Origin of the sequence: Brevibacillus sp. FSL K6-2834 (assembly GCF_038592925.1) — a bacterium.
Taxonomy (GTDB): Bacteria; Bacillota; Bacilli; order Brevibacillales; family Brevibacillaceae; genus Brevibacillus; species Brevibacillus borstelensis.
In genome coordinates, this window is the sequence record NZ_CP151945.1 from 1795954 (window position 1) to 1853624 (window position 57671).

General features: G+C 52.1%; 53 protein-coding genes, 1 pseudogene and 1 riboswitch (2 of these 55 only partly in view). Of the genes and pseudogenes, 39 read left to right on the top strand and 15 right to left on the bottom strand.

Annotated features, from left to right (window positions below; translation table 11 throughout):
• The 4 genes from NST96_RS08865 to NST96_RS08880 all read left to right on the top strand — a co-directional run.
• Nucleotides 1–91, top strand: the end of a protein-coding gene (locus NST96_RS08865) for a succinate dehydrogenase cytochrome b558 subunit (protein ID WP_003387747.1). The gene continues 521 nt to the left of window position 1, outside the view; the window shows 91 of its 612 coding nt (coding positions 522–612); its start codon lies off the left edge, out of view; the stop codon is at nt 89–91.
• Nucleotides 92–109: 18 nt separating this feature from the next.
• Entirely contained in the window at nt 110–1870 is a 1761-nt protein-coding gene (gene sdhA / locus NST96_RS08870; RefSeq protein WP_003387746.1) for a succinate dehydrogenase flavoprotein subunit, read from the top strand.
• 18 nt (nt 1871–1888) lie between these two features.
• Entirely contained in the window at nt 1889–2638 is a 750-nt protein-coding gene (sdhB, locus tag NST96_RS08875; protein ID WP_003387745.1) for a succinate dehydrogenase iron-sulfur subunit, read from the top strand.
• Nucleotides 2639–2766: 128 nt separating this feature from the next.
• Nucleotides 2767–4158 carry a hypothetical protein gene (locus NST96_RS08880; protein ID WP_339167634.1) on the top strand — a complete coding sequence of 464 codons (1392 nt, stop codon included), beginning with the start codon at nt 2767–2769 and terminating at the stop codon, nt 4156–4158.
• A 114-nt stretch (nt 4159–4272) separates the two neighbouring features.
• Here NST96_RS08880 and NST96_RS08885 read toward each other — a convergent pair.
• Nucleotides 4273–5876 (bottom strand): annotated as a pseudogene (locus tag NST96_RS08885) (MDR family MFS transporter).
• Nucleotides 5877–6050: 174 nt separating this feature from the next.
• On the opposite strand from NST96_RS08885, the gene NST96_RS08890 reads away from it, so the two are divergent.
• The 6 genes from NST96_RS08890 to NST96_RS08915 all read left to right on the top strand — a co-directional run bounded on the left by NST96_RS08890 (nt 6051) and on the right by NST96_RS08915 (nt 13198).
• Entirely contained in the window at nt 6051–9815 is a 3765-nt protein-coding gene (locus NST96_RS08890) for a S8 family serine peptidase (RefSeq protein WP_340701219.1), read from the top strand.
• Nucleotides 9816–9881: 66 nt separating this feature from the next.
• Nucleotides 9882–10265 carry a hypothetical protein gene (locus tag NST96_RS08895; protein WP_024984219.1) on the top strand — a complete coding sequence of 128 codons (384 nt, stop codon included), beginning with the start codon at nt 9882–9884 and terminating at the stop codon, nt 10263–10265.
• 90 nt (nt 10266–10355) lie between these two features.
• On the top strand, nt 10356–10814 hold the full coding sequence (locus NST96_RS08900; protein ID WP_003387739.1) for a chemotaxis protein CheX: 459 nt from the start codon (nt 10356–10358) through the stop codon (nt 10812–10814).
• Nucleotides 10815–10979: 165 nt separating this feature from the next.
• Complete coding sequence (locus tag NST96_RS08905) at nt 10980–11843, top strand: ABC transporter permease subunit (protein WP_039069949.1); 864 nt, start codon at nt 10980–10982, stop codon at nt 11841–11843.
• A 30-nt stretch (nt 11844–11873) separates the two neighbouring features.
• Nucleotides 11874–12800, top strand: a complete 927-nt coding sequence (locus NST96_RS08910; RefSeq protein ID WP_003387737.1) for an ABC transporter permease subunit — start codon at nt 11874–11876, stop codon at nt 12798–12800.
• Nucleotides 12801–12976: 176 nt separating this feature from the next.
• A complete protein-coding gene (locus NST96_RS08915; protein WP_003387736.1) occupies nt 12977–13198 on the top strand; it encodes a response regulator transcription factor in 222 nt (73 codons plus the stop codon).
• Nucleotides 13199–14097: 899 nt separating this feature from the next.
• On the opposite strand, the gene NST96_RS08920 is transcribed toward NST96_RS08915, so the two are convergent.
• The 4 genes from NST96_RS08920 to NST96_RS08935 all read right to left on the bottom strand — a co-directional run bounded on the left by NST96_RS08920 (nt 14098) and on the right by NST96_RS08935 (nt 16115).
• Nucleotides 14098–14382, bottom strand: coding sequence for a DUF4183 domain-containing protein (locus NST96_RS08920; RefSeq protein WP_003387735.1), 285 nt, complete (start codon nt 14380–14382; stop codon nt 14098–14100).
• A gap of 55 nt (nt 14383–14437) precedes the next feature.
• Nucleotides 14438–15049 (bottom strand): DUF4183 domain-containing protein, encoded by a 612-nt coding sequence (locus tag NST96_RS08925; protein ID WP_342406087.1) that lies wholly within the window; start codon nt 15047–15049, stop codon nt 14438–14440.
• A 252-nt stretch (nt 15050–15301) separates the two neighbouring features.
• Complete coding sequence (locus NST96_RS08930) at nt 15302–15661, bottom strand: hypothetical protein (RefSeq protein WP_342406089.1); 360 nt, start codon at nt 15659–15661, stop codon at nt 15302–15304.
• 175 nt (nt 15662–15836) lie between these two features.
• Nucleotides 15837–16115, bottom strand: coding sequence for a hypothetical protein (locus tag NST96_RS08935; protein ID WP_003387731.1), 279 nt, complete (start codon nt 16113–16115; stop codon nt 15837–15839).
• 705 nt (nt 16116–16820) lie between these two features.
• Here NST96_RS08935 and NST96_RS08940 point away from each other — a divergent pair.
• The gene (locus tag NST96_RS08940; protein ID WP_342406092.1) at nt 16821–17441 is read left to right on the top strand and encodes a PadR family transcriptional regulator; all 621 of its coding nucleotides are present in this window, start codon (nt 16821–16823) and stop codon (nt 17439–17441) included.
• 104 nt (nt 17442–17545) lie between these two features.
• A complete protein-coding gene (locus NST96_RS08945; RefSeq protein ID WP_003387729.1) occupies nt 17546–18208 on the top strand; it encodes an O-methyltransferase in 663 nt (220 codons plus the stop codon).
• Between the two features lie 657 nt (nt 18209–18865).
• Here NST96_RS08945 and NST96_RS08950 read toward each other — a convergent pair.
• Both NST96_RS08950 and NST96_RS08955 read right to left on the bottom strand, forming a co-directional pair.
• Complete coding sequence (locus tag NST96_RS08950; RefSeq protein WP_031932330.1) at nt 18866–19282, bottom strand: DUF2243 domain-containing protein; 417 nt, start codon at nt 19280–19282, stop codon at nt 18866–18868.
• Nucleotides 19283–19373: 91 nt separating this feature from the next.
• Nucleotides 19374–19892 carry a DUF3231 family protein gene (locus tag NST96_RS08955; RefSeq protein WP_003387727.1) on the bottom strand — a complete coding sequence of 173 codons (519 nt, stop codon included), beginning with the start codon at nt 19890–19892 and terminating at the stop codon, nt 19374–19376.
• Nucleotides 19893–20206: 314 nt separating this feature from the next.
• Here NST96_RS08955 and NST96_RS08960 point away from each other — a divergent pair, with 314 nt between their 5' ends.
• On the top strand, nt 20207–20554 hold the full coding sequence (locus NST96_RS08960; RefSeq protein WP_031932331.1) for a YkgJ family cysteine cluster protein: 348 nt from the start codon (nt 20207–20209) through the stop codon (nt 20552–20554).
• An 84-nt stretch (nt 20555–20638) separates the two neighbouring features.
• On the opposite strand, the gene NST96_RS08965 is transcribed toward NST96_RS08960, so the two are convergent.
• Nucleotides 20639–20974 (bottom strand): hypothetical protein, encoded by a 336-nt coding sequence (locus NST96_RS08965; protein ID WP_003387725.1) that lies wholly within the window; start codon nt 20972–20974, stop codon nt 20639–20641.
• A 138-nt stretch (nt 20975–21112) separates the two neighbouring features.
• On the opposite strand from NST96_RS08965, the gene NST96_RS08970 reads away from it, so the two are divergent.
• The gene (locus NST96_RS08970) at nt 21113–22081 is read left to right on the top strand and encodes a hypothetical protein (RefSeq protein ID WP_327969938.1); all 969 of its coding nucleotides are present in this window, start codon (nt 21113–21115) and stop codon (nt 22079–22081) included.
• A gap of 77 nt (nt 22082–22158) precedes the next feature.
• Here NST96_RS08970 and NST96_RS08975 read toward each other — a convergent pair whose 3' ends face one another.
• The gene (locus NST96_RS08975; protein WP_039069897.1) at nt 22159–23271 is read right to left on the bottom strand and encodes a beta-eliminating lyase-related protein; all 1113 of its coding nucleotides are present in this window, start codon (nt 23269–23271) and stop codon (nt 22159–22161) included.
• A 282-nt stretch (nt 23272–23553) separates the two neighbouring features.
• On the opposite strand from NST96_RS08975, the gene cysK reads away from it, so the two are divergent.
• The 13 genes from cysK to NST96_RS09040 all read left to right on the top strand — a co-directional run bounded on the left by cysK (nt 23554) and on the right by NST96_RS09040 (nt 35708).
• Entirely contained in the window at nt 23554–24468 is a 915-nt protein-coding gene (gene cysK, locus NST96_RS08980) for a cysteine synthase A (RefSeq protein WP_003387721.1), read from the top strand.
• A 239-nt stretch (nt 24469–24707) separates the two neighbouring features.
• Complete coding sequence (locus tag NST96_RS08985; RefSeq protein WP_342406097.1) at nt 24708–26594, top strand: transcription antiterminator; 1887 nt, start codon at nt 24708–24710, stop codon at nt 26592–26594.
• Nucleotides 26595–26636: 42 nt separating this feature from the next.
• Complete coding sequence (locus tag NST96_RS08990) at nt 26637–27776, top strand: amidohydrolase/deacetylase family metallohydrolase (protein ID WP_024983886.1); 1140 nt, start codon at nt 26637–26639, stop codon at nt 27774–27776.
• Nucleotides 27767–28132, top strand: coding sequence for a hypothetical protein (locus tag NST96_RS08995; RefSeq protein WP_342406098.1), 366 nt, complete (start codon nt 27767–27769; stop codon nt 28130–28132). Before NST96_RS08990 ends, NST96_RS08995 begins: the two co-directional genes overlap by 10 nt.
• A 41-nt stretch (nt 28133–28173) precedes the next feature.
• Nucleotides 28174–28536, top strand: a complete 363-nt coding sequence (locus NST96_RS09000) for an SFCGS family glycine-rich protein (RefSeq protein ID WP_172920947.1) — start codon at nt 28174–28176, stop codon at nt 28534–28536.
• 3 nt (nt 28537–28539) lie between these two features.
• The gene (locus NST96_RS09005; RefSeq protein ID WP_003387716.1) at nt 28540–28878 is read left to right on the top strand and encodes a DUF4312 family protein; all 339 of its coding nucleotides are present in this window, start codon (nt 28540–28542) and stop codon (nt 28876–28878) included.
• 21 nt (nt 28879–28899) lie between these two features.
• The gene (locus NST96_RS09010) at nt 28900–29688 is read left to right on the top strand and encodes a DUF4311 domain-containing protein (protein ID WP_003387715.1); all 789 of its coding nucleotides are present in this window, start codon (nt 28900–28902) and stop codon (nt 29686–29688) included.
• On the top strand, nt 29688–30338 hold the full coding sequence (locus tag NST96_RS09015) for a DUF4310 family protein (protein WP_003387714.1): 651 nt from the start codon (nt 29688–29690) through the stop codon (nt 30336–30338). Before NST96_RS09010 ends, NST96_RS09015 begins: the two co-directional genes overlap by 1 nt.
• Nucleotides 30339–30381: 43 nt before the next feature.
• Nucleotides 30382–31488 carry a DgaE family pyridoxal phosphate-dependent ammonia lyase gene (locus NST96_RS09020; protein ID WP_172920948.1) on the top strand — a complete coding sequence of 369 codons (1107 nt, stop codon included), beginning with the start codon at nt 30382–30384 and terminating at the stop codon, nt 31486–31488.
• 10 nt (nt 31489–31498) lie between these two features.
• The gene (locus NST96_RS09025; protein WP_172920949.1) at nt 31499–32224 is read left to right on the top strand and encodes a KDGP aldolase; all 726 of its coding nucleotides are present in this window, start codon (nt 31499–31501) and stop codon (nt 32222–32224) included.
• Nucleotides 32225–32257: 33 nt separating this feature from the next.
• Entirely contained in the window at nt 32258–32518 is a 261-nt protein-coding gene (locus NST96_RS09030) for an HPr family phosphocarrier protein (RefSeq protein ID WP_031932336.1), read from the top strand.
• A gap of 2 nt (nt 32519–32520) precedes the next feature.
• Complete coding sequence (gene ptsP / locus NST96_RS09035; protein ID WP_172920950.1) at nt 32521–34275, top strand: phosphoenolpyruvate--protein phosphotransferase; 1755 nt, start codon at nt 32521–32523, stop codon at nt 34273–34275.
• 212 nt (nt 34276–34487) lie between these two features.
• On the top strand, nt 34488–35708 hold the full coding sequence (locus tag NST96_RS09040; RefSeq protein WP_003387708.1) for an FAD-dependent monooxygenase: 1221 nt from the start codon (nt 34488–34490) through the stop codon (nt 35706–35708).
• 83 nt (nt 35709–35791) lie between these two features.
• On the opposite strand, the gene NST96_RS09045 is transcribed toward NST96_RS09040, so the two are convergent.
• Entirely contained in the window at nt 35792–36973 is a 1182-nt protein-coding gene (locus NST96_RS09045; RefSeq protein WP_039069890.1) for a M20 family metallopeptidase, read from the bottom strand.
• Nucleotides 36974–37240: 267 nt separating this feature from the next.
• Here NST96_RS09045 and NST96_RS09050 point away from each other — a divergent pair, with 267 nt between their 5' ends.
• Both NST96_RS09050 and NST96_RS09055 read left to right on the top strand, forming a co-directional pair.
• The gene (locus tag NST96_RS09050; protein WP_024983878.1) at nt 37241–38926 is read left to right on the top strand and encodes a M20/M25/M40 family metallo-hydrolase; all 1686 of its coding nucleotides are present in this window, start codon (nt 37241–37243) and stop codon (nt 38924–38926) included.
• A gap of 77 nt (nt 38927–39003) precedes the next feature.
• Nucleotides 39004–40335, top strand: a complete 1332-nt coding sequence (locus NST96_RS09055; RefSeq protein ID WP_003387705.1) for an ATP-binding protein — start codon at nt 39004–39006, stop codon at nt 40333–40335.
• A 49-nt stretch (nt 40336–40384) separates the two neighbouring features.
• Here the strand turns inward: NST96_RS09055 and NST96_RS09060 are convergent, their stop codons facing one another.
• The 4 genes from NST96_RS09060 to NST96_RS09075 form a co-directional block, all read right to left on the bottom strand.
• Entirely contained in the window at nt 40385–40840 is a 456-nt protein-coding gene (locus NST96_RS09060) for an N-acetyltransferase (protein WP_003387704.1), read from the bottom strand.
• Between the two features lie 31 nt (nt 40841–40871).
• Nucleotides 40872–41231 (bottom strand): hypothetical protein, encoded by a 360-nt coding sequence (locus tag NST96_RS09065; RefSeq protein ID WP_327926498.1) that lies wholly within the window; start codon nt 41229–41231, stop codon nt 40872–40874.
• A gap of 689 nt (nt 41232–41920) precedes the next feature.
• The gene (locus tag NST96_RS09070; protein WP_024983876.1) at nt 41921–43102 is read right to left on the bottom strand and encodes an MFS transporter; all 1182 of its coding nucleotides are present in this window, start codon (nt 43100–43102) and stop codon (nt 41921–41923) included.
• A gap of 92 nt (nt 43103–43194) precedes the next feature.
• A complete protein-coding gene (locus tag NST96_RS09075) occupies nt 43195–43953 on the bottom strand; it encodes a TrmB family transcriptional regulator (RefSeq protein ID WP_243014936.1) in 759 nt (252 codons plus the stop codon).
• Nucleotides 43954–44230: 277 nt separating this feature from the next.
• Here NST96_RS09075 and NST96_RS09080 point away from each other — a divergent pair, with 277 nt between their 5' ends.
• Nucleotides 44231–45676, top strand: a complete 1446-nt coding sequence (locus NST96_RS09080) for an IS1182 family transposase (RefSeq protein WP_024985259.1) — start codon at nt 44231–44233, stop codon at nt 45674–45676.
• 42 nt (nt 45677–45718) lie between these two features.
• Here the strand turns inward: NST96_RS09080 and NST96_RS09085 are convergent, their stop codons facing one another.
• Entirely contained in the window at nt 45719–47074 is a 1356-nt protein-coding gene (locus NST96_RS09085) for a sodium:alanine symporter family protein (protein WP_024984461.1), read from the bottom strand.
• Nucleotides 47075–47364: 290 nt separating this feature from the next.
• Nucleotides 47365–47474: riboswitch (glycine riboswitch) on the bottom strand.
• Between the two features lie 328 nt (nt 47475–47802).
• On the opposite strand from NST96_RS09085, the gene NST96_RS09090 reads away from it, so the two are divergent.
• The 9 genes from NST96_RS09090 to pepV all read left to right on the top strand — a co-directional run.
• Complete coding sequence (locus NST96_RS09090) at nt 47803–48633, top strand: electron transfer flavoprotein subunit beta/FixA family protein (protein WP_003387698.1); 831 nt, start codon at nt 47803–47805, stop codon at nt 48631–48633.
• Complete coding sequence (locus NST96_RS09095) at nt 48630–49661, top strand: electron transfer flavoprotein subunit alpha/FixB family protein (protein ID WP_342406107.1); 1032 nt, start codon at nt 48630–48632, stop codon at nt 49659–49661. Before NST96_RS09090 ends, NST96_RS09095 begins: the two co-directional genes overlap by 4 nt.
• Nucleotides 49645–50940, top strand: coding sequence for an FAD-dependent oxidoreductase (locus NST96_RS09100; RefSeq protein ID WP_171506964.1), 1296 nt, complete (start codon nt 49645–49647; stop codon nt 50938–50940). Before NST96_RS09095 ends, NST96_RS09100 begins: the two co-directional genes overlap by 17 nt.
• Complete coding sequence (locus NST96_RS09105) at nt 50940–51236, top strand: 4Fe-4S dicluster domain-containing protein (protein ID WP_003387692.1); 297 nt, start codon at nt 50940–50942, stop codon at nt 51234–51236. Before NST96_RS09100 ends, NST96_RS09105 begins: the two co-directional genes overlap by 1 nt.
• Before the next feature lie 10 nt (nt 51237–51246).
• On the top strand, nt 51247–51405 hold the full coding sequence (locus tag NST96_RS09110) for a hypothetical protein (RefSeq protein ID WP_155807993.1): 159 nt from the start codon (nt 51247–51249) through the stop codon (nt 51403–51405).
• A gap of 276 nt (nt 51406–51681) precedes the next feature.
• Nucleotides 51682–52707, top strand: a complete 1026-nt coding sequence (locus NST96_RS09115) for an asparaginase (RefSeq protein WP_039069887.1) — start codon at nt 51682–51684, stop codon at nt 52705–52707.
• A 69-nt stretch (nt 52708–52776) separates the two neighbouring features.
• Entirely contained in the window at nt 52777–54432 is a 1656-nt protein-coding gene (locus NST96_RS09120) for a peptide ABC transporter substrate-binding protein (RefSeq protein WP_003387689.1), read from the top strand.
• A 68-nt stretch (nt 54433–54500) separates the two neighbouring features.
• Nucleotides 54501–56552, top strand: coding sequence for a sigma 54-interacting transcriptional regulator (locus NST96_RS09125; protein ID WP_031932342.1), 2052 nt, complete (start codon nt 54501–54503; stop codon nt 56550–56552).
• Between the two features lie 25 nt (nt 56553–56577).
• Nucleotides 56578–57671, top strand: the 5' portion of a protein-coding gene (pepV, locus tag NST96_RS09130) for a dipeptidase PepV (protein WP_024984464.1). It continues 340 nt past the right edge of the window; only the first 1094 of its 1434 coding nucleotides appear in the window; it begins with the start codon at nt 56578–56580; its stop codon lies beyond the right edge, outside the window.

The following is a 57671-nucleotide window of genomic DNA, read 5'->3' on the forward strand; positions in this document are numbered from 1 at the left end:
TTCCCAACGCATTGCCACTTACGTAACCATGGGTATTTTCGTTATCGTTTCGTTCATCGGCTTAAGCGCGATGGCAGCGTTCATTCAATAGGGATAGGGGGACTCATACATGGCAAAAGGTAAACTGATCATTGTCGGTGGTGGCTTGGCCGGCTTGATGGCTACCATTAAAGCAGCAGAAAAAGGCGTTCCCGTCGAGTTGTTCTCCCTGGTTCCGGTAAAGCGATCCCACTCCGTATGTGCGCAGGGCGGTATCAACGGTGCCGTTAATACAAAAGGGGAAGGCGACTCCACCTGGGAACACTTTGACGACACCGTATACGGGGGAGACTTCCTGGCCAACCAGCCGCCTGTAAAAGCAATGTGTGACGCCGCTCCCGGCATCATCTACATGCTGGACCGGATGGGCGTCATGTTCAACCGTACACCAGAAGGACTTCTGGACTTCCGCCGTTTCGGGGGAACCAAGCATCACCGTACCGCTTTTGCTGGTGCGACTACCGGTCAGCAGCTCCTGTACGCTCTGGACGAGCAAGTTCGCCGTTTTGAAGCGGAAGGTCTTGTGACCAAGTACGAATATTGGGATTTCCTCGGTGTCGTGTTGGACGAGAAAGGCACCTGTAAGGGGATTACGGCACAAAACCTGCGCTCTGCAGAAATTCGCTCTTTCCGCGCAGATGCCGTCATTATGGCTACCGGTGGACCTGGTATCATCTTCGGTAAATCCACCAACTCCATCATCAATACGGGTACAGCAGCGTCTGCGGCTTATCAGCAGGGCGTCATTTACGCGAACGGCGAAATGATCCAAATTCACCCGACTGCGATTCCTGGCGACGACAAGCTGCGCCTGATGTCTGAATCCGCTCGTGGTGAGGGTGGCCGCGTCTGGACATACAAAGACGGAAAACCGTGGTACTTCCTTGAGGAAAAATACCCGGCGTACGGAAACCTCGTTCCGCGCGACATTGCGACCCGCGAAATCTTCCACGTCTGTGTAGACATGAAGCTGGGTATCAATGGCGAGAACATGGTATATCTGGACCTGTCTCACAAAGACCCGAAAGAGCTCGACGTAAAACTGGGCGGAATCATTGAGATCTACGAGAAGTTTGTTGGGGATGACCCGCGCAAAGTTCCGATGAAAATCTTCCCGGCTGTTCACTACTCGATGGGCGGCATGTGGGTAGACTACAACCAAATGACCAATATTCCTGGTCTGTTTGCTGCAGGTGAGTGCGATTACTCCCAGCACGGTGCAAACCGTTTGGGTGCGAACTCGCTTCTGTCCGCGATCTTTGGCGGAATGGTGGCTGGTCCGAAAGCGATCGAGTACATCAACGGTCTGGATGAGTCTGCCGACGATCTGTCTTCTGCGATCTTCGACAGCTATACCAAGCAAAACCAAGAGAAGTACGACAACATCCTCAAGATGGACGGCACTGAAAACGCATACCTCCTCCACAAGGAACTGGGTGAGTGGATGACCGATAACGTAACGGTAGTGCGCTACAATGACCGTCTGCAAAAAACGGATGAAAAAATTCAGGAACTGATGGAGCGCTACAAGAAGATCAACATCAACGATACGAGCAAATGGAGCAACTCCGGCGCATCCTTCACTCGTCACCTGTGGAACATGCTTGTGCTCGCCCGCGTGATCACGCTCGGCGCATTGAACCGCAACGAGAGCCGCGGCGCTCACTACAAGCCTGAATTCCCAGAGCGCGACGACGAGAACTTCATGAAAACAACGATGGCCAAGTACAATCCGGAGACGACTGCACCGGAAATTTACTACGAAGACGTGGATGTTTCCCTGATTCCGCCGCGTAAACGTGACTATACGTCTGACAAGAAGAAGAAGTAAGAGGGGAGGGAACTGATCATGGCAGAAAAGCTTATTCATCTGAAAATCACTCGTCAAGACAGCCCTAACAGCGCTCCGTATGTGGAAGAATTTAAAATCCCGTACCGTCCGAACATGAACGTGATCGGTGCGTTGATGGAGATTCAGCGCAACCCTGTAAACGCACAAGGACAAAAGACTTCCCCGGTCAACTGGGAGTCCAACTGTCTGGAGGAAGTGTGCGGCGCTTGTTCGATGGTGATTAACGGCAAGCCGCGTCAGGCATGTTCCGCTCTGATCGACAAGCTGGAGCAGCCAATCCGTCTTGAGCCGATGAGCACCTTCCCGGTTCAGCGCGACCTCTCTATCGACCGAAGCCGCATGTTTGACGCCCTGAAACGCGTCAAAGCATGGATTCCGATCGATGGTACCCACGATCTGGGACCAGGTCCGCGCATGCCTGAGGTAGAGCGCCAATGGGCTTATGAGCTGTCCAAGTGCATGACGTGCGGGGTTTGTCTGGAAGCATGCCCGAACGTCAACCAAAAATCCGACTTCATCGGTCCTTTCGCTATCTCGCAAGTGCGCTTGTTCAACCAGCATCCGACTGGTGCAATGAACAAGCATGAGCGTCTGGAAGCATTGATGGAGGACGGCGGTATCGGTGACTGCGGAAACTCGCAAAACTGCGTGCAGGCTTGCCCGAAAGGTATTCCGCTCACCACTTCGATCGCTCACATGAACAAAGAAACAACCAAATACGCTGTGAAACGCTTCTTCTTCTCGTAAGAAGAAACACAGCTTTCAAAAAGCGTGCATCCGCTCTGGGATGTACGCTTTTTTTTTCAGGAAACCACCAGGGCTCTTCACACGTACTGAAAGAGAGGTGTATTTTTTGTACTTTGGAGGAATGGCCCTTGAAGCTGATAACCGTTGAAGAAGCGATCAAGAGAATAGAGCAGTGGACAGACATACCGTGTACGCATGAAGTCATAACGAGCGGCATCTATCGAAATAGCGAACAGAACCAGACGCCCTTCTATACAATGGAAGTGATGTGGAACAAAAGAGGAGAGCCGGAGCTGGATGAGGAAGGCCTGGTAAACAAAAATACGATACTCGCCGTGCTGGATGCGTGCACGGGAAAGCTGACTGCCTTCTATCGGTATGGCAGTGACCAGACGGCTGAGAATCTTGATGTAGAGGACATGGACGATGAGATGTACAGGAAGGTCTCGGGGCACATCATCCAATGGATAGAAAAGCTCGGATTGCCGATTGATCTGGGCGAGCTTGTAGTCCGGAAAAAGCGGTTATGCGGAGACAAATGGTACGAGCTCAGCTTTTCCCGGGCCCGCGCCGGCATTCCATTCCGAAGCTACCAGCAATTTGACATAAGGCTGGACGCAGATGATAATCAGCTTCTTCACCTGTATTGCAGATGGGATGACTGCGAGTTTGAAGAGGGCGAAGAACGGATATCGGACGGCAATCTTTTGGCAAAGCTCACGGAAGAACAATTGTCCCTGGGCTATCTTCCGGTCCTTTCGCTGGAAAAACCGTTCTATGTCTGCCATGAGCATGTCATTCACGCCAAAACGGGGGAACTTCTGTTTTCGGATGAAATCGTGGTGCTGGAGCGAATTGCATTGTATCAGAACGAAGCGGACGCAAAGCCAGTGAAATGGAACGAACAGCCGATTTGGACCAAGGACTACCGTGAGCAGCTGCGTCTTTCCGACCACGTGACAGAAGCAGCGATCGACGCGCCCCATCCGCTTTTCCCTGATCTTGCGATGGAGGAAAAAGAGCTTGCCAAGGAACTTGTCCGATCGTACTTATCCACCGCCTATGCTGACGATCCATTTGAGTACGTCTACACCCGCAAACCGGATCAGGAAGCTGTCGAGAGCTTCCCCCAAAATCGGGTAGTCGTCCACGTACATCGTATGATTCACGGCATACCGCTCTTGATGGGGGGAGGCATCCGTTTCTTTTTTGACCGAGATACATGGGAACTCGTTCAGATTATAGACGCTTTGGATTTCTGGCGGAGTGTCAAAGCGGGAGAAGGCGATCATGCCGAAGAGAAAGGAATCGCAGGAAACGACCATTTCCGGAAAGCTCTGCGAACCAGAGCGGAAGCCTGGGATGCGCTGAAGGGCAGAGTAACTGTCAAACTGAGATACATGTTTGATCCCCACTACCCGGACCCTAGCGGACGCGGCAGAAAGAAAGCGATTCCTGTCTACGTCATTGACTGTGACTGCATGTACGATGGTGAGTCCGGCGAGCTTGTCGAGCTGTAAAGAGGTATTGCTGAAACCCGGTGTACATACGATGGGAATTGATAAACGGCCCTTGCCGCGAGTTGGATGCTACCGGCTCTGCGACAGGGGCCTTGTTGTTGTAAATCGTCCCTATCACTGTTGTGTCTCCGGCTCCGGACGTCTGTTTGGCTTTTTTTCCTCACTCTTCTGTGTGGTGGACAGTTTGATGTTGCCGAGGAAAAGCGTGCAAATCGCTCCCAGCAGGACGAAGAGCAGCCCGTATCGGTACACATGGTGCAGGGATTCGACCATCGAGACTTTCAAGATGGGCAGCAGCGTTTGCTGGATGGCCGCAGGGATTTGGGACAGGGCCTCTGGACTAAGAAGCATCGAATACATCCCCTGTGGATTCGTCCTGATCATCGATTCAAAATGGACGACCATATCGTGGGCCTGAGGCGGCAGCTGCTCCAGATACGGTACCAAGCTTGCTGTAAGCAAATTGGTCGAATGATAGTTCATTACAGCACCGAGGATCGTCATCCCGAACGTCCCGCCAATTTGCCGGAAAAACTGACTGGAGGAAGTCACTACGCCAAGCTGAGATTTGGGAAAGGACTCCTGCAAGGCAATGGTAATCATCGGCATGACCAGCCCGATTCCCAATCCGAGCACGACCATATGCACCATCGTCGTATATTTTGTTGTCTCCATGCCCATCGTCGACAAAAGCCAAAAGCCGGCGCCCATCGCGACCATGCCAAGAATCATCTGGAGCCGCACTCCCAAAAACTTGACGATTCTCCCGCCAAGCATGCTGGCAGCCATCATCGAGAGCATCATCGGCACCATGACGGTTCCGGATTCCGAGGGACTGATGCCTACGACACCTTGCATAAACAGCGGGACGAACATAATCGCGCCAAACATCCCGACCGACATCAGAAAGCCAATTCCGCTCAAAAGCGAAAAGGTTCTGTTTTGAAACAGGCGCAGCGGCAGGATTGGCTCTTTTGTTCGGCCTTCGATCCATATGAATCCGGTAATGAAGGCGGCGGACAAGGCGAATAGAGAAAGAATCTGCCAAGAGAGCCAGGGGTAATTTTTGCCCCCGAAGGTAAGCGCCAGAAGGAGGCTGACGACTCCTCCGACCATCGTAAACATTCCCCAGATATCAAAGGTGACCGGACCTGTTTGCTGGCGGTTTTTAAGCGCAATGGCGATCAGGATGGTAGCCAGTACTCCGACCGGCATGTTGATGTAAAAAACCCAGCGCCAGTTGGATGCGTCTACAATCCAACCGCCCACTGCGGACCGATGATCGAAGACAGACCGAATACAGCTCCAAACACCCCTTGCCATTTGGCCCGTTGTTCCCCTGTAAAAATGTCCCCGATAATAATCATCGCCATCGGCATCATAACGCCGCCGCCAATTCCCTGCACAGCGCGAAAAAAGATGAGCTGGGTCATGGACTGAGCCATACCGCAAAGCGCAGAGCCGAGCATGAAAATGATCAGGCCCGTTACATAAACCGTTTTCCGACCGATCAGATCGGCCATTTTGCCGGCGATAGGGACAACCGTAGTGGAACTGAGCATGTAGGCGGTGGTCAGCCAGGTCATAATCCCCAGTCCCCCCAGCTCACCGACAATCCGCGGCATTGCTGTTCCCACAATCGTATTGTCAAGAGAGGCGAACAACATCGCGACGAGCAGGCCAGTAATCAACAATCCTCTATTTTTTTGCGTTTCCATCGTGTATCTCTCCTGTCCATAGGCGTACTGCGGATGCCACGGTCTTTTTCTTCCCAGTAGTATGCCCGCAGATCCCGCATTCTCGAGACAGGTGAAATCTCCCTTTTGAGAATAGGTGTCTGCTTTCCATGGAAGACTTATGGTATTCGGTGTTTTTTAGGAAGGGGGCAAACGATGAAGAAACAGGTCTTTTACATCGGGTTATCGTTGGTTTTGCTTCCGTCAACGACGGCGGGCACCTGGAGCGCAAAGGGCGACTTTCCTGAAGCCGTAGCCGCCATTACCAAGCAGCAGGTCTGGTCCGATTTGCGTCCTGACGACGGACAGACAAGTCCAGCTATGCAAAGCGCTATTCATGCTGGTACAGTCCAGTCTGCATCTGCAGATGAATGGACGCGTGCCGAACATGTGCTGATGGGGGAGCAGGTAGCGGATCCCCCCACTTCCAACCTGGATATGATCGAAGCGAAGAAGGCTTGGGAGGAGATCGGGGTCAAGGGAGAAGGCATGCTCATCTCTGTGATCGATACAGGAATTAACGGAAAGCATCCCGATTTGCCTGCCCCGCGGGACAAGCGTTCCGCACAGCAAAAATCAGGAGTAGCGAAAAAAGTAATACCCGGGTACAACTGGGCAGACCGCAATCAAATTACAGAGGATGTAGGCGAGTCCCAACACGGCATTCATGTGGCTGGCATTGTGGCTGCCAACGGAAAAATAAAAGGCGTTGCTCCTGAAGCACAGCTTTTGAGCCAAAAGGTTTTCAGCAATTACCAGGGGGAGGTCCCCGGGCTGAGCGAGTCTATTTTGTTTGCGATCAATGATTCCATCGCCAAAAAAGCGGATGTGATCAATCTCAGTCTGGGCTCGTCAGCAGGATATGTAGATGAAACCAATACCGAGCAGTATGCTGTCAAACGGGCTGTCGACAACGGAGTCATCGTCGTCGCCGCGGCAGGAAATGACGCCTACTTTGGCAGTGACAAGGTAAAGGCGCAGAATCCGGATGTCTCGATGATCGGCTCTCCGGGTCTCGCTCCTGACGCCTTCTCTGTTGCGTCTGTAAATGCGACCACGCTTGCCGGTCTCAGCTTCGCCGTCGAGGGAGTGCCGGGCCTCGAAAGGGTCGTGTATCTCCATGGGCACGCAGCCAGCGGACAAGCGTTGAATCCCGTGCAAGCCCTGATGAAGCAGTACGAACTGATGTACATGGGCAAAGGGAAAAAAGAGGATTACAACGTCTCGGTAAAAGGGAAAGTGGTCCTTCTGGAGAGAGGCGACATTTCCTTTGACGAGAAGCTGCGTTTGGCCAAGGAGAAAGGAGCGGCAGGGGCTGTGATCTACAACAATCAGCCGGGGCCGCTCATCATTTCCGCCGAGACCACCACTGCCTTGCCGGCTGTCTCGATTTTGAAGCAAACGGGGGAAATGCTGACGCAGGCGTTGAAAAAGGGAAAAAAAGTAAAAATCAACTTTGACGGTCAGTTCGCGCAAAATCCGATGCCGTATCCGGATGGGGGAACGGTTTCCGCCTTCACCTCCTGGGGACCGACGCCGGATTTGCAATTCAAGCCGGAGATTGCCGCCCCAGGCGGAGGCATTTTGTCGCTCGTCCGCGAAACCGATTATGCCGTCAAGAGCGGAACCTCCATGGCTACCCCTCATGTGGCAGGCGGGATGGCTCTTCTGAAGCAGGCCTACCAAAAACAGGGCTACCAGTTGTCCGGACGACAACTGGTTGAAACGATGAAGGCCGCGGCAATGAATACGGCGCAGCCGGTACTCGACCCGCGCAGTGCTGCAAGCACGGCAAGCGGCAGGACGACGGGTAAAGTGCCGTACAGTCCGCGCGTGCAAGGTGCGGGCGTGATGCAGATCGCCAAAGCGATTAAAACCCCGAGCATTATCACTGATGCCAAGGGGAAAGCTGGCGTATCGCTGGGCGAGGTTGGAGAAACGACGACGTTTTCCCTGTTTGTCGAGAACAAGTTCGGAAAAAAGCCGGTCACGTATCAGGTCAAGGATGAGTTCGGGGTCTTGACGGACAAGCGGCAGGACGGGATTAACATGCTTACCGATACAGCACTGCAGGGGGCCGCATTGCGATTTTCCGCTCAGCAGGTCACCGTTCAGCCCGGACAGCGGGCAGAAGTAAAGGTAACGCTTCACATTCCGAAAAACGCTCCCCGCAATATTTTTGCCGAGGGATATGTTGTTTTTCAGCCGACCGACTCCGAAATTCCTGTGCTGCGGGTGCCTTATTACGGGTTTTACGGAAAATGGGATGAACCGCGCGTAATGGATCAGCCGATGTGGGACCCGGGGAGCCAGGAGCACCGTACAGGCGTCAAGACGACCTGGTATCACGACAAGGAAAATGACAAGTGGAAATACCGCGATTACCTTGGTGTCACTGGCGTGAGCGAGGACGGACATGTACAGGTCGATCCGGCCAAGATTGCATTTTCGCCAAATGGAGACGGACACTATGATGTTGCAGCTCCTTCGATTACATTTTTGCGCAATGCCCGCCAAGTGACGGTGGATGTGGTGGACAGCGGAGGAACAATCATCCGGTCGCTGTCACGCGATGAGAAAATCAGCAAATTTGATCAATCAAAGCTGGGGACCCCTTATTACTATACGGAGCGGGAAGAATGGAGCTGGGACGGGAAAAAGTACAATCCCGAGAAGGGCGTTTATGAAACCGTCCCGGATGGAGCCTACCGATTCGTCGTCCGGGCCCGCATCGACAGCCGTCATGCCAATTGGCACACGCTGACTCTTCCGATTAAAGTAGACACAAAAGCCCCGGTCGTCACTGCTTCCCTGTCCGGGAACAAAGTACATTGGAGCTCCCGCGACAAGGACATTCAAGGCTACCTGTTGTATGTAGGCGGGAAAAAAGTGGGCGGACCCTATTCTGCGAGCATAACCAGCACCATTGTCAGTCAGCCGGACAAACGGATTTCCCTGGTGGCGTATGACTATGCGGGAAATATGAGTGTTGTCAACATCAATGGAAAGAGCGATGTCACCCCTCCGTTTGTCCAGTTTCCCAATGACCTGTACACCTCGGTGCTGGTCACCCGTCAGCCTGAGGTAGCGGTCAACGGCAGGATTGCGGGTGAAGACATGCTGGACAGAGTGCGTCTGCAAATCAATAAAAATCCGGTCCAGGTCGAGACGGACGGTTCATTTAAAACCATCCTGAAGCTGCCGGAAGGGCTCAATTACGTTCCCTATCATGCCCAGGACATGCATGGGAACAGCAGACATTTTACGCAGCGGATCATCGTAGACACGACACCTCCGCAGCTTCAGCTAACCAACGACGGCAGCGAGACAATCTTGTTTGATGCAGGGACCAAACGAATGCTGGTACCCGTAAAGTTTGCGTATCGCGATCAGACATACAAAGGCCAGGTAAGCATCAACGGACAGATCGTCTCCAGTTGGGAGGAAGATCACCTGGAGAAAGCCGTGCAGAAAAACTTCACCCAGACGCTCCCCCTTCAGCACGGCGAAAACCGTATTTTGCTTGAGGGGAAAGACGCCGCGGGCAATGAGTCCTCTATGACGGTATACGCTTATGTGGATGCCCAGGCCGGTTCGCTCGTGATGCATCACGCCGAGCAGCGCTACACGTATCAGGCGAAGCCTTTGCCGGCGCCGGCACTGCATATAGAAGAGAAGAACAAAGAGGTATATGCGGGAGAAAGCATGCAGATTTCCGGGAGAGTGAATGCTCCGGGGACCGTACGGATGCATCTGGATTATGCAGACCAGCATGTGTTCGTCGATGTGAATGACAGAGGAGAATTCCGTGCGCTTGTAAACAGCGTCAAGGAAGGCAAGCAGAAGCTGTCCGTAGTGGCAGTCGATGCCCTCGGGCGCGAAACAAAAGCAGAGATGGTCATCGTAGGGAAAAAGAGATAAGGGTGCCAGCCGGCATCCTTTTCTCTGTTTCGGGGTCTGAAATGTTTTGTGCAGGGAGGAGTGAACGTGTTTTATCATGGAATTGATTGGGTATATGTAAAAAAGGAATATCCGCTGCTTTCACCGCGAAGAAACGTGTCGCGAAAGCGCCCTGAGCAGCTCGCTGACAGGGTTCATCTGTTGCAGCAGTTTGGCGTGGAGCCCGTTCATTTGCTGGAGGAGGGGCCGGATTTTCCGGCAGAGCGCTGCATTAGAGAATGTCTGGCTTTTGGAGATACGGTCTTTGCTTTTAAGGAAGTAAGCAGCCCTTTGTGGCAGTTGAGCTGTCATGAAGTGGGAGTCGAGGTGCTTGACTTGCGCAAATGCAGTCTCATTTTCACAAGAGAAACTAGTGCTAATGTACAGGTTCTCTTTCCGGATGTACCTGTTTTATACACCGAAAGTCCTTAAATATTTTGGATAACGACTTGTCTCTGCCATTTTTCGACATTATAATGGGCCTCATGAGGAGAAATTCGTACGGGAAGGAAGGAAATGAAGATGAACGTCCAGTACCTCAATCCGTTTCTGGATTCGGCTTCCTTTGTGATTGAACAGCTTTGCAACGTGACGATCAAACGGGGAGAATTGGAGATGACAGAGTGGTACTATCGGGACGATCATACCTGGATCCGCATTGGAATGACCGGTCAATTGGAAGGCGACGTGTTTTTCGGCTTGCAAAACGACCTCGCCTTGCGTCTTGTATCAGCGATGATGGGGGGCTTCCCCGTTAATGAACTTGATGAAATCGGGAAAAGCGCTATATCGGAACTCGGGAATATGATCTCCGGCAACGCCAGCACAATGCTTTACAATCAAGGCGTAGTGATTGATATTACTCCGCCGCAGTTTATTCAGGCACAGGAGAATAGATGGGGTTCTCGGACCGCATATACAGTCCCGCTTGACTTAAGCGACATGGGCCGTATGGAAATCCAAGTCCTGGTAGGAAAGTAGGAAGGTGGGCGCTCTGCATTGGCAGAACGCCTTTTTTTCGGTTCGCGAAGGGTTGACGAATCTGTGCAAGAGTTGGAATAATAAAAAAAGATAAAATATTTTTGATTGTCTGGCCGTTTTTTTCCAGATCGTGTATTGTTTGAGATAGTAAGGGGGAATGAATGTTTGTCATATATTAGGCAGCTAATCGGGATGTTTTTCCTCGTTGTGATTGTCTGCGGCGGCCCGTACATGCTTTATGTTGAGAAAGAGGAAGTGCATTTTGCGCCGGAAAGAGTCGTCACATACACCGTCTATTTGCTTCAGCAGATAGGGGAAGGATCACTGGGTACTTATTACTCGGGAAATGATGAACGGAGCATTGCGGAGGATATCGTTCCTTTTGCGATCAACTCCTTTGAACTGATGTTTTACAGTGTATTGATCGCTGTTTTGGCAAGTTTGTTATTCGGGCTGTTCCTGCAGCGGTTTGCATTTGTTCGCTACTTTCAAAAACTATTGAATCTGCTCTCCACGATTCCTGACTTTGTACTGATATTTTTATCCATTTTGGCGGCGATTCAGTTTTACAAGTGGACGAATATTCGGATTATTACACTTTCCCCGACAAGTGACTCCAGCAACATGTGGTTCCCACTCACGATGCTGGCGATCGGTCCGACCATTTTCCTGATGAAGGTAATCAGTCTCAAATACGGGCAAATCGGCGGTGAGGACTACATCAAGACCGCTTTGGCAAAGGGGATGGGCATTTGGCATATTCTCGTTCACCATGTGTATAAAAATGTGAAGCCGTTTCTGCTGGCGGATCTGAAGAAGACCATCGCGATTACGGTGGCCAACTTGTTCATCGTGGAATATCTTCTAAATGTAGTGGGCTTGACCCGGTTCATTTTTTCCAAAAATGGCATTTATCAGTTTAACACGGCCGTAATGGGTCTGATGGGCATTATATTGCTTTCCATATTGGTGTACCTGTTGATTCGGGCTATTTTGTATCTGTTTGAACGGATTGCTGTCTACAAATAAGCAGAGTGTAAAAAAGAGTGAGGTTTTGCCATGCAGAAGCGTCGAGTGAATGTATCCCTGTGGGTCGGAGCGGTGCTTGTGATGCTCCTGATCGTTCTCGGGATCATTGGCCCCTATATCGCTCCCTACGATCTGGAACATCAAGAAAAAGTGAGAAATGTCGAAGTGAATGGAAAGACCGTCATCATCTCCCCGCCGCTCTCCCCCTCAAGCGAGCACTGGCTTGGCACCGACAAATGGGGCTATGATCTGTTGACAAAGCTGCTTCACGGAGCGCCGTACACCGTGTTCGTCACGATGCTCGCCGCTGTCGCACGCCTCTTGATCGGTACGATCATCGGCCTTTATATCGGCATTCAGGACAAGCCGCAAAAGTGGTGGCTCTCGATCGAAAACGCCTGGGGATACATGCCTCTCTTTTTGCCGGTGTACTTTTTACTCGTTGGGCTGAATCGGAACTCGGAGCTGGCCATCGGCACCCTGGTGCTGTTGTTTATCGGCCTCGTCGCACTGCTTGGCGCCCCCAGCGTCGCGTCTTCGATCCGGCAAAAGACCGAACAGATCAAGGAAACGCAGTATGTGCTGGCTGCCGTCTCTCTCGGGGCCGGACGCGAGCAGATCATTTTTCGTCATGTCCTCCCGCAGCTAAAAGAACAGCTTGTCCTGATCGCCGTCACCGAGATGATTTCCATCATGGCCTTGATGGGGCTGCTCGGTATGTTTGATCTGTTTGTGGGCGGCACCTATGTCACCTACGATCCGGTCATTTATCACTCCGTTACGAACGAGTGGGCTGGTCTGCTCGGCTCGTACAGAGGGTTTGTCTACGGGAACAACGCCTGGATTTTTATGATCCCGCTGGCTGCTTTTATCATTGCCATCGGTTCCTTTTCGCTCCTGGCAAAGGGGCTTCGCGACCGGTTTCAGGAAACGTATCAACGGACACCGTTTATTTAGTTGGGAAAGGGGGCTTTCCCGGCGGAACCCATCGCCCATTTTTTGAATAGGATGTAAGGCAAAAGCCTAAAATCCCCGTAATTCCGGCACCACCACCCACCCCCCTACATAGGATAAGGTGACTCTGTAATCCCTCAACCTTGTTCCTGTAGAGCCCACAAGGAGGGGTGGCACGATTGAAGGGGAGCGACCAAACCAAGCCGTTGTTGACAAATCGAGAAAGAGAAGTATTTGAACTCTTGGTCCAGGATAAGACAACAAAAGAGATTGCCGGACAACTCTTCATCAGTGAAAAAACCGTACGCAATCACATCAGCAATGTCATGCAAAAATTAGGTGTCAAAGGTCGATCTCAAGCAGTAGTCGAACTCGTTCGACTTGGTGAGTTAGAGATTTGAACCCAGCCCACCCAGCCTCCCTTTTCTTCCCTTGCGATGGAAGGGAGGATTTTTTTTTGCCCAAATTCAGGAGAACAGGCTTTGCATCGTCCGAGTTTAGCCACTCTACGACCGGTGAATCAATTTTGGGTAGAGAAGTTACGGGGGGTGCCAAAATTCATTCAAACATCAAGGTCTTTTTTGGAAAATCCGGCCCCAACTTTACCGTCTCTGGTACGATTGCGCTTGTTCTAATGAGTTCTTCCTTCTCGGCGCTGCGATGCGAGGCATGAGTAAGGCTGAAGCATATCTGGTTACGCTCGCCACCCGTACACCAAAAATTTTAAAACAAATGGCAAGTATGTAAACTTGTTTATCATAATCTACTATTAAGGAGGTGATACCTATGAAATAATGATTGGCTATTTCTTTTGCAATCATGATGGTTATGTCTGTCTCAGGTGCTGCCTTTGCGGCTGAACCACAAGGTTGTTATGCCCAACGTGTTTGCCAAGAAATTTATTATTTCTAAGCTGTATAGATGCTCCGTAAAGGAGTTTAAGGGTACTTTATGAACCTTTTTCTTTTTATTTATGCTGATCGGTTTCCGTCTCAAGAAATGGGAAGCAAGGTATTACCGTACAATTTTGCATTCATGGGCTGAAGTCAATGGAGCTCTCGGCAACTAGTTCTGCAGTTACCTGACTGATGGAGCTCACGGTTGAACAATCGATCAACCACCCTTAGGTAAGCTTTAGGGGTCATTTTTTACGTCTGATTTCAAATGAATGTGGTTATGGTTGCAAACTATGGGGAGGAATAAGGAGCGTTAACAATACATTTCGGCTCTTTGAGGATAAAAAAACAACAATGCCGACATTCATGAAAAAAATGGAATGTCGACGTTGTTGGCAAAAGGCTTACGTAACGACAAACTCAATAATAATCGGTGTTGCGGGATCCAATACGTCTCCGCCGGGGATCGTTATCGCTGTGGTAGTAGCAGTGGAAGTATCAGCAGTTTGAATCACGGCATTAATGTACAGATTGTAGTAGGAATAAGAAGCTGGGAATGCTGTGGCCGCCGCACCTGTATCATCTGTGAAAGTGGTTGCTGCAATGGAAAACGTAGCCCCCGTTCCTGTACCCGCACCTGCTGTGCCTGAGAACCTTCTGCCTGCAATAAAGGGTTTTACGATTGGCATCTGGTATCACCTCCTTCGCTTTTAGCAAATGCAAGATTTTGGAAGTTTGTAAGTGCTAATCGACTCCGTTGAATTCCTCATTTTCAGGGGTGATTATAGCAGAGAATTTAACGATCTCAAGAATAATAGGAGTTCCTGAATAAATAGTGTCTCCTGTTCCAAGGAGTGTCAGTTCATTTTCACTGATCTCACTCAAACTGGACTCTTGCAAAATCCCGTTTACGAAGAGGCTGATGTAGCTGCTGGGACTTAGTCCTCTAAAACTTGTTGCCAAATTTCTCTGATTGTCCGTGAAATGGGTTGCGGCAATTGTAACTGTGCGGGTCAATTGAATATCTTCGGGTGCAATATAAAAATATCGGTATACTTCTGGAAGGATTGTTATGGTGCCTTCATATCCACCAGGTCCTTGAGGTCCTGGAAGTCCCTGAAGTCCCTGAGGTCCTTGAGGTCCCTGAGGTCCTGGAAGTCCACGGAATCCCTGGGGTCCTTGTGTTTCTTGGGGCCCAGGAGGCCCAGCAGGAGCGCGTACAATAATTTTTGGACGCGGACATTTAACCCAAACAATTTTTTGTTTTTTCTTCGGACACTTCTTCTTGCGAGGACGTAAGCACTTTATTTTTTTCCTGTTTCTTTTTTCAGCCCCTTTTGATCGTCGGCATAGCATGCAGACACCTCCACATCATGGCTTAACTTATGCTACGTTAATTTGCAACGTAAGTAGTTAGACTTATAGCCAAAGAGAACCAACTTAACCAAAAATAGGCAATAGAAAAGTCTGCTTCATCAGCAGACTGGACTGCGCCCCTCTTGATGGAAACTTTAAAAAAAGTGACCATCTTATAGGTCACTTCACTCATAACAGAGTGGTATTAATAGATCGCCTTATGCTAAATAGACCGTTTTACATGATCCACTATTAAAAAATTCCACTCGGGAGTTTTCCGGTTCTCCGAATATTTAATACTTGTTGCAGTGTCAATCGTCTGCTTGTCATGATAATGGAGTTGGCTTCGAAATCGAATCCGATGATTCTTTCGACATCAGCTATACTTCTGCTGACGCGAATGATTCGAAAAGCACCTTTAAAATTATTTCTTGAGAATAAAACTAAAGTTGCACCTCTGCCATTTGAACGAAATCGTAAACTTTCCGGTTCATCAAAGATTCTTTCCACATTGCGGATTGCTACGTTGCCGCGGAAAACTCTGCTCCTTCCACGAAAGTTTTCATCATCAAAAAGTGTTAGTCTCGGCAGACGAAGTTGGGTCTGAGGCATTGTTCCATTCCTCCCTAATTTTGAACTTCTGTAAACTATGCTCGGATGCAAGCAGGGGGGTGGACTGTTCTCACGCACGTCTTATAATTGGCTCTTGACCGACGGGCGAAAAACGACTCATGACAAGAGGCAAAAAGAAAAATCTGCTTATTCAGCAGATCCTGCATTCGCTTCGTTATTTTTGTTGGTTTTGTTGATAGATAAATGATCCTCTGGCTGCTCCGCGAGTTTGTATGGAAATTCTTGTCGGGAACCCTGGGGATGCAATACCAATTCTGGCTATGCTATATGGCTTTACGGAAAACTCTTTGATGCCATCCAAAATGAGAACAAAAGATCTCCGGCTGTTGTTGGAGATTGCGAATGTTCCGCCTACCCCTTTTGGAACAAAAAGTAAAAACTTTTTACCAGCACTCCGATAGCTAAACGACCCGGTAAAAGAAAATTTACTCATTTGACCCCACCACTCCTTCTGTTTTGTACAGATTATTCCGAGGAGCAGTTGATGCTTGGGGAGAAGTTGAGTGGAATTACCTATTTTTCTAGTAATGGGTATGACAAATAGGGGATTGTCTCACTCATTTGTGAATGAGCAGCGGATCGACACAACGTATTTTTTTTGCAGCGAAGCACGTTTCTTTGAAACCAAAGATAGTAAATAGCTCATAAAACAGGCACTCCCGAATGAATAGGGAGTGCCTGTTGGCAATCAAATGTTATTTCCTGATGCGGTCACATAATTTGCTCTGGGCAGCACCAACCGCACCAACCGCGCCCGCAACACCGAAAACAACCGGTTATTTGAGTGGGATAATGCACCAAGCGAACATTTGCTTTCTTGATTGCCTTGCTTTTCGACTTTTTCTTTTTCAAGTGAACTTCCCTCCTTATAACGATCTAAAGTAGTGTACTACCAAAATCCCCCTTTTGATTGGACGAGAGTTTTCATGAATCGAAAATAGACGGAGGGATAAAGGCAGCGGGAATAAAAGGTTCATCTAGCGAATTTCTCGTTGACACAATACGATATATCGTATTAAACTCGACTTGTCACGATATATCGTATTGAAACAAATAAGGAGTGCCGATGTTGAAATTTTGTAATCAACGAAATCGATGGGGACATAATCATGAATGGAAAGGATTTGGAGGTTCACACATGGAAGGGGGGCGGTCGGAACCATACCTGAGACATCGTCATGGTGGATCCGGAGGTGGTTTTGGGGGGCGCGGTGAAGGTAAGCGGCGTTTTTTTGAACGAGGTGAGTTCAAATTCGCTTTACTCGAACTTCTATCAGAAGCTCCCATGCACGGATATCAGCTGATTAAGGCGATGGAAGAGAAAACCGGTGGTTTATACTCCCCGAGTCCGGGTTCCATTTACCCTAATTTGCAGCTGCTTGAAGAAATGGAGCTTGTCGTATCGAGCGAGGAAGATGGCAAAAAGCTGTATCATATTACGGATAAGGGCGGCGAGTATCTTCAGGAGAGAAGAACCCGGGCGGTACAGGAAAAGGATCGTTGGAATTGGCAAGGCAGCCACCGGGCAATTGAGAAGCGCGATGTAAAGAAGCTCATCGAAGATTGGCCAGATGTATTTACCCTGATGGTCAAAGCAGCCAGGATGGCACGGGAAACCCCTGACTCGAAACAGGCATCCCAGTTTAAGGAAATCATGTTCAATCTTCACCATAGCCTACATGAGCTCGCGGCTTCGGATGAGGAGCCCAATAAAGTATCGGATGCTCCGCCTGATGACGATACCAAGGACAAAGGCTGACAGGGAGCTATCGGATGTCCTCGTCCTCCCTACATACCCATATTTTTCCAAAAAAGACTTGAGAAAACAAGAAGCTTGCCGAAACATATCCAAGGAGGAAAAAGATGAGTACACCTGAACAATGGAATGACATTGATCTTTATTTTAAAACGAAACTTCACACGTCCGATCCCGTACTGGATTCCATCCTAAAAGCAAATACGGAAGCGGGTCTGCCTGCTATAGATGTTGCTCCCAATCAAGGCAAATTGCTTTATTTGCTCGCAAAGCTCGCAGGGGCAAACAATATATTAGAACTGGGCACACTCGGAGGATACAGCAGTATATGGCTTGGACGTGCATTGCCGGAGGGAGGGCGTCTGGTCACACTTGAGCTTGATGAGCATCATGCCAAGGTTGCCGAAGAAAATATAAGAAAAGCAGGGTTGGAAAACAAAGTGGAAGTCATTGTCGGCCCAGCCCTTGATACCCTGCCAACTCTAAAAGAAAAAGGGTTCACCGCTTTCGATTTTATTTTTATCGACGCTGATAAACCAAACTACCCCCATTATTTGAAATGGGCGTTGAATTATTCAAGATCAGGAACCGTTATTATTGCAGACAACGTCGTTCGCAAGGGGCGTGTCATCGATCCCGAAGACGCAAGCGTCCAAGGTATCCGTCAATTCGTCGATTTGCTGTCCGAAGATACCCGAATAGATTCGACGGCAGTGCAAACAGTCGGCAGTAAAGGCTATGATGGCTTCATTCTTGGAATTGTGAAGTAAATGAAAGACGCAGCAATTTGGGGAAGACTGCTTGCTGTCACGGACACTGCCGAACGATATGAAAACGAAGTTCAGATTATTGCCGGTCGCCCCTTTGCAGAAATAAACGCAACTTTTTTTATGAATGACAACAGATGCTAACTATTTTAATGCTAAAAGAATGAAGGAAATCAAAAGCGCCCCCAGAATGGCTGTAATGATAGCTGGGGGTATATATTTTTTGGGTTTATGAACAATGTATGCAATTGTATTGAGAAACATCAAGATGAAGATCGCCCCGATGAAAGCGATAAAGATTAACATAGAACCATCCTTTCGTAAGCCGATAATTCAAAAAAGTATTAAAGCTGGATCATCAACGCAGTCTTGCTTCCCAAGCCGATGATTCAAAAGGTTTAAAAAGGTGAATCATGAAATCAGTCCTGCTTCCGGAAAGAGAAGCAAGAGAAAAAGGTGAAAACGGGTAAATCACCCCAGCCCTTCGCAAGACCAGGCACGGGCCAATGACAAAAGCCAAAAGCCACAAAGGCCGCATGAAACGAAAACAAGATGGGCCCTCCTTGAATGGGGATGATCCTAAAATATATGACGAGCATTCGGGAAGGTTGTTGCGGGTGTGCAGACAATTAGTACGACTTGAATACAGCAACGAAAAAATTACGCTGCGCTTTTCCGGCGCAGCAATATCCAGCCTATAACCACTAGCAGCAAGGCGAACAGATCGTATGAAATGTCGTAAAGAGGCTGGCTGGGTCCCGGTTTGACATGGTGGACCTGCAAGATGTGGTGGTTGGTGATTCCTTCGATGAGATTAAATACGCCAGCCCCTACTAAGAAACAGCCCCAAAATTTGCTTGCCCCGACCTTGGGGTCTCCTTTCCACAGCAAAACACCGGAAATGAATATAAATAGCGTTACGATTAAATGAAAAAGGCCGTCGCTCATGATCTGGTGAAATCGATCCGTATGCATGTTCACACTATGCCACTGCAGTATTTGGTGAAAAACAATCCCATCGAGCATGCCGATCATGCCGACCCCAAACAAAAAGGCTCCTATACATGTTGTTTTCAAAAAACGGGCCTCCTCCCTCAATCGTCAATAACCATCTCACGTAGATAAAAGCTGATAAGCACTGCCCTTGCGGCAGCGCTTATCGACAAAACTAAGCATGTACGAGCTCGGGTGTCTGCAGATGAAGAGGCGGCGGCACTAACCAGCCTTTCTCTTTGCTGATCCGCAACAACCGTTGACCGAATTGAACCTTTGCCGAATGGAATTGCGAATACATCATGGCAATGTCTTCCCGAATGCATTGCCCGATGATCTGGCTGCACGCAACCAGTCCAGCGGCAAGATCATGTCCGACACCTGCAGCAATTTCAGGATCGTTAAAACGTGCACCCGCCGGAATACTTTCCAGTGATGCGACTGGACGCTCGGCTGGGGTAGGCGGAGGTGCAACTCCATTTGCTTTCAGCAGGTTTTCGACCTGCTGGATTTCTTGCTGCATCGCCCGTGTGAGATCTTCAAGAAAACCTTTTAGATCTTTGTCACCGGTGTGATTGATAAACGTTTGATACGTCACCAATAGGCCTTTTGAAGCCGAAAGATAACTCCATACTCCAAACACTTCACCATAGTGCATCGGTTCATCTTGTGGATTGCCACTCAGGATTCCCATTAATGCCCTCCCGGAATTCAAGTCTCCTTGCTGGTTCTTTTAACCCGATGTTAGGGTGTGCCTAGGGACGAAGAGTTATGAAGGTAATTTTACACAATAGACCAGATGGCATAACAGGTTCGTTGTATATTTTGAGGGGACACAGTTCCGCCTATCGGGAGATTGTAAAAACCATTGACCTTCGGATTGTTCTTGACAAAAAATATTTTTTATGTTATTGTAAAATATTTGACTTGTTTACAAAAAGATTAAAACCTTACATAATGTTCTTGGAGAAACATCTATCAAGAATATTTAGAAAGGTTGTACATTAGATGGATACTTTGCCTTGTCAAGGTTGCAAAGGTTTATGCTGCGGCCCTGTTCCCGTAACGGAGAGAGAATTGAAAAAAATTCAGAAGAAGGTTGCATCCATGCCGCGCAAGATCCGCGAAGAGCTAGAAAATCAGCCGAGATTTTTCGGAACGTGCATTTTCTACGACCTGGATAAAGACCAATGTGGAATTCATGCTGTTCGGCCTGAAATTTGCCGTATGTTTGGCTTTCACAAAGACCTGGTCTGTTTCCGCAAGCCGGAGCTGGCTACAAAAGAAAAGGCAACGCTGAAGGAAGCTCCTGTAGGGTACCTGAGTATTGATATTACCTGGAAGAGCTTCCAATAAAACGCCAAAGAAAAGGGCATGCCCTCCGCATAAAATATCCGATTTACGACCAATACCTGTCTCCGAAAATCCGAGTACGCCCCTTTATTCAGGGGAATAGCTCTCGGAGGTGCCCAATAGCCCTTCGAGCTGGTCAACTGCCGATTTTAAATCAGGCCTTGACGCTCTGTTCGTCTCCGCCAATGTCTTAAGCTCACGATATCCTTCCGACAATCGAAAGAGGGGCTCGTTCGGGTTGTAGGTCCGTTGCGAAGCAGGTTCAGTCACGACGTGATTTGTCTGCATAAAAAACGATTGCGAGGAGACCGTCTCTACATTCCTGCTCACTTCCTGCAACAGCTCCTGCAGATGGGAAGGGATAATGTCGTTGTGCTTTTGAATATTTTTGATAATACTTGCTACATAATCTTTCTTTGTCATGGATCGGCAGCTCCCTTTCTCTTCGACTTTGCATTCATGCTTAATTTGTCCGGACGGCTTGCATTACATTCCTTTCGTTCGGAGCCAAACAGGAAGAGTATCGGGAGGAACAGCCAGCCCCGAAAAGGAGAACAGTACGTGAAAGAATCAGATTTATACGATCCAATCAAGCAATGGATGGAAGAGCGGGGATTTACGGTTTTTCCGGAGGTGGAATGCCGCCGGGCCGGTGGACGAGCCGATATCGTCGTGACCAGCGGCCCGCTCATCGGCGTTGTGGAAATGAAGCAATCCCTTTCGCTGGATTTACTTGATCAGGCACTTCGCTGGCGCGGGTTTGCCAACTACATTTGGATCGCCATTCCATACCGGAAAAATGGCTACAGGCAGTTTGTAAACATGGTGCTGCGGGATTACGGGATCGGGGTCCTCTTTGTCAGCAAGCATGGAACTGTATGGACGGAGGGGAAGGCTCGGTTCATGCGTCGGACGGTCCCTCATTTGCAACAGTCCCTGACCGAACATCACCAGACTTCCGGGATAAAAGGCGGCCACAGCGGAGGCGGATACATCACTCCGTACCGGATCACCATCAACAAGGTCAAACACTTCTTGAAAAGGGCAGGAGACTGGTGCAGCATCAAGGAAATCCTGGACCATTGCGAAACGCATTATGCCAGTCCGCGTGCATCACTGGCGAAAGCGCTTCTGGAATATGAAGCGGGGTGGTGCGAGAGAAAGAAGGAGGCTGGAAAGCTGTATTTCCGTTTCCGGGACGTGGAGACAGCCCTTCCGGGAGGGACAAATCAAAAAGCAAACGGAGCTGTACCAAAAAAACATGCCGCAAAACATGCCGTAACGCTCTCTGAAAAGCAACTCAGCGTTTTGTTTGTTTTGACCAAAGATTGGCAGACCCCGACCAGGATTGCTAGGAAACTGCCGGGACTGCATCCCCATATCGTCGAAACGAAAGGCTCCCTTTACGTCAACCAACCGCTCAAGGCCTTGATTGCAAAAGGCTTGGCCGAGAAGCATCCGGAGCGCAAAGGACAGTATCGGCTAACCCCGACGGGTGAAGAGGCACGAGAGGATTTTGAGATGGAATAAGGAATACAATGTAAACAACTGCCCCCTCCAAAAAACACTGGATGGTTCAGAAGGGGGCAGCCCATCTATCACCGCGATCAATCTTTTCCTTCCCGAAAAACGATTTCTCTTATTTTCTCATCCAGCATGTGAAATGCTTTACGAAGCGCTGTTTTCGGGACTTGCGCGTACTGATCGCCGATTGACACTTCAAAAGAGCACAATCTCTCGTCGACTTTCTTTAGATGTGTAGTGAGCCCAACCCCTGTTTCCTCATAAATGGAAAGCAATACGGCCTCAAGCTGCTCTTTTGGCAAACGAACATGAACATGAAACATATTCGATACGGGAACGAGCGGCCTTGTTTCGACGGCGTGGCACTGATTGTAGAGCGAAGCGAGCTCTTTCGCTTCCTCGAAATACTGCTGGAAGCTATGCAATCGTTGATCGAAATAATAATCGGCACTGACGATATAAGGGTAAAGGCTGATTAAATCGCCGCCGTGGCGTCTCTTCCACACCTTTGCTTCCTTTGTAAAATCCTCTTCGCCTGCAAGAATGGCTCCTGCAATTCCCCCAATTCCTTTGTAAAAAGAAACATACACACTGTCAAAAAGCCGGCAAAGGTCAGCGGCCGATTTTTGGTAATAAGGCAGTATTTCAAAAAGGCGAGCGCCATCCAGATGCAGCTTGATTCCATTTGCGCGGCAATAGGCGGAAATGGCTTCAAGCTCTGTATATTCAGGCAATTCCCCGCCAATTTCACGCTGAGGCAGCTCAAGCAGCAAGCACGCGATATTCTCCTGCATCGTTAGAACATCTTCCAATCGAATCAATCTGTTCTCATCCGCAAGCAGGACTGGTTCGATCTGGTGCAACTTTTTCAACCCGTCTTCTTCATGAATTTCCAGATGGCATAAGGGATGATAGGCCACCTTATTCAGCCCTTTTTGCTCACACCAGATTCGCATGGCAATTTGCTGGGCCATGGTACCGCTCGGAAAAAATACGGCGGATTCTTTGCCTAAGTAGTCTGCCAGTTTCTTTTGAAAGTTTTCGATCACCGCGCCTGTACCATACGCATCGCTTTCTATATCCCCGTCCATTTCATTCAAGACAGTTTTCAGCACATGAAGATTTCTTTTTCCATGCCCAACCAGTGGATAAGCGGTCTGTTTATAGGCCGTCAGCAATTGGTTGTGCGGGTTCATATTTGCACCACTCCTTTTTACGGGAATCGCTTTATGGAAAAAATTATACATGAGGGATATCCAAAGGAATAACTTTTTGTCTGCTTGTTGCCAGATAGGGTTTCATTCCAGACGAGGAAAACGGGCTTTAACTCGAATGAAAGTGTGGGGCTGTCGTTCCCGCATCGACGATCATGCTGGGAACAGCGGAGAGGGTGAAAAGAATCTCGTGCAAATCGTTAAAGTGTAGTATTCTTAGTGTAATACTAAACATTAAAATCCGCTCCCACACAGGAGGTCTTCATGAACGTTTACCAACACATAACAGACTGTATCGGCAATACTCCAATGGTTCGCCTTAACCGGATCGTGCCCGGGGGTGCGGCAGATGTTTTTGTCAAATTGGAAATGTACAACCCTTCCCGCAGTGTGAAGGACCGGGCAGCCTACAACATGATCGCCACCGCCGAGGCAGAGGGGCTGATCAAGCCGGGAGACACGATCATTGAGCCGACGAGCGGCAACACGGGCATCGGACTGGCCATGAACGCGGCAGCGAAAGGGTACAAAGCGATCCTCGTGATGCCCGACAATATGTCCAAAGAGCGGATCAATCTGCTCAAGGCATACGGAGCAGAAGTCGTGCTCACGCCGAGCGAGCAGCGGATGCCGGGGGCGATCGCCAAAGCGTTGGAGCTGCAAAAAGAGATTCCCGGAAGCTTCATTCCCCATCAATTTGAAAACAAAGCGAACCCCGATATCCATCGTGTGACCACAGCCCGCGAGATTTACGAGCAGATGGAAGGACGGCTGGATGCCTTCATCGCCACAGCGGGAACAGGGGGCACGATCACGGGTACCGGGGAAGCGCTCAGAGAAAAGCTGCCACAGCTGTATATCGGGGTTGTGGAACCAAAAGGCTCGCCTGTCCTGTCCGGTGGAAAGCCGGGACCGCACAAGCTGGTGGGCACAAGCCCGGGCTTTGTGCCAAAAATCCTGAATACCGCGATCTACGACGAGATCATGCAGATCGCCGATGAAGACGCGCTGGAGAGCATGCGGGCGCTCGCCTCCAAAGAAGGCATCCTCGTGGGACCGTCTGCCGGAGCTGCCGTTTTTGCGGCGATCCGGGTGGCTGCTTGGCTCGGGGAGGGCAAACGTGTGGTTTGCATCGCACCGGATACGGGGGAACGCTATTTGAGCATGAATTTTTTCTAAAACGGAATCATCGCCGCTGGATGCTGTGTCGTTCAGCGGCTTTTCTGTGCTCACGGAGTTCGTTCGAGAAATCACTAGTCCAAGAGGAAAAGAGCCATTAGTCCAACATTTAGCTGACTATTGCAAAAATTGCACCAATCAATGGGGAAAGGAATCGTTCTTTACCGCAAGAAAACGGTTTCATATAATGAACTCGGGTTAGATCAATGTCGATCACAACGGGGGTGAAGAGAAAAAGAATGCTGCTGACATCGCGTTCCCAAGCACTTTTGAAGGTGATCCTGGACAGTTCCAACCCGCTGAAAATCCGCGAGGTTGCAAACGATTTTCAAGTGAGCGAGCGGACGATCAAATACGATCTGGAGAACATCAGGCAATGGCTGAAAGACCGCAACATTATTCTTCATTCCCAACCGAATAAAGGAATCTGGATCAGCGAAGCCGAGGAGGTCCTGCAAAAGCTGCGGCACAAGCTCAATGAGCACGGCAGCAAGGACGTCATCCTTCACCAAAAAGAGCGGGCCAAACATCTGGCGTTTATCCTGCTCCTGTCCGACGGCTACCAGCGTCTGAACGATTTGGCCGATCATGTGGGGGTGAGCCGCAATACCGTTATCGCCGATGTAAAAGAGACGGAGAAACTGCTCGACGGATTGCACCTGGAGCTGGTCTCCAAGCAGAGATACGGTATCCGGGTGGAAGGCAGCGAACGCCAGAAGCGCTATGCCCTCGAGTGTTTGACACATGATTTGCTGGATGGCAGCGTCATGTATCGTTTGGTCCAGGGGGTCCTGCCGGAGCATGGTCCCGGCACCGGAGCAGGGCCGCTTTTGGAAAGGTGGCTCATCAGTCCGCCGGAGCTGGATGAAATCATCAGGTTAACCAAGGGATTCGTGGCGAAGCTGGACAAAAGCCTGCCGGATCGGACGCTGATCAGTATCATGATCCGATTGTGTATGGTCGTCAACCGCGTCAAGAGAGGGCAAATCGTCTCGATGGACGAGGCAGATATGGCGGAAGCGGCTGGGTGGGGCAGTTATTCTCTGTACGCGCGGGCAGTGCGGGAGATGTGCGCGCGTTTGGGTATGGAAATGCCCGAGCATGAAATTGCCTATTCCTCTCTGCCGCTGCTCGAAGCGGAACAGGTGCACCTGAAGCGACGGACCAGCAGGCAGCCGTTGGACGTTTATGTGGCGACCCGGGAGCTGATCAAAAAGGTAGGGGAGATGGTACGAACGCCGCTGTGGGATGATCCGGAGCTCAGTGAACACCTTTTCGCCCATGTAAATGACCGCATGACCCGGTATATGCAAGGCGTCCTCTATCCCAATCCGTTGACCGAGGAGATTCGCCGTTCCTACGCGCGCATGTTTGATGCGGTAAAACGATCGTGTGAAGAAGTATTCTGGCCCTACGGGATTTATTTGATGGATGCGGACATCGCCTACCTCGTTCTGCATTTCCAGGCCGGCTACGACCGCTGGCAAGACAAGAAAAAAGCATGTGCGCTTGTCGTCTGCGGTACGGGGCGAGGGACGTCCCGGTTCCTGAAGACCCATCTGGAGAGCGAAGTGCGTTCCCTGAGGGTCGTCGGCCTTTGTTCCACCATGGAGGTAGAAAAGTATTTGGCTACTCGCAAAGTAGACGTGATCATCAGTGTGCTGCCAGTGAAAACGGAGGTGCCTGTGGTCATCGTGAATCCGCTGCCGACCCGTCAGGACATCAGCCGCATCCATGCCTGTCTGGAAGCGCTCGAGCTGGAGCCGGAAACAGACGGAGTGAGGAAAAGCTCAGCGAAGTCGCCACATACCTGGATGCCGATAGAGACAACGGAGATAAGTCCGCGGGATTTGCCATTGGTGGAGAGGCTTTCCCAGGATGTGATTGTAAAAGGATACGAGATCAGCTGCAAGCTGACGGAAGCCTTCCGCAGCCAACTGACGGAGCAGACGGCAAGCGGGCTTGTGCTCCATGTGCTGCTGATGGTAAACCGGCTGGCATTCGGTTCCTCCTATGACGAATGGGACGTACATGGCGGGGAAGAGAGCGCAGCGCATTCCGCTTGGCGCAGTCGCATCAACCAAATTATGCAGGAAGGGGAATCATTGTTCCGCAAAGTGAAGTAACGGCCATCCTGCGTTATCTTGCGAAAAAGGAGGGGGGAGACGATGAGTGCTGATTTGCTGATTCGGAACGGGTGGGTGATCGATCCTTCCCAGAAGCTGAATGGATTATATGATATCGTCATTTCAGATGGACGCATCCTCGACGTCGAGAGGGCCGATGAGGGGCAGGCAAAAGAGCCTATTGGGGCGCGGGAAACGATAGATGCCGCCGGATGTTTTGTTACGCCGGGGCTGATCGACTTGCATGCTCATGTCATGCCTGAGAGCACGCAGCTGGGGGTTAGGGCTGATTCCGTTGGCATTGAGCAGGGAGTGACCACACTGGTCGACGCGGGCAGCGCCGGGGCATGGACATTCGACGCTTTCCTGAAGGAGGCGGTGGAGCCATCTGTCACACGTGTTTTGGCGTTTCTCAATATTTCAGGCGACGGCTTGTGCAAAGGCGGAGCCGAACTGTCCGACATGTCCAGACTGGCAGTGAAGGACGCGGTAACGCTCATTTCCGAGCAGCCGTCAATCCGCGGGATCAAGGCGAGGATGAGCGCGTCTGTGGTCAAAGCGAACGGCCTCGCTCCCTTGGTGGTGGCAAAGCAGGCTGCCCGAGAGGCCGGGGTGCCGCTGATGGTCCACATCGGCAATGCTCCGCCAGCCCTTTCCGATGTGCTCGGCCTGCTCGACAAGGGGGACGTGGTAACGCACGCGTTCCATGGAAAAAAAGGAGGCATCCTGGATGAACAGGGACAGCTTATCCCGGAAGCAGAGTCCGCTCTCGCCAGAGGAGTGCTGTTTGATGTCGGGCACGGCGAAGCCAGCTTCAGCTTTCGCACCATGCAGCAGGCAAAAGCGCTGGGAATCGCCCCTTACTCCATCAGCACGGACGTCCATGTGCGCAATCTGAACGGTCCTGTCCACAGCCTGACGCATACGATGAGCAAATTTCTCGCCCTGGGCTACACCTTGTATGACATAGTAGCGGCTTGCACTGCCGCCCCGGCCAAGGTTCTGGGGCTTGAGCGGGAGATCGGGACGCTAGCGCCTGGAGCCCATGCGGATGTCACAATCTTGAAAAAGGAACAGGTGCCCGCCGCTTTGACCGATTCGGAACAGGAAACGATTTTTGCCAAAGAAACCGTGTTTGCCCAACAGGTCATTTCATCAGGAAAGGTTTTGACATGCACATGATTGAGGAGATTGTGAGAGAAGTAGCAGGACCAGCAGATGAAAATATGTCGGAATATTCAGAATTCAAACGACTCATGCGAATGATTGAGTCGGAAATGCGGGAGAAAAAAATCGATATACCGCGTGATCGATGGCTGGCCATTTGCGCCCATCTGCTCGCTTTCGTCCGCCGGATGGCAAGCGGTGAAAAGCTGCCGCAGGTCGAAGCGGAATTGTTCGAGGAGATTCACCCAGAAATGTTGTCGCTGTCTAGCCGCGTCCTGTTTGGCGAGGAAACGTGCTCGCAGGAAGACGGAACGGAAGTGTTTCTGCTCGCTGTCCATTTTGAGGCGATACGAGCAAACCAGGGGAAATGAACACAAACCTGCAAACCATTGCACAAAGGGAGGCTGAAAGGATGACAAAAGTAAAGATCGTCATCGGAGATCGTTTGGGAAAGGGACAGAACATCGCCAAAGGTGTGGAGGCTGCCGGAGGGATCCCGATTGTTATTTCTGGGGTAGGGGCTGACATGAAAGTAGGAGATGTCATGAAGCAGGAAGAGGCCGATCTCGGCTTGTCGTTTTGCGGCAGCGGAGGAGCAGGCGCTTTGACGGCCAAGACAAAGTACGGCTATCCCGTCGAATATGGCCTGCGCTCTGTGGACGCGGGAATTACAGCCCTGCGCAGCGGCAAGAAAGTAATCGGTTTTGGCTTTATGGATACAGAGGAACTCGGCAGAAGAATGACCGAAGAATGCATAAAGCTGAGGGGGAAGTAAGCCATGTACAGAGAGAGGATCGAGAGCTTGCGGCTGACGGGCAGCGGGGATACGAAGGAAGGAGCATTTAACAAGATATTCGGACAGATCAAGCACGTCGTGGCCAGACAGACAAGTGATCTCGTCGTTCGTATCGAGCCGGTCCGCATCGAGGTCGTATCAGCAACAGAGAGCATGTACAAAGAGCGTCTGTTCGGCCTGTTTTTCCCGCGCACGCGAACGAGGTACGACATCACCGTAGATATCCAGGTGCGGCTGGGTGTGGTGGACGTGGCAAGCATTCCGTTTCAAACGCAGACAGAACAGACAGCAAGGCTGGGACAGGTGGCAAGTCAGCGATAGATAGTAAAGGGGGGAAGGTTCATGGTAACGATCATCATCGTTTTGAAGTCGATTGTCATTGGCGCATTGGTCGGCTTCGGCGTGGGGGCGGGTGCCGCTCGCATGTTTCACGCGCCGAACGTCCAGGGGATGGGGGCATTTCGCACGTTCGGAGAACTGAATGCTTGCGCCGGAGATCCGATTTCCCATTTTTCGTTCGGACTTGGCTTCTTGTTCAACTCATGGGCTTCCGTGGTCGGGGCGGGAGCTCTGACGCAGGACGTCGATCACCGGGTCATCCCGAACTGGGCGGCTGCGATCCTTCTTTGGAAAAACAAAAACGTCGAGGAAACGCTGCACAATCCGAAGCGGATGGCGTTCGCCGGAGCACTCGTCGGTGTCGTCGTTGTGACGCTGCTCAACTCGACGGCAACCGCCATTCCCCAATCGATGCAGCTGGTGGCGACAAAAGTGCTGGTCCCTGCCGCCAACTGGCTGATCAACCCGATCATGCCGATTGTTTTCTGGATGGCGGCCTTGGATGCGGGGAAGCGCACAGGAATCTGGGGCACCGTATTGGGCGGGATGTCCCACCTGGTCATGGGCAACGCCGTGCCTGGCATCGTGCTCGGTATCCTGATCGGAAAAGGGCTGGACGACAGCGGCTGGAACCGAATTACAAAAACGATGGTCGTGGCTGTCGCACTCTTGTTTGTTCTGAGCGGCTTCTTCCGTGCCTTTGATGTCGCTTTGTTGAAGAGTCTGCAAGTAGAAATTCCGCAATGGCTGGTTGAGCTTCACGAAACATTTGGATCGGCGGTGAAGAAATAATGAATGAGCTGCAAGCAAAAGGATTTTGGTATTCGGAATGGGCGTTTGCCCTCTTTGTCGCGTGCCTCTCGTCGGGAATCTTTGCCGGTACTCATCTGTATTACGTCTATCACGTAGGTGCTTTTAACGACATCGCGATTGTCGCCATGCTCGAGGCGGGTATCAAGGGAGGCGGATACGGAGCTGCGGCCGCGTTTGGCGCAAGCTTTCTGTTTGCCCGGATTTTGGAGGGGCCGCTGGTCGGCATCCTCGACATCGGCGGTTCTCTGCAAACAGGTATCGGAATCGGCGTTCCGGCGCTGATGCTGGGTGCCGGGTTTACTGCGCCACTGATTTCCTTTCCCTTGGCTTTGACGACGGGGGCGGTATTGGGGCTGGCGATTGGAACGGTAATTATTTTGATTCGCAAATTTACGATCAATTCGGTCAACTCTACCTTTGGAGCCGATGTCATGATGGGTGCAGGGAATGCCGCAGGACGCTATCTCGGTCCGCTCATCGTCATTTCCGCCATCATGGCCTCCATTCCGGTTGGAATCGGTGCAACGGCAGGAGCGGCCATCTTTTACTACTTCAATAAGCCGATCGCCGGAGGAGCGATCATCGGAGCCATGGTTCTCGGCGCGATTTTCCCCATTCCTACCCAGTAAACAGGGGGTCGGAAACAGAATCAGGAAGGACGGGATATGAGATATGGGCATCTATCAGCAGCTAGGGCTGAAGCAAGTCATCAATGCAAGCGGAAAAATGACGGCGCTAGGCGGAAGCGCCGTCCATCCGGAGGTAGCCCGGGCCATGGGTGAGGCGGCGATGGATTACGTAGAGATCAGCGAACTGATCGAAAAAGCGGGAAAGCTGATCGCGGAGGCTACCGGCGGCGAGGACGGCTGTCCGACGGCGGGAGCGGGAGCGGGGATCGCGATCAGCGTGGCGGCTGTCATCGCCGGTACCGATCTGCGTCTGATCGAACGTTTGCCAGACTCGGCAGGACTGAAAAACAAAATCATTTTGCAAAAAGGACACGCGGTGCATTTTGGAGCGTCGCTGCGGCAGATGGTTGCCCTCGGAGGGGGGCAGGCCATCGAAGCGGGTCATGCGAATCACGTGGAGGAAGCGCATTTGCGTGCGGAGATAGACGAGCAGACAGCGGCGCTTTTGTTCGTGCAATCCCATCATGCGGTGCAAAAAGGCATGCAGTCGCTTGAGACGATGATACAGCTCGGACGCGATCACAAGGTCCCGGTGATTGTCGATGCCGCTGCGGAAGAGGAATTGCGCCGCTATGTGGCGATGGGGGCCGATCTGGTCATATACAGCGGGGGGAAAGCAATTGGCGGACCGACATCGGGCTTTATCACCGGCCGCAAAGACCTGATCGAAGCGTGCCGGGCCCAGTATAAAGGCGTGGGGCGCGCCATGAAAACGGGCAAGGAGGCGATCGTCGGACTGCTCTCCGCGCTTGCCAGGTACAGTCAGGCAGCAGGCCATGGCGGAGAATGGCGTGATCGGGCGGAACGGCTCGCCCAGGAATTGAACCAGTTGTCCGGACTTTCAGCCAGTGTGGTCAAGGACGAAGCTGGCCGGGACATCTACAGGACACAAGTACGGATTGATGAACGCGAGTCGGGATTTTCGGCAAAGGAAGTGATCCGGCTCCTCGAAAAGGGCGATCCCGCCGTTTTCACGCGAAACCATTACGCCAATACGGGAGTGATTTTCATCGATCCCCGCCCGCTCCATGAGGGACAGGAAAAGGTCATTGCCGCACGCTTCAAAGAGATATGGGACAACAGAAAGTGAGTGATAAGTCGTGACGATACATCCAGTCATCCGTTTAAACGTACTGGCCAGAGATGTGGACAATGCCAGACAGATCGTAGATGCAGCAGAGGGTCGCGTTTTGATCGGCATTATGGTCAAGGGTTACCCCTCCGTGGAGGCAGCTGCGGAAACGATCAGAGCATACCAGCAGGCAAGCATTCCCGTGTCTGTAGGACTTGGTGCAGGCGATCCAAGCCAGTGGAAAAAGGTCGCCGAGACCGCTGTGCTCACGAAGCCCGATCACGTCAATCAGGTTTTTCCTGCCGCCGGCTATACGTTGGGTGCCTTGCAGGCGGTTGACAGCCGGCACACGCTGGTCAATGCCCTGATAGCGCCGAGCGGCACGCCGGGAAAGGTCATTGTCGCAACTGGTCCGCTCAGCGGGCAGGCTCAAGACTTGGTATCCTGCGATGCCGCTGCCGCCATGCTTGCCGAGATCGGCGTTCATTCCGTCAAATTTTATCCGGTCGGCGGAACCGAAAAGCTGGACGAAGTCAAAATGATGGCAAAAGCAGCCGTCCGCTACGGCATCCCCGTATTCGAGCCGACGGGCGGGATTGATGAAAAATCGATCCGCCCCATCGTGGAAACCTGCCTGGAGCAAGGGGTAAAAGAGGTCATCCCGCACGTCTATACATCCATTGTGGATAAGGAGACGGGGCTGACGCGGCTCGATCAGGTGGAGGATTTGCTTGCCGCCTTGCCTGCCGTATAGCTTTTCAACGAATCGAGATAGGAGTGAAGCGAGATGAGAGAGAAGCAAGTCGTTGTTCAACTGCCCCAGGGCCTGCATGCCCGGCCGGCTACGCTGTTTGTAAAAACGGCCACTTCCTTTTCCAGTGAGATTGGTTTGATCAAGGGGGGCAAAAGCGCAAACGCCAAAAGCATCATCGGCGTGATGTCGCTTGCCGTGGCAAACGGGGAAACCGTGAAGCTGACCGCCGACGGTTCCGATGAGGAAGAAGCGTTGGATAAGCTGGCCGCCTTTCTGGAACAAGGAGCCGAGTAGTCATGGGAACCGTACGCGTACATGGGATAGGCGCATCCGCCGGAATCGCGATCGCCAGGGCACAGGTGTGGAAAAAGCAGGACCAAAAAATCAGTCAGGAAGTAAGATCGCCTGAAGAGGAGCTGGCTCGTTTCAAAACAGCAAGCGAGCTGGCATTGAGCGGACTGGCGACATTATATGAAGAGACCAGGTTGCGTTTGGGACAGAAGGAAGCCGATATTTTTCAGGCCCATATGATGCTGCTGCAAGACCCGGAGCTGATCGGTCAAATCGAGGTGCTGCTGGCAGCAGGAAACATAAACGCGGAAGCGGCTGTACAGCAAGCGACCGGCGAGCTGGCGACTTTATTTTCATCGCTGGAAGACGAGTACATGCGGGAGCGCGCGGCAGATATTCGGGATGTGGGCCAGCGTCTTCTGTCCTGTCTGCAAGAAGCTGTATGGGGAAATCTGCAAGGAACTGCACGGGAAGAGAAAGGAACTTCGCTTGATGCGGTCATCGTTGTCGCACATGACTTGTCTCCATCCGATACGGCCCAGCTTGATACCGGCCTGATCAAGGGTTTTGCCACACAAATCGGAGGCGGCACCTCGCATTCCGCGGTTATGGCCCGTGCTCTTGGGATTCCGGCAGTCGTCGGCCTCGGACAGGCTTTGGAGCAGGTGGAGGATGGGGACCTGATCGTGCTGGATGGGACAGCAGGACTGCTCTGTCTGCGACCGGGCGAGGAGGAGCTTGCGTTCTACGAACAAAAGCGCGCCGACTGGTTGCGGGAAAAAAACAGGCAGGCACGCTGGGCAGCGCTGCCCACGGTGACCAAGGATGGGCATCGTGTCGAAGTGGGAGCAAACATCGGCCATCCGGATGAATGTCGGGCTGTGCAGCAGGTTGGCGGAGAGGGTATCGGACTGTTTCGCTCCGAGTTTTTGTTCATGAACAGGGCAAGTATGCCGGATGAAGAAGAGCAGTTCCAGGCGTATCGGCAGGTCGCGCAAGACATGAATGGAAAGCCGGTCGTCATCCGGACGCTGGATATCGGCGGCGACAAAGAGCTGCCGTATTTGAACCTGCAAAGCGAGCTGAACCCGTTTCTCGGCTATCGCGCGATCCGGTTGTGTCTCGATCGGGAGGAATTGTTTCTTACCCAGCTGCGGGCGATTCTCCGCGCTTCGCACTACGGCTCCGTCAAGCTGATGTACCCGATGATCGCTACGCTGGAAGAATGGCGGGCGGCGAACCGGTTGCTGGCGGAGGCAAAAGAAACGCTTGCCCGAGCGGGGATTCCGTTTGACCCTGCCATTGAGGTAGGCTTGATGATCGAAGTGCCGGCAGCGGCCCTGGCCAGCGAGCTGTTTGCCCGGGACGCCGACTTTTTGTCGATCGGGACCAACGATCTGATCCAGTATACCCTCGCCTGCGACCGGATGAACGAACAAGTATCCGGCTTGTATCAGCCGTTTCATCCAGCCATTCTGCGTCTGATCCGGCAGGTGATCGATGCCGCTCACCGATACGGCCGCCGTGTAAGCATGTGCGGTGAGATGGCCTCCGATCCCCTGGCTATCCCGCTGCTTCTGGGCATGGGTCTTGACGGGTTCAGCATGAGCGCATCGTCTGTGCTGGCTGCCCGTGAGCTGATCAATCATCTGTCCTTCGAAGAGATGAAGGAGCTCGCGGAAGCCGCCCTGAAGCTGGAGGGTCAGGAGCAAGTCAAGGCGCTGCTCCTGGAAAGAACGCGGGTGCAGATAAACGCTTGACTTCATTCCGTACAAATCCAGGCCTCCTTTATGCCCCATGGGCAAAAGGAGGTTTTCTGTGTTCCTAAGTAGAAGGGCGAAGGGGAGAGATGCTAATGAGCTGTAAGACTTGCAAAGAGTTGCCCACAAGGGAAAAAGCTGGACGCCGATGCCGAAAGCCCGTAGACTAAGGGCAAGAAAGCACAGACGAAGCGGAAAGTGGAGGAGCCGGGATGCAGAATCGTTTTGGCAAACAAGGAAAAGCGATCGTCATCGGTGCAGGGATCGGCGGCCTGTGTACAGCGATTGCCCTGGAGCAGATCGGCTGGGAGGCAGTCATCTATGAGCGTGCACGCGAATTGAAAGGGATCGGGGCCGGTATTGTTTTGGCCGCGAATGCGATGAAGGCGCTCGATAGGCTGGGAGCCGGAGAACGAGTCCGGGCATTGGGCGCCCCTGTCCGGACTGCGGAGATTCGCGACTGGACGGGTAGGCTGCTCGTCAGGCTGCCGGTGAGGGAGCAAGCGCAGAGATGCGGGGCGGACAGCTATATGATCCACCGCGCTGACCTCCAGCAGGCCTTGCTTGGGTGCATACGCAAGGAGTCGATCTGCCTGGGGCATTCGTTCAGCCGTTTTGAGACGGAAGAGAACGGGGTTCGGGCGTTTTTTGAAAACGGCGAGGCGGCTTGCGGCGATGTGCTGATCGGGGCGGACGGGATTCATTCGAACGTTCGAAAGCAGCTGTTTGGCGAAGAGCTGCTGCGATATTCCGGGTATACGGCTGTCCGGGGCATTGCTGTCTACAGGAATGAACGCTACCCCGTGGAGACGGGAGGCGGGTTTGAGGCGTGGGGAAAAGGGGTTCGGTTTGGTTTTTCGCACATTGGCCACGGGCGGATTCACTGGTTTGCGGCGATCAATGCGCCGGAGGGCGCGGAAAAGCGTTTTGCCGGAAACAAGGAAGACCTCCTGAAACGCTTTGAAGGCTGGTACGAACCAATACGCGAAGTGATCGCGGCCACAGATGTGTCTGCCATGCTATGGAACGACATCTATGACCGGAAGCCATTAAAGTCCTGGAGCGCGGGAAGGGTGACACTGGCCGGGGACGCGGCTCATCCGATGCTGCCGAATTTGGGACAGGGAGCTGGACAAGGGATGGAAGACGCGCTGGTGTTGGCCCGGTGCTTGTCTTTGTCCAAGTATCGGGAAAACGCCGCTAATTCTGCTGAAAACGCGGTAACTGCTTCAGGCATAGAGGCTGCATGCCAGCGATACGAGCTGCTGAGGCTCAAGCGCACCAAGGCGATTGTACGAGGCTCGCGCATGATGGGCAGGATTGTCCAGCTGGAAAATCCGTTGGCGCTCGCTGTTCGCAATCTTGCCATGAGGATGATTCCGGCTCGCCTGCAAAGCAAGCGGCTCGATTGGATCGTGGGGCATGAGGTATAACATTGCAAAAAAAGAGGCCCTGCATTCAATATTTCGCTAGGGCCTCCGATCAGCTTGACTTGCGTTTGGAGAACGTATTTCCGCTATTGATGCCGTTCCTGATAGTCGAGCAGAGCGGCGATGAATACTTGCCCGATGCGGACCATGGAGCGCTCGTCGACGTCAAATTTGGGGTGATGATGCGGATAGGTCGCCTGAATGTCCGGGTTTTGTCCGCCTACGTTGAAAAATGTACCGGGTCTTTCCTTGACGTAGTAGGCGAAGTCTTCGCCTCCCATGCCCGGCGGGACTTCCATGACTTCTTTGTCGCCCCAGATTTGTTTGGCGACATCAAATAGCGCTTGTGTCTCTTCGGGGTGGTTCCAGGTGGCCGGGTAGCCGCGCCGGTAGACGACCTCGCAGCTTGCGCCCGAAGCCTGGCAAGCGGCCTCCGCGATTTGGAAGATCGCTTTTTCGGCCATTTCCCGAACCTCTTCATTATATGTACGAACAGTTCCCTTCAGATTTACGGAATCTGGAATGACGTTGAAAGCATCCCCGCCCTGGAAGGAACAGACGGACACGACGATTTGCTCCAGCGGATCTACTCGTCGGCTGGCTATGAGCTGCAGATTCATCACGATCTGGCTGCCGATGACGATCGGGTCGATGGCCTGATGGGGATGGGCAGCGTGACCGCCCTTGCCGGAGACGACAATCTCAAACTGATCGGATGCGGCGGAGACAAAACCGTTCCCGATCCCGACGACGCCGCAAGGAATGTCGGAAGCGACGTGGGCGCCATATACGACGTCCACCCCATCGAGACAGCCATCTGCCACCATGGCCTGCGCTCCCCCGGGAGGCAGCTCCTCTGCGAACTGGTGAATGAATACGACATTGCCCGGCAGCTCATCACGGACTTCACTCAATACCTGTGCGACACCGAGCAGGGCGGAGGTGTGAATGTCGTGGCCGCAGGCATGCATGACGCCAGGGACGCGGGATTTGTACGCAACCTCTTTTTCATCCTGGATCGGAAGGGCGTCAAAGTCGGCCCGCAAAGCAACCGTTTTCCCCGGTTTGCCGCCCCTGAGCAGCCCGACGACCCCCATGCCGCCAACGCCGGTACGTACCTCGATGCCGAGTGACGCCAGTCGATCTGCCACTTTTTTTGCCGTGTTTACTTCTTCATAAGAAAGCTCGGGGTACATGTGCAGGTCGCGCCGCAGGCTCACCATTTCCGGGTACAGCTCTTGAAGCCGGGCAAATAATTGTTCACGCATGCAATTCACTCCCATTCCATAGTTTTCAACGAACGCCGGGGCATGTAGAGATGAAGAAACACTTTTAGTATAGATAAATTTACCGAATTTTCGCAATATCACCTTGTAAAGCATATGATTGCAAAGGGTAGCTGCCAGAAAAAATCAAGACCATCGGCAGGATGAACCATGCGTCTGACGAATGGGTTATGTAGGGAGATGGACCTGGGTAAAGCATGACGGGCCGTTTCTATTCCAGATCCGCGATTTGCGAAAAGGAGTGTTCAGATGTTGTCCTCTCGTGAAGTGGTGTTGCAATTGACAGATCAATTGGTGAAGGTAGAGAGTGTGGTCAACACGCCGGGAGAGATCGATGTCGCCCGAGCCTTGTATGAGCTGTTATCCTCGTTGCCCTATTTTCAGGAACATCCGGACAGACTGCTCCTTTCACGTACCGTAGACGATGAGGTAGAGCGGTACAATGTGCTTGCCTTCGTAAAGGGAACCAAGGCTGCTGACAGTCGAACCGTCATTTTGATGGGACACACCGATACGGTCGGCATCGAAGATTTTGGCCATTTGAAAGACAAGGCTTGCCATCCGCAGGAACTTATGAAAGCGCTTCGACAGGAATCGCTGCCACCTCTGGTAAAAGAACAGTTGGAGTCGGGCGAGTGGCATTTCGGGCGCGGTGTGCTGGATATGAAAAGCGGGGTGGCCAGCCATGTATATTTGCTGAAATATTACGCCGAGCACCCCGACGAGCTGGCGGGCAACCTGGTGCTGCTGGCTGAATGCGATGAAGAAGACAGTTCGCATGGAGTACTGTCCGGCATCAAAGACTTGAAACGCTGGAAGGAAGAGCATGGCTTCGAATATATTGCGCTGATCAATTCGGATTTTGTGGCGCCGCTTTATGAGGGAGACGAAAACCGTTATGTTTACAAGGGGACGATTGGCAAACTCCTGCCTTCCTTTTTCATCACGGGAGCGGAGACGCATGTAGGCTCCTGCTTTGAAGGCCTGGACCCGAATTTTCTCGCCGCCGAGCTGACGCGGCAGATCAGCTACAATCCGGAGCTGTGCGACGAGGCGTTGGGTGAGATCCCGGTACCGCCGGTTTCGTTGAAGCAAATGGATTTGAAGCCGACCTATACGGTTCAAACCGCGCTGTCAGCCTATGTGTACTACAACTTTTTCACCGTTTCCTGGTCGCCGAAGGAAGTGCTGGACAAGTTGAAGGAGCAGGCGGAGATTGCCTTTGCCAATGCGCTCTGTGTTTTGGAAGACCGCTACCGCCGTTACCGCGAGCGCTGCAATGAAGCGTATCAGCCGCTGCCGTGGAAGCCCCGGGTCATGATCTACGAGGAGATGCACCGGCAGCTGCTGGAGGAGCATGGGGAAAGCTTCGCCCTTCATATGAAAGCCTTCAAAGAGGAGCTTATGCAAGACAAGACATTGGATACGAGAATGTTTGCCGCGAGAGTGGTAGAAGAAGAGTGGAGCTGGATGAGGGACAAAAGCCCGGCGATCATCCTGTTTTATTCCTCGCTGTATTCACCGCCGATCGATTTGAGCGGCAAAGACGAACGGGAGAGGCAGCTGCTGCGTGCATTGGAGGAGGCAGTCGAAGCCGTTCAACCGAACTATGCCCATCCGATCGTAGCAAAAAATTTCTTTCCTTATATTTGCGACATGAGCATGGTTTGCTTGCGTGATGACGAAGCAGGGATTCGCGCCGTAAGCGACAACAACCCGGGTTGGGGGACCAAGCACTATGTGAATTACGAAGACATCCGCGACCTCAATGTTCCTGCCATTAATATCGGCCCTTATGGGTATGACGCGCACAAAAAATACGAGCGGATGGAAATCGCGTTCTCGACTGAAATCGTTCCGCAGCTAACCGATCTGGTCATCCGCAAGCTGATCGGAAACGAAGTAAATATAGACACGTCCCTGCAGGTGTACTAGAATGAACGTGACCGAGACTGGAGACAAATGGCTGTAAGATAAGGGGATGCCATAGGGTCCGCAATGGGGTAGAGAACATGTTTGTAACCATATATAAAAAACCCCGTGTCATGCTGGTGTTATGGATAGCCGCGATTATACTGCTCGTGCTGACAGCCGTTAATGTGGCCGTTTCCTATCGAAACACGATGAAATCCGTGCACATCTCCCTCGCATCTAAAAGCATGCAGGAAGCAGCATATATTGCCGGGAAACTGGACGTATCGGCCTACAGGACGCTGTTGCGAGCGCCTGCAAGCAATCAAGCCGCCTTTGCCAGAATTCAGGAGCAGCTGCAAGCCGCTCGTGAGATGGCAGGTGCTTTGTACGTCTATACGATGCAAATCGATGATCGCCAAAAAATTGCCAAAACCGTTGTAACCGCCCACCCGCCCGATTCGCCGCTTTCGTTTCCGCCTGGACAAATTTGCAACGTGACGGAACAGCAAATCGGGCAGGTGAAACAGGGCTACAGCTACTATTCCGATGTCATCAAAGACCCGATTTATGGGGAGTACGTGTCGGCAGGGGCACCCATCTACGACGAAGCCGGACATGTGATCGGCATTCTCGGTGTGGATGTCAGCGCGGACAATATGTACAGCATCGGCCGGGAAGTGTTGCGCAGCAGCACATACACTTTTGTCTTTCATGCATTGTTTGTCGCGCTGCTGGCGGCAATTTTCCTCTTGCTGCAAAAATGGTACCGTCGCGAGCTGAAAGCGGCCGTCGGGGATACGGAGAGAACGTATCAGGACGAGATCCGTTCCGTGATTGCCTCGATGCGTTCGATCCGCCACGACTTTGTCAATCACATGCAGGTTCTGTACGGCTTGATCGAATGCAGGTATTACGACAAGGCGCATGAGTACATCAGGACCCTGATTCGGGAGGCCAAAGTACTCGATCTGTCCGTACGGATACAAAATCCGGCGTTGATGGTCTTGCTGCATACCAAATGGGAAAAGGCACGGACACGTCAAATTTTGATGCAATTGGAGGTCAGCCAGCACCCATTTGACCAGATTCCTTCCGTTGATCTGATCAAGATTTTGTCCAATTTGCTGGACAATGCAATTGAGGCGGCCGAGGAGGCGGAAGGAGAAAAGCGAATCCGGCTGTGCTGCCAGGAGGATGATTCGGCGTACCGGTTTACGGTGGAAAATACCGGCCCCGAAATCCCGCCCCGTCAACTGACGGCGATCTTCCAGGAGGGGGTCAGCACGAAACGGCGCGATGGCGAGCCGCCCAGAGGCATCGGTCTTTCGATCGTCCGGGAGGTCATAAGGAAGTACGCAGGAGAAATTGACGTCGAATCGGCGAACGGAGTCACGAGGTTTCAGGTTCGTTTGCCTGTGAAGAAGAGATGAATATTTCTAAGAAGCTGCCCCTTTTTAAGGGCAGCTTCTTTCGTCCCAATCACTCATCGCTGGACATAACGAAAAACTCCTTGCCGTAGCCGATCTTCTCCCAGAATTTTTGCGCTGAAGTGTTCTCCACATCGACAAGTACGGAAACGGCTGAGACCTCCTGGCGCTGAAACCAGTCATTCATTTCTGCCACAAGCGCTTTTGCCGTGTGCTGTCTGCGATATTCCGGCACAACGTATACTTCGTCGATTTGGCCGAGGAAGATGTCTTCGATCAAATCTTTTTTCAGAGAGGCAAGAGCATAGCCGATCAGTCTGGAAGCGCTGTCGAGCGCTACATACACCACGCCGAAACGGGATTGGGTGTATTGCACGAGCTGGTCATGGATACTCTCCTGTTCTTCGGCAGACAGTTCGCTTTCTGCTACTTCTTTGCAATTTTCATTCCACAGCTTGATGATGTCGGTAAAATGATCATGTGATGCTTGTTCGATACGGATAGTCATTTTCCATTCGTCTCCCTTCACAAATGAGCAATCAGACAGGAAGTGTTTTCGTTAAACAAAATCGGATCTTTTCCAGTGCCATGTCAACCTGGCCGATTTCTCCGGCGTTGAACTTGTCCAGCACATCGTCCACTTGATGACAGGCAAACGCTCTTTTTATCCTGAGCACATCCTGCAAGCAGTCCCGTTCCAGATCATGGAGCTGCCGGTTTTTGAAATATCCTGCGGCAAATGCGCCAAAGTACAGATCTCCCGTCTCTTCGGAGTCATCATCCTTCCGGTCCGCTTCGTAGGCCAAGAACGCTGCTTCACCGGCGAAGTGACAGAGAAAGACATCGTTTGCTGCAAGGTGAAAGTCAATGATGCTGCACAGGCTGCCGTCATCATCCACGAGCAGGTTATTCAGAGAAAAATCCCCTTATACCGCTTCTGCGGGGAAATCTGGCCACAATATCTCCAGAAACGTCCGTTTTTTCTCGTATAACGCGTAAATTTCCTGCCACAAGCTTTGATTCGCTTCGCTGGCTTGCACTGCTTTTGGGGGGTGCAGACGTCTTCAGCGAGATCGTCAGTTGGGCCGAACATGCTCCACGGGCTGAAAGAAGTAAACGGAATGGCGTTTTCTGCGGAGAGGCGATGCATGGCTCCCAGCCATTCCCCCGCTTGCCGGATCAGGCCTGGATCAAGGCAATCCGCTTCCTTCCCTGGCATCCATTGTTCGACGGTCGCAAAAGCTTATTGACCGTCAAAAGACGGTTATAGTCCTTTTTTGCTGCATGGCAAACTTGCTCCCTTTTTAATGATATTCACCATATTTGGCAATTTTTTAATCTGCCATAATTCGATACGAATGACAGGATGGAAAGTTACGTTTTTTGTAATGGTCTGGAATAAGAGGTCGGTCTGTCCGGCGCAGGAAGCTTTCTCGGCAGAAAAGATGCCAATAGGGGGCCAGCCGAACCGTCCAGATTCGGCTGGAAACGAGAAAAAGGCTTCGGGAGCGGGGCCATCGCTCGCAAAGCCTTTTTCTGGGCAGCCGGACGGGCCGGCTGTGGACGATCTGATTTGTTGATTGGCGATTCAGGCGTCGATAGTTGAAGCAGCGTCTGCAGTCGTCTTTTCGGAACCGGGACGGGTAATGGAAAAGACCGCACACCCCAGCGAAACCAGGACGAAGCAGGCGCCGACCCACGCGTTGTACTGAACCGAGGCTTTCTCGATCACGATGCCTCCGACAGCCGATCCAAGCGCGATCCCGACGTGCAGGACAGAGGTGTTCAACCCAAGCAGAATGTCGGCTGTCCGGGGAGAGGTCTGGATCAAGTAGTTCTGCTGGGCGGGTGAAATGGCCCAGCTCAGTGCGCTCCACACCACCATCACGATCAAAAATACGTAGAGCGATCCGGTGGTAAAGGGCAGGGATGCCATCACCAGCCCGAAGGCCGAAACGATGACGAGGATTGATTTGGGCGGCCCCCATTTATCGGAAATCCATCCGCCTACGCCCCCGCCCATGACTGCAGCGACGCCGAACAGCAGATAGACAAAACTGAGCCAGGCTCCTTCCAACTGCATCGTTTCCTGTAAAAAGGGAGTAAAGTACGCATACAGCGTCAAATGGCCGGTCAGCATCAGCATCGTAATCAACTGGGCGCTGACGATCTTCTCGCTTTTCAATGAAGCGAGCTGTTGCCGCAGCGGTATCGCCGGAGGCGTTTGAACATTGGGCAGCATAATGCTGAGGCAGAGCATCGCCACAAGGCTAAGTCCGGCGATGAGCCAAAACGGAGCACGCCAGCCAAATGCGTTGCCGAGTGTCATTCCCATCGGGACACCGAGCACCAAAGAGCCGCTGATCCCCATGAAGATGATGCCCAATGCCCGGCCCCGGTAGGCAGGCTCGACGATTTGCGTGGCGATTGAAATGGACAAGACGGTCAGCAGGGCCCCGCAGGAGGCGGAAAGAATCCGGGCGATGAGCAGGACCGAGTACACCGGACTGAGCGCGGCTAGCACATTGCTCAGAAAAAAGCCGAACAGGGCCAGCAAATAAAGGCGCTTGCGGGCAATTTTTCGAGTGACGTGCATTAGGATTGGCGCTGAAACGGCAAACGACAGGGAAAACACTGTAATCAATTGCCCGGCGGCGCTAAGCGGAATATTCAGGTCTGCGGTGATCAGATTCATCGTCCCGCCGATGATCAGCTCCACCGTCCCGACCACAAAGGTTGCAATAGCAAGAATAAAAACGCGAGGATTCACACAGAAGAGCTCCTTTCTGCACCTGAAAAAGGTTACCACCATGATGGTAACCTTTTTGGTCTGCGCATTCAAGAAAAAAATCATGGATGATGTTAGTAACGGAGCCGGATGAGCATGCGCCGTATCTCTTCGTCTCCAAAAAGCAGGTCGTAATGCTTTTGCGTAATGCGGGCCAATGCTACGTCATGGAAAAAGAAGTCGGCGAAGAATTTGACAAACGGCTGTGCTCTCGTCTGAATAGCTTGCCAGTTGCCGTTTTCTTCTCCGGCAAACATGATCTCCTCCTGATCCGCTACGATGAGCTGGAAGCGTTCCAATCCCTCGTGCTCGTCCGAAGGGATTAAGACGTGGACCCGTTTGAGGTTTGTCTGTATCTCTCCGACCACCAGCGCTTCCACTTCTACGCCTTCCCGTTCCTTTTCCTCGAGGAGAGGGATAAATCCGGCAAAATCGTCATTCCAGGCGGAGATGCGGATGGACTTGACGGCTCGCTGAATCAAGTGCTTGCTTTCAGCGCGTATGGAGGAGTCGACCTTGAGGTTCCAAATCCGGTCATCCCGTACCTGCTTGCTGGCCAAAGAGGTTTTGAGCCGCTCCACGTCGTGCTGAAATTGACTGGTCAGCTTGTCGATCAGGCTGTTTAGCGGCAGAGCGGTATACCATTTCTTTTTATCCGACACAGAATCGAGGACCAGGCCCTTGTCTACCAGACGGGTCAGCACTTCGTAAATTTTCGCTTTGGGAACGCCGGAATGCTTGACGATCATTGTGGCATCCATGGGAGACTCGCTTGCCGCGAGCGTCTCATATACTTTGCTTTCGTAATGGGAAAATCCGAATGTTTCCAACATGACAATGCCCTCCAACCGGTTTGATCCGTGCATAGAAGATATGCCTTCTATTATACACACTTTTTTCCGCAAGTCCGGTAATGTCACGAGGAGGGGGGAGCATCCGCTCCGCAAGTGCGCTCGTCCCGCAAAACGAATCCCGCAGAAATAGGAAAACCCCCTCATTATGAGGGGGACAGCCTGTAGACAAAGTTCCGTAAGGAACAGGGTCTGCAGGCTTTTTTGTTGAATATAGAACATGTTACGTTTTCAAAAGTTATTTTTTAGAGGTGGCATTATGCTTAATAAGCAAGAGGCCGAAGGGCGTTATCAGATATCTGCATTCTCGCTAGATGAGTTGGTGCCAGAAGATCATCTCGTAAGAAAAATTGAAAATGCAATCGACTTTTCGTTCATCTATGACTTGGTGGAAAGCCTTTACTGTCATGACAATGGCAGACCCAGTGTTGACCCTGTAGTCTTAGTTAAAATTGCTTTCATCCAATATATTTTTGGAATTCGTTCCATGCGACAAACGATTAAAGAGATCGAAACCAATGTTGCCTATCGGTGGTTTATTGGCTATGATTTCAGTCAGCCCATTCCCCATTTCACGACCCTAGGCAAGAACTATGTTCGCCGTTTTCGGGATACTCAACTCTTCGAGTCGATCTTCCTTCGAATATTGGAGGAGGCGGTTCATCATGGATTCGTGAAGCCTGATGTGCTTTTCATTGATGCTACGCATGTAAAAGCCAGTGCGAATAAGCATAAATACGTGAAAGAAATCGTTGAAGAACAAGCGAAGAAATATCAAGAGCTGCTGGACGAAGAAATCAATCAGGATCGTATTGCACATGGAAAGAAGCCCCTTGAAAAAAAGACAGAAACTTCGAAGAAGGAGGTGAAAGTCAGCACAACTGACCCGGATTGCGGATTGTTTGTAAAAGGGGAAAAGGAACGTGTATTTGCTTATAGTTTTCATACAGCATGTGATCGAAATGGATTTGTGCTTGGTGCCAAGGTAACGCCAGGCAATGTGCATGACAGTCAGGTTTTTGAGGATGTTTTGAATCAAGTGCGAAAGACGTTTGCACAGCCTCAAGCTGTGGCAGTGGACTCGGGATACAAGACGCCTTACATCAGTAAAACACTCCTTGATGACCAGATTCGCCCCGTTATGCCCTACACAAGACCACGCACCAAAGAAGGTTTTTTTAAAAAGCACGAATATGTGTATGATGAATATTTCGACTGCTACATCTGCCCGAACGAGCAAATCTTAACATATGAGACAACAAACAAGGATGGGTACCGTATCTATCGATCAAATTCTCAAGTTTGCCGAAGTTGTCCGTTCTTGAAACAATGCACGGAAAGTAAAGACTACACAAAGAGAGTGAGTCGCCACATCTGGGCTGATTACCTCGAAGAGGTAGACCACCTCCGGCATACCGAGGAAAACAAACAAATCTATAGCAAACGGAAAGAAACGATTGAACGTGTATTCGCTGATATGAAGGAAAAGCATGGCATGCGTTGGACGACCTTACGAGGACTGGAGAAGGTCACGATGCAGGCGATGCTTGTTTTCGCTGCCATGAACTTGAAAAAAATGGCGACCTGGCTATGGAAATCAGGTCGCCAAAAGGTGAACGATCAAAACACCTTCGGTATTTTCATCAAATTATTAAACAAACTCCCTCTGCTGTTCGTTCAGCGAGGGAGTTTGTCTGCAACCTGACCCCCTCATTATGAGGGGGAAAATTTTGGGGTGAGAGCATATTTACTGTGACAGCTTCGACTCCAGAGGCCCATTCAAAAAGCGCTTCGTCTCGGCAACGACCACACCGGAGAGTCCGATCAGGCCGATCAGGTTGGGCACTGCCATCAAGCCGTTCATGATGTCGGAGAGCGTCCAGACCAGATCGAGCTTCATCGTTGCTCCGACAGCGACCATGACTACCCAGACGAATCGGTAGTATTTGGCAGAGCCTTTGCCGAACAAATATTCAAAGCATTTCTCGCCGTAATACGCCCACCCGAGGATGGTGGAGTAGGCAAACAGGATGATGGCAACGGCCAGCACGTAGCTGCCGGCTTGACCGAAGACGCTTTGGAAGGCGTAGGTAGTCGCTTCCACGCCAGACATACCGGTGGACCAGGCTCCCGTAGTGACCAAAGCAAGCCCTGTGATCGTACAGACGAGAATCGTATCAATAAACGTCCCTGTCATGGAAACGAGCGCCTGCTTGGCCGGTTCGTCTGTTTTTGCCGCCGCGGCTGCGATCGGTGCGCTGCCCAGACCGGCCTCGTTGGAGAAGACACCCCTGGCAACCCCTTTTTGGATCGCCATGGCTACGGTCGCTCCCAAAAAGCCGCCTGCAGCCGAAGTGCCGTTAAACGCTCCGTGTACAATGTCTGCCAATGCCTGCGGTACTTGCCCCGCATGAAAGAGCACGACAATGATTCCGGCAACGATATAGAAAAGGGCCATAAACGGCACCATGACGCCGGTGACCTGTCCGATCTTTTTTACGCCGCCGAGGATGACAAAGGCGGTAAAGGCAGCCAGCACAATCCCCGTTGCGACCGGAGGGATCGAGAAGTTCAACTGTACCGCTTCAGCGACGGAATGGGACTGGACCATGTTTCCGATCCCGAAGGAAGCCATTGTTCCAAACAAGGCGAACAAAACAGCGAGCCATTTTTGCTTCAACCCTTTCTCCAAATAGTACATCGGTCCGCCGGAAAAAGTGCCGTCAGCCTGCCGGATGCGGTACTTGACAGCGAGAATCGCTTCGGCGTATTTCGTCGCCATCCCGAACAGAGCTGTGATCCACATCCAGAACAGAGCACCCGGTCCGCCGACCGCGACAGCCGTGGCCACCCCGGCGATATTTCCCATCCCGATCGTTGCCGCAAGCGCGGTCATCAGCGCCTGAAAGTGGTTGATGTCCCCAGCCGCTGTTTGCTCCTGCTGCTTCCCAAAAGCGAGGCGCAGCGCATACCACAGCTTTCTGAACTGCAGCCCTCGAAGGCGGATCGTCAGCATTACCCCAGTGCCGACGAGCAGTATCAGCGTAGGCAGTCCCCACACAAATCCATTCACCATTTCCAACCATTGCATAAGCATGTCCATCTCGGTTTCCCCCTTGCTGTTTTTGAAGAGAAAAAGAAAAAACATTTCACCCGAAAATGAAATGTTCTCTGGAGACGGTCGCAGGACGTACAAAATTACGTAAATAAGAATACAAAAAACCGGCGGCAAACCGCATTTGTTGATGGGCGCAGAAAAGTTTAGCAACATGTAAAATGTTCAACCTTCTGCAACACATAAAAAACTTCGTCATACGAAGAACGAATATCTTCGAGAGAACTGACAGCAAAGCTTTTTATCGACAAATTACTAACCGTTTTTGTATAAGTCCAAGCGTCCACTCTGTCCTTTTACCTGAGAGATTATTCGCCGCGGCGAATTTGCTCCTTCGGTGCCCAATCCTCTTTTTGAAAAAAGAGGGAGTCTCTCCAGAGGCTCGTCCCCATGCAGTTTTACTAGTTTCCTAGACCTGAGAGTTTCGGGAAGGTTCCCTTGCCCCGTCGGTAGACATCTGTCTTCTCCTGAATGGTTCATCCGAACGATATGTGATTTATAAATCAATTATAAGGAGCGAAGCGAGCTTGTCAATGGATTGAAAAAAATTGATCGATCCCCCGCTTCTGGCAGTTCTTGGTCTATTCGACAGCGCTGAGCAATACGTTATATCAATGATGAACATGCCGCCCGAAGCGTCGTGTCAAAAAGAGACAACCTGTGCAAGAGCTGCCATCGAAACGATGCCCCGCCGGGCTGCAAGGGGGGAGTTTTTCATGCTGCATATCGTCGCCTGTATCAAACAGGTGCCGGACACGAAGATCATCAAGATGAACCCGAAGACAAATACGATGGACCGTTCCAGCGCGCCTGCCATTTTGAATCCGTACGATGCGCATGCCGTGGAGGAAGCTGTCCGCTTGAAAAAAAGGTACGGGGGAACAGTTTCCGTCCTGACCATGGGGCCTCCGCCCGCTGTCAAAGCGATCCGGAAATGCATCGAGATCGGTGCGGATGAGGGGTACATGATTACCGACCGGGCCTTTGCCGGGGCAGATACGCTGGCCACCAGCTATGCGCTGACGAAAGCCCTCGAAAAAATTGCCAAGGAAAAGCCGATCGACCTGATCATCTGCGGAAAGATGACGATCGACGGGGATACGGGCCAGGTAGGACCGGGCATTGCCAGACGGCTCGACATCCCGCCTTTGACCAGCGTGAAAAAGGTGGTCGAGGTAAACAAGCAGCAAGGCTATGCCATCGTCCACCGCAAGCTGGAGGACGGCTATGAAGTGATTCAGTCCGCTTTGCCCTGCCTGTTTTCGGTGGAAAAGGAAATCAACGAGGTACCCTATTCGCCGCTGCCCAACATGCTTCGCGCCGCACGCTACCAGCCCGTAATCTGGGCGGTCAGCGATCTGGAGGACGTCGACAGGACACTGCTGGGTCTCAAAGGCTCCCCGACGATTGTGGCCAAGGTCTGGCCTCCGGAAAAGCCAAAAGGCGGCGAAATGCTGGAGGGATCGGCACAGCAGCAGGTTGAGCGATTGATGGAAATTTTGCAGCAGAAACAAGAGCTCTTTGCAGGGAAGGAGGCACGGGCATGAATCTGGACGAGTACAAAGGCGTGTGGGTATTCCTCGAACACCAGGACGGGAAAATCGTGCCTGTCTCCCTGGAGCTTTTGGGAGCGGGGCGAAAGCTGGCAGACAAGCGGGGAGTACCCCTGGCCGGCATACTGATTGGAGAGGGAGTTCGGCAGTTGGCCGCGACCGCGTTTCACTACGGTGCCGATACGGTCTATCTCTACGATGATCCCGTTTTCCGGGATTACCGGACCGAATCGTACATGCGTGCAGTCATTGCTTGCGTAGAAAAGCACAAGCCGGAAACGATCCTGTACGGTGCGACCTCGACGGGCAAGGACCTCGCCAGCGCGGTTGCCACCGATCTGGAGACAGGGCTGACTGCGGATACGACGATGCTCGATGTGGATGAGGCGACAGGGCTTTTGGAAGCGAGCCGGCCCGCATTCGGCGGCAACATCATGGCCACGATTCTCTGCAAAAAGCACCGGCCGCAAATGGCCACGGTGCGGCCGAAGGTCATGAAAGCGCTCCCGATCGACACCAGCCGCAAAGGAGAGCTCATCGAGGAATCCATCCCGTTGCGGGAGGAAGACATTCGGACCAAGGTGCTGAAGATCGTCCGGGAAACGCAGACAAAAATCCGCCTGGACGAGGCTGACATTATCGTCGCAGGGGGCAAGGGGCTCGGCAGCAAGGAAGGCTTTCAGCTCATCCATCGCCTGGCCGAGGCGATCGGAGGCACTGTAGGGGCGAGCCGGGATGCCGTCGAGGCGGGATGGATCGATCACGCCCACCAGGTAGGCCAAACCGGGGTGACAGTCACGCCCAAGCTGTATGTTGCCATTGGCATTTCCGGAGCGATCCAGCATCTGGTCGGCATGCAGAACTCCGGCCTGATCATTGCCATCAACAAAGACCCGCAGGCGCCCATTTTCCAATCCTGTCATTACGGCATTGCCGGGGATGCATTCGAGATCGTTCCGATGCTGATCGACGCGCTCCAGGTGACGGCTGGCAAGGAGGTACAGTATGGCGGAAAAATTTGATGTCATTGTCGTGGGAGCGGGGCCGGCCGGTACGTCCTGCGCGTATACGCTGGCAAAGGCGGGTGTCAACGTCCTGCTCCTCGAGCGGGGCGAGTATCCGGGCTCCAAAAACGTGATGGGCGGCGTCTTGTACCGCAAAATGATGGAGGATATTATCCCCGGCTTCTACAAGGAAGCGCCAGTCGAACGGCCGATCGTGGAGCAGCGGTTCATGCTGCTCGATGAAAAATCCGCCGTCACCTTTAGCTACAAGGGCCTGGAGTGGGGAGAGGAGCCGTACAACAACTTCACCGTCCTTCGGGCGAAGTTTGACCAGTGGTTTGCAGAAAAGGCGGTTCAGCAGGGAGCCCTGCTCGTCAATGAAACGGTTGTGACTGAGTGTCTGGTTGAAAACGGGAAGGTCATCGGGGTGAGGACAGACCGCCCGGACGGCGATCTGTTTGCCGATGTGGTCGTGCTGGCTGACGGGGTAAACTCCCTTTTGGCCAAATCGCTCGGCTTTCACAAGGAGTTTCGCCCGGACGAGGTGGCGCTGGCGGTCATGGAAGTGCTCAAGCTCGACCGGAAAATCATCGAAGACCGCTTCAGCCTGGAGCAGGACCAGGGCTGCACGTTTGAAATCTTCGGCGACGCGACCAAAGGAATTCTCGGAACAGCCTGGCTCTACACCAACAAGGACAGCCTCAATATCGGCGTCGGCGCGATGCTGTCCGGCCTGATCAAGAACAAGATCAAGCCGCATCAGCTACTGGATTACGTCAAGAAGCACCCGATCATCCGGCCGTACATTCAGGGAACGGAGCAGCAGGAATACCTGGCGCATCTGATTCCGGAGGGAGGCTACCGCTCGATCCCGAAGGTCGTAGGCGATGGCGTGATTGTAGTGGGGGACGCGGCTCAACTGGTCAACGCGATTCACCGGGAAGGCTCCAATATGGCGATGACTTCAGGGGTGCTGGCGGCAGAGGCCATCCTCGAAGCTAAAGCTGCGGGAGACTTTTCGGCTTCCATGCTCGACTCTTACCGGCAGAGGCTGATGGACAGCTTCGTTGGACAGGACATGAAAAAATACAAGGATGCCACGCACCACTTTGAAAAGTACCCGCATTACTTCGAGAAGTACATTCCGCTCATGAACAGGGCCGCCAGCCAGATGTTCACCGTCGATGGCAGCTCCAAGTGGGAGAAGCAAAAGAAAATCTGGAGGGAGCTTGGCTCCGCCAAAGAAAAGTGGAAAATGGCCCGCGATCTGATGCAGGCTTGGAGGGTGATGAAGTGATGAAGGAACTGCCCAAAGGTCAATCGATCGAGGAAAAGCAGTACCTGGTCCGCTTCAAGGCGGATACGGAGTCGCACCTGCACGTATTGGATACGGATGTATGTGCCACAAAATGTCCCGACAAGCTGTGTACGATTTTTTGTCCGGCAGAAGTGTACAAGTGGGAAGAGGTGCGAATGCATGTGGGATACGAAGGGTGTCACGAATGCGGAAGCTGCCGGATCGGTTGTCCACATGAAAACATCAAATGGGTATACCCCAAAGGCGGACACGGCATCATCTTCAGATTGGGGTAACAGGCGATGGATGATGTTTAAAGTGGGCGAAGTCGTGACGTACGCGGGTGACGGGGCGAGGGGAATCATCCTGGACATAAAGGGAGAGCAGTATCTGGTCATGTGGGAGGATACATTCGTCAGCTTGGAGAAGGCCGAATGCCTGCGCAAAGAAGGAGCAACCGAATAACTGGGCCAATGGGTGCCCCTTTTTCCCCGGTGCTGGGGGAAAAGGGGTGCTTTTCATTTTTGTTAGAATTTATTTCACCTATTTTAAACAAATTGTTCACCTATTAATAAAAATAGGGTAACCTAATACTAATTGGTCACAATCTATGGAACAGCCTGAAGCGTAGGAATTAAGCGAAAATTCAACGTCCTTCGACTTGTCGGAATGGTTGGCACGCATCTTGCAATAACTCGTTTATATAGCAACTCCATATTTCAACACCAAAGGAGATTAGTCATGAACCTGGTAGCCAACGTATACCGGGGGGATGCGGTAGAAAGCACACACCTCGGTCATGTAGCTGTCGTCGATGCAAACGGAAACTTGCTTTATTCCTACGGTGATCCTCATCGCCAAACCTTCGCGCGTTCCAGCATGAAGCCGATCCAGGCGATTCCGGTCATTGAGACGGGAACAGCGGACAAGTTTGGACTGGAACCAGCCGATCTGTCTCTCTGCTGCGCTTCACACAGCGGCGAGCCGCGTCACCGCTCGCGGGCGATGGAAATGCTGATACGCGCCGGACAGCCGGAAGAAATGCTCCAATGTGGAACCCATGTGCCTCGCGACGAGGAAAGCTATAAGGAACTGATCCGTGCGGGCAAGCCATTGACCCCGATCTACAGCAACTGTTCCGGCAAGCATGCAGGGATGATCGCTACAGCTGTACACATGGGAGAAGAAGTAGCCACGTACCATCTGCCTGAGCACCCCGTGCAGCAGCGCATTTTGGATGCAGTTGTCGATCTGACTTCCTATCCAAAAGGCAAAATCGTTCTGGGAACGGATGGTTGCGGCGTTCCTGTTCACCGCCTGCCACTGGCCCACTACGCCTGGGCGTACGCCAAAATGGCAAGGCCCGACGTGATCGAAAATCCGACTCGCCGTCAGGCGGTTGCCCGGATCACCGATGCGATGATTGCGCATCCGGAAATGGTCGGCGGCAATAACCGCTACTGTACCGATTTGATGACGGCCTTTGCCGGACGAGTGTTTGGCAAGGCAGGTGCAGAGTCCGTATACTGCCTGGGCGACCGTCAAACAGGCATCGGCATCGCTGTGAAGATCGAGGACGGTGGACCGCGCGCTATATACGCGGTGGTCAATGAAGTGCTTCGCCAGCTCGGCATCGGCACGGACGGTCCGCTTGAGAAGCTCGCAGAGTACACCAACCCGATCGTAAAGAACATGAGCGGAAAGGCAGTAGGCCGTATTGAAACTGCCTTTACCCTGCACGCAAGCAACACTCCACTGGGCGTGTAAAGGCTCGTTGCTTCCTGACAGCCGTTTACGCATATATACAACAAGCATAAAAAAGGGGGAAATCCTGCGATGAATTTGCGCAAAGGATGGAAAGTACTGAGCACTTCCGCTTTGCTGCTCTCGCTGGTGCTGACAGGCTGCAGCCAGTCAGCAGCACCGGCAGATCCAGGCAAGCAGCAAGCGGGGGAAACGGGAGGACAAGCAGACGCTTCGGCCAAGCTTCGGTTGAACCTGAAGACGGAGCCGCCTTCTCTCGATCCGCCGAAAGGGTTTGACAGCACCTCCAACGAAGTGCTGAACGCAACGATGGAGGGCCTTGCCCGCCTGGACAAGGATCACAAGCCGCAGCCGGCGATGGCCGAGAAGTGGGAAGTGAGCGAAGACGGAAAAACATACACCTTTACGCTTCGCGACAGCAAATGGTCCAATGGCGATCCGGTAACGGCGCAAGACTTTGAATACGCGTTCAAGCGCATCGTCGATCCGAAGAACGCATTCCCGTCCGCATTCCTGGCTTACTACATCGAGGGAGCCGAGGAGTTCAACAAGGGCGAAGGCACAGCCGACGGCGTAAAAGTCAAAGCAATCGATGAGAAGACACTGGAAGTAAAGCTGAAGTCTCCTGCGGGATTTTTCCTGCACATCCTGACTCAGCCAACCTTCTTCCCGGTTAACAAAAAAGTGGTAGAAAGCAATCCGAACTTTGCTGCGGAAGCATCTACTCTCGTGAGCAACGGACCGTTCAAAATCACCGAATGGGTACATGATCAATCCGTCAAAGTAGAAAAGAACGAAGGCTACTGGGATAAGGATTCCGTGAAATACGCGGGCATCGATTGGGTCATGGTAAACGACGAAAACACCCAATACCAAATGTACAAAACAGGCCAATTGGACATGATCCAAACCGTGCCAAACGATATGAAAAAGCAACTGATCGATTCTGGCGAAGCGAAAGTGGAACCGGAAGCATCCATCTACTACTACCGGATGAACGTCAAAATGGAGCCGTTCCAAAACGCAAACATCCGCAAGGCATTTGCACTGGCGATCGACCGTCAGGCTCTGATCGACAACGTGGCACAAGGAAAACAGCTTCCGGCACTGGCGCATATCCCGGTCGGCTTCCCTGAACCGGACGGCCGCGATTTCCGTGAAGTCGGCGGCGATTTCATCAAGGACAACGATGTAGAACAGGCAAAAGCGCTGTTGAAAAAAGGGATGGAAGAAGAAGGCTACACGACTCTTCCGCCGGTTACTTTGACGTACAACACAAGCGACGCCCACAAGCAGATCGCGCAAGTACTGCAAGAAATGTACAAGAAAAACCTGGGTGTTGATGTAAAGCTGGAGAACAAGGAATGGAAAGTGTTCCTGGCCGACCAGCGCGCCCGTCAATTGCAAATCTCCCGTTCCACCATCCCGGCTGATTACGGCGATCCGCTCAACTACCTGGAGCTGTTCGTGACCGATCATCCTGGCAACCGCATCAACTACAGCAACAAAGAGTACGATGCGCTGGTAGAAAAAATCCGCAATACGGCTGACGAAAAAGAACGCTTCCAGCTGATGCACGATGCCGAGAAGATGTTCATGGACGATATGCCGCTTGTGCCGATCTACTTTGGTACCAAAGTGTTCATGGATCAGCCGAATGTAAAAGGCATTATCCGTCACCCTGTTGGAACGCTTGACTTCAAGTGGGCCGAAATTTCGAAAAAATAGTACGATAGTGAGGACAAGGGCTTGCAATCCCGCCCTTGTCCTCACTATACATCTTGGAGCGGGTACTCATGGAAAAAAAGACTGTAACCTTTGTTGCGAAGATGGACGAATTTTTACAATCCGTGGTTAGTCAATGCCATGAATTGGGCATCTCGCAAGACTTTCATATCGAAGGTCGGCGGGTCGACCAGCTGCCTTACCGGCCGATTGCCGAAGGTTCACTGGTTGTACTCTCCACGAAAAGCATCTACGAACAGGTGGAGCCGTATTTGCCGCAAGACTCCAGGGCGATCGTGGCAAAGCGGATGCTGCCCTATCACAACCTGCGGGAAATGCTGGAGATACCAAGAGGTGTGAAGGTACTGCTCGTCAGCGATACGGCCGAGACGGTGGATGAAACGATGAGGCTTTTGATCGCATCGGGGATGGACTTTGAGCTGTATCCGTATTACCCCGGATCTGATTATCCGCTGGACATTGACATCGCCGTAACGCCGGGCGAGGCCGAGCATGTTCCTCCGACGATTCGCAAGGTCGTCGACATCGGCTTTCGGGTCATCGACTTGTCTACGTGGTTGGAGATTTACGCCCATTTTGACAACGGGAATTTCCAAAAGGTAACAGCCCGCACCATGCAGTCGCTCATTTACATCACGAAGCAGTTGAACAATGAAATTCTTCATGCCCGCCTGCTGCAAATGTATCTGGAGGGTATTGTCAACCGGATTGAAGACGCAGTCATCGCTTTGGACGAGCAAGAAGTCATCCGGTTTATCAATCAGAAAGCCATCGATACGCTTCATTTGCACGGACCGGGTGTCCAAGGGGAGAAAGCGGCCGTTTGTCTGCCGGAAGACTTTATGGAGACGGTTCGCGACTGCGACGAAAATGAAGAAGTGCTCGTGGACTGGGCAGGCCGGACTTACTTTTTCCGAAAAATGCACATCGTCATGGAAGGACGCTATCTGGGGAGTCTGCTGTTGTTTCGGAAGGCAGCGGAGATCGAAAAGATGGAGCACGACTACCGGTTGCGCTTGTACAGCAAAGGCTTGATCGCCAAGTACAGCTTTGACGAAATTTACGGCAAAAGCCAGTCCTTTCAACAGGTCATCCAGATCGCCAAAAAAATTGCCAGAAGCAATTCCACCGTGCTGCTGCTCGGCGAAACGGGAACGGGCAAGGAATTGCTGGCACAAGCCATTCACAATGCCTCCCCGCGAAAACGGGAGCCGTTCGTCGGCGTAAACTTTGCCGCGATTTCCGAATCGCTTCTGGAAAGCGAGCTCTTCGGCTACGAGGAGGGAGCTTTTACCGGGGCGAGAAAGGGCGGACACATCGGCTGGTTTGAATTGGCGCACAAAGGGACGATTTTTCTCGATGAAATCGGGGACGCAAGCGGAGCGATCCAAAATCGGCTGCTGCGGGTGCTGCAAGAGCGGCAGATCATGCGCGTAGGGGGCAACAAGGTAATCCCGATCGACATCCGGGTCATCGCCGCCACAAATCAGGATTTGCAGCAAATGGTCAAAGAGGGAAGGTTTCGGGCCGACTTGTATTACCGGCTCAATATTTTGCCGATTCATTTGCCGCCGCTGCGAAAACGGGCGGAAGATATTCCGTGGTTGGTAGACGCATTTATCCGTCGTTATTGTGTAGATTTGAGACGCCCTCCTTTTACCCTGTCGCGCGAAGCTTTGAACGCCATGCAGGCGTACGACTGGCCGGGAAATATCCGCGAGCTGGAAAATGTCGTGGAGTATTTGGCACACGTGGTGGAGGAAGAGGTTTACGCGTATCATCTGCCCTTTTTGCAGACTGCAGCCGTTGTCCCGTTGGAAGCAGATGGCTTGCAGCATGAATGTGAAGAAGTCTATCAGGCGTACGAAAAGCGCGGGTTTCTGCTCGAAATGACCGCCATTCTTCAAGAGCTGTCCACGGCAGGAGGCGGGAGATACGCACTTCAGGAGCAGCTGCGCGAGCGAGGAATCGACTTGACCACGCAGCAGCTGCGCTACCGTCTGAAAATGCTTCAGCAGGATGAATTGATCCGTGTCGGCAAGGGCCGGCAGGGCAGCAGTATCTCATCAAAGGGAGAAGCGTTTCTCGCCTTTTGCAAGTAAAGCTACCGGATAGGGAGGAATCGAGATGAGCGGAAACTGGAAAGAAGCGGCTGTAGCGCAGAAAGAGAGTTATCTGGACAAGCTGATTCCGTTTTTGTCAATCAACAGCATTGAGGATTTGACGACCGCATCTGAGGGCAAGCCGTTCGGCGAGGGTGTCGCTCAGGCGCTTGAATACTTGCTCAAGCTGGGCGAAGCGGACGGTTTTGCCACAAAAAATCTGGATGGCTACGCCGGATATGTGGAGTACGGCGAGGGCGAAGAGGAAATCGGCGTTCTCGTGCACGTCGACGTTGTAACGGTTGGCGAAGGATGGACGACGCCGCCGTTTGAGCCCGACATTCGGGACGGCAAAATTTACGCCCGGGGGGCAATTGATGACAAAGGGCCCGCATTGGCTGCGTATTTTGCCCTGAAGCTGTTGAAGGACTCCGGGCTCCCGATATCCAAACGGATTCGCCTCATTATCGGCACGGATGAAGAGAGTGGCTGGCTCTGCATGCAGCATTACACCAAGGTAGAAAAGCTGCCGGAGGTAGGCTTTTCCCCGGATGCATCCTTCCCTATGATTCACGCGGAAAAGGGACAGATCAATCCGACGCTGGCGATTGCGCCGCGCATTGCGTCTAATGACTCGTCGTCTTGGAATTTGCTCTCGTTTGCTTCTGGCGACCAGGGGAACAGCGTACCGGAAAAAGCGGTTGCCATCGTTTCTCTGCCGGCCGCCGCGGATAACGAACAAGCCATTCGGGATCTGCAAGAGAGCTTTCAAAAGCATCTTTTCGCACATGGAGCCACAGGAGAGGTGATTCCGGGCGGCGACGGTTCACTTCGCTTTTTTGCCAAAGGCTTGCCTGCCCACGGCATGGAGCCGTTCAAGGGAAAAAATGCGGGGACAATTATGGCAAGCTTCCTCAATCGCCTGCCGTTCGCCGGATCTGATCGAACTTTCCTGAATCTGTTGTCCGATGTTTTGCATGAGGACTACTACGGAGAAAAGCTCGGTCTTGCCTGCGCCGACGAAGCTACAGGGCGCTTGACCGTCAATGCCGGCATCCTGACCTATGACCGCAACGAAGGCGGCTCTGTCAGACTGAATATTCGCTACCCTGCGACGAT

Coding starts and splice junctions, on each gene's coding strand:
- sdhA (WP_003387746.1), top strand. CDS start 110: ATGGCAAAAGGTAAACTGATCATTGTCGGTGGTGGCTTGGCCGGCTTG.
- sdhB (WP_003387745.1), top strand. CDS start 1,889: ATGGCAGAAAAGCTTATTCATCTGAAAATCACTCGTCAAGACAGCCCT.
- NST96_RS08890 (WP_340701219.1), top strand. CDS start 6,051: ATGAAGAAACAGGTCTTTTACATCGGGTTATCGTTGGTTTTGCTTCCG.
- NST96_RS08900 (WP_003387739.1), top strand. CDS start 10,356: ATGAACGTCCAGTACCTCAATCCGTTTCTGGATTCGGCTTCCTTTGTG.
- NST96_RS08910 (WP_003387737.1), top strand. CDS start 11,874: ATGCAGAAGCGTCGAGTGAATGTATCCCTGTGGGTCGGAGCGGTGCTT.
- NST96_RS08920 (WP_003387735.1), bottom strand. CDS start 14,382: ATGCCAATCGTAAAACCCTTTATTGCAGGCAGAAGGTTCTCAGGCACA.
- NST96_RS08925 (WP_342406087.1), bottom strand. CDS start 15,049: ATGCTATGCCGACGATCAAAAGGGGCTGAAAAAAGAAACAGGAAAAAA.
- NST96_RS08930 (WP_342406089.1), bottom strand. CDS start 15,661: ATGCCTCAGACCCAACTTCGTCTGCCGAGACTAACACTTTTTGATGAT.
- NST96_RS08935 (WP_003387731.1), bottom strand. CDS start 16,115: ATGAGTAAATTTTCTTTTACCGGGTCGTTTAGCTATCGGAGTGCTGGT.
- NST96_RS08940 (WP_342406092.1), top strand. CDS start 16,821: ATGGAAGGGGGGCGGTCGGAACCATACCTGAGACATCGTCATGGTGGA.
- NST96_RS08945 (WP_003387729.1), top strand. CDS start 17,546: ATGAGTACACCTGAACAATGGAATGACATTGATCTTTATTTTAAAACG.
- NST96_RS08955 (WP_003387727.1), bottom strand. CDS start 19,892: ATGGGAATCCTGAGTGGCAATCCACAAGATGAACCGATGCACTATGGT.
- NST96_RS08960 (WP_031932331.1), top strand. CDS start 20,207: ATGGATACTTTGCCTTGTCAAGGTTGCAAAGGTTTATGCTGCGGCCCT.
- NST96_RS08965 (WP_003387725.1), bottom strand. CDS start 20,974: ATGACAAAGAAAGATTATGTAGCAAGTATTATCAAAAATATTCAAAAG.
- NST96_RS08975 (WP_039069897.1), bottom strand. CDS start 23,271: ATGAACCCGCACAACCAATTGCTGACGGCCTATAAACAGACCGCTTAT.
- cysK (WP_003387721.1), top strand. CDS start 23,554: ATGAACGTTTACCAACACATAACAGACTGTATCGGCAATACTCCAATG.
- NST96_RS08985 (WP_342406097.1), top strand. CDS start 24,708: ATGCTGCTGACATCGCGTTCCCAAGCACTTTTGAAGGTGATCCTGGAC.
- NST96_RS08990 (WP_024983886.1), top strand. CDS start 26,637: ATGAGTGCTGATTTGCTGATTCGGAACGGGTGGGTGATCGATCCTTCC.
- NST96_RS08995 (WP_342406098.1), top strand. CDS start 27,767: ATGCACATGATTGAGGAGATTGTGAGAGAAGTAGCAGGACCAGCAGAT.
- NST96_RS09000 (WP_172920947.1), top strand. CDS start 28,174: ATGACAAAAGTAAAGATCGTCATCGGAGATCGTTTGGGAAAGGGACAG.
- NST96_RS09005 (WP_003387716.1), top strand. CDS start 28,540: ATGTACAGAGAGAGGATCGAGAGCTTGCGGCTGACGGGCAGCGGGGAT.
- NST96_RS09010 (WP_003387715.1), top strand. CDS start 28,900: ATGGTAACGATCATCATCGTTTTGAAGTCGATTGTCATTGGCGCATTG.
- NST96_RS09015 (WP_003387714.1), top strand. CDS start 29,688: ATGAATGAGCTGCAAGCAAAAGGATTTTGGTATTCGGAATGGGCGTTT.
- NST96_RS09020 (WP_172920948.1), top strand. CDS start 30,382: ATGGGCATCTATCAGCAGCTAGGGCTGAAGCAAGTCATCAATGCAAGC.
- NST96_RS09030 (WP_031932336.1), top strand. CDS start 32,258: ATGAGAGAGAAGCAAGTCGTTGTTCAACTGCCCCAGGGCCTGCATGCC.
- ptsP (WP_172920950.1), top strand. CDS start 32,521: ATGGGAACCGTACGCGTACATGGGATAGGCGCATCCGCCGGAATCGCG.
- NST96_RS09040 (WP_003387708.1), top strand. CDS start 34,488: ATGCAGAATCGTTTTGGCAAACAAGGAAAAGCGATCGTCATCGGTGCA.
- NST96_RS09045 (WP_039069890.1), bottom strand. CDS start 36,973: ATGCGTGAACAATTATTTGCCCGGCTTCAAGAGCTGTACCCGGAAATG.
- NST96_RS09050 (WP_024983878.1), top strand. CDS start 37,241: ATGTTGTCCTCTCGTGAAGTGGTGTTGCAATTGACAGATCAATTGGTG.
- NST96_RS09055 (WP_003387705.1), top strand. CDS start 39,004: ATGTTTGTAACCATATATAAAAAACCCCGTGTCATGCTGGTGTTATGG.
- NST96_RS09060 (WP_003387704.1), bottom strand. CDS start 40,840: ATGACTATCCGTATCGAACAAGCATCACATGATCATTTTACCGACATC.
- NST96_RS09075 (WP_243014936.1), bottom strand. CDS start 43,953: ATGTTGGAAACATTCGGATTTTCCCATTACGAAAGCAAAGTATATGAG.
- NST96_RS09080 (WP_024985259.1), top strand. CDS start 44,231: ATGCTTAATAAGCAAGAGGCCGAAGGGCGTTATCAGATATCTGCATTC.
- NST96_RS09085 (WP_024984461.1), bottom strand. CDS start 47,074: ATGGACATGCTTATGCAATGGTTGGAAATGGTGAATGGATTTGTGTGG.
- NST96_RS09090 (WP_003387698.1), top strand. CDS start 47,803: ATGCTGCATATCGTCGCCTGTATCAAACAGGTGCCGGACACGAAGATC.
- NST96_RS09095 (WP_342406107.1), top strand. CDS start 48,630: ATGAATCTGGACGAGTACAAAGGCGTGTGGGTATTCCTCGAACACCAG.
- NST96_RS09100 (WP_171506964.1), top strand. CDS start 49,645: ATGGCGGAAAAATTTGATGTCATTGTCGTGGGAGCGGGGCCGGCCGGT.
- NST96_RS09105 (WP_003387692.1), top strand. CDS start 50,940: ATGAAGGAACTGCCCAAAGGTCAATCGATCGAGGAAAAGCAGTACCTG.
- NST96_RS09110 (WP_155807993.1), top strand. CDS start 51,247: ATGATGTTTAAAGTGGGCGAAGTCGTGACGTACGCGGGTGACGGGGCG.
- NST96_RS09115 (WP_039069887.1), top strand. CDS start 51,682: ATGAACCTGGTAGCCAACGTATACCGGGGGGATGCGGTAGAAAGCACA.
- NST96_RS09120 (WP_003387689.1), top strand. CDS start 52,777: ATGAATTTGCGCAAAGGATGGAAAGTACTGAGCACTTCCGCTTTGCTG.
- NST96_RS09125 (WP_031932342.1), top strand. CDS start 54,501: ATGGAAAAAAAGACTGTAACCTTTGTTGCGAAGATGGACGAATTTTTA.